Annotated in this window: 56 protein-coding genes and 1 pseudogene (2 of these 57 running past the window's edge); 30 read left to right on the plus strand and 27 right to left on the minus strand. The window is 55.8% G+C overall.

The features are described 5' to 3' along the window. Window positions 1-194, minus strand: the start of a protein-coding gene (locus tag J122_RS05170) for a pilin (RefSeq protein WP_061331494.1). 250 nt of this gene lie to the left of the window's left edge; the window shows 194 of its 444 coding nt (coding positions 1-194); the start codon lies at window positions 192-194; the stop codon falls past the left edge of the window. A 170-nt stretch (window positions 195-364) separates the two neighbouring features. Between J122_RS05170 and J122_RS05175 the strand changes: the two genes are divergently transcribed. Together J122_RS05175 and J122_RS05180 are read left to right on the plus strand one after the other, a co-directional pair. Continuing rightward, window positions 365-616: a type II toxin-antitoxin system HicA family toxin gene (locus tag J122_RS05175; protein ID WP_061331495.1), complete on the plus strand. Its 252-nt coding sequence runs from the start codon at window positions 365-367 to the stop codon at window positions 614-616. Then, window positions 613-954, plus strand: coding sequence for a type II toxin-antitoxin system HicB family antitoxin (locus tag J122_RS05180; protein WP_061331496.1), 342 nt, complete (start codon window positions 613-615; stop codon window positions 952-954). Before J122_RS05175 ends, J122_RS05180 begins: the two co-directional genes overlap by 4 nt. Window positions 955-1,049: 95 nt before the next feature. Here J122_RS05180 and J122_RS05185 read toward each other — a convergent pair whose 3' ends face one another. Both J122_RS05185 and J122_RS05190 read right to left on the minus strand, forming a co-directional pair. Continuing rightward, window positions 1,050-1,349: a HigA family addiction module antitoxin gene (locus J122_RS05185; protein ID WP_197463813.1), complete on the minus strand. Its 300-nt coding sequence runs from the start codon at window positions 1,347-1,349 to the stop codon at window positions 1,050-1,052. Window positions 1,350-1,361: 12 nt separating this feature from the next. Beyond that, window positions 1,362-1,640, minus strand: coding sequence for a type II toxin-antitoxin system RelE/ParE family toxin (locus J122_RS05190; protein ID WP_061331497.1), 279 nt, complete (start codon window positions 1,638-1,640; stop codon window positions 1,362-1,364). Between the two features lie 339 nt (window positions 1,641-1,979). Between J122_RS05190 and J122_RS05195 the strand changes: the two genes are divergently transcribed. Both J122_RS05195 and J122_RS05200 read left to right on the plus strand, forming a co-directional pair. Further along, window positions 1,980-2,237, plus strand: coding sequence for a type II toxin-antitoxin system RelE family toxin (locus J122_RS05195; protein ID WP_061331498.1), 258 nt, complete (start codon window positions 1,980-1,982; stop codon window positions 2,235-2,237). Further along, the gene (locus J122_RS05200) at window positions 2,234-2,608 is read left to right on the plus strand and encodes a helix-turn-helix domain-containing protein (protein ID WP_061331499.1); all 375 of its coding nucleotides are present in this window, start codon (window positions 2,234-2,236) and stop codon (window positions 2,606-2,608) included. The genes J122_RS05195 and J122_RS05200 overlap by 4 nt, the downstream gene beginning before the upstream one ends. Before the next feature lie 355 nt (window positions 2,609-2,963). On the opposite strand, the gene J122_RS05205 is transcribed toward J122_RS05200, so the two are convergent. Both J122_RS05205 and J122_RS24945 read right to left on the minus strand, forming a co-directional pair. Next, window positions 2,964-3,356 (minus strand): hypothetical protein, encoded by a 393-nt coding sequence (locus J122_RS05205; RefSeq protein WP_156471727.1) that lies wholly within the window; start codon window positions 3,354-3,356, stop codon window positions 2,964-2,966. 1,030 nt (window positions 3,357-4,386) lie between these two features. After that, window positions 4,387-5,877: a type VI secretion system PAAR protein gene (locus tag J122_RS24945; RefSeq protein WP_061331502.1), complete on the minus strand. Its 1,491-nt coding sequence runs from the start codon at window positions 5,875-5,877 to the stop codon at window positions 4,387-4,389. 433 nt (window positions 5,878-6,310) lie between these two features. Between J122_RS24945 and J122_RS27040 the strand changes: the two are divergent. Continuing rightward, window positions 6,311-6,376: pseudogene (locus tag J122_RS27040) on the plus strand (hypothetical protein); the annotation flags it as partial. Window positions 6,377-6,443: 67 nt separating this feature from the next. Here the strand turns inward: J122_RS27040 and J122_RS05220 are convergent. From J122_RS05220 to J122_RS05230, 3 genes are all read right to left on the minus strand, one after another. After that, a complete protein-coding gene (locus J122_RS05220) occupies window positions 6,444-6,965 on the minus strand; it encodes a pilin (protein WP_413772203.1) in 522 nt (173 codons plus the stop codon). A gap of 143 nt (window positions 6,966-7,108) precedes the next feature. After that, window positions 7,109-8,593, minus strand: coding sequence for an O-antigen ligase family protein (locus tag J122_RS05225; protein WP_061331503.1), 1,485 nt, complete (start codon window positions 8,591-8,593; stop codon window positions 7,109-7,111). Window positions 8,594-8,991: 398 nt separating this feature from the next. After that, on the minus strand, window positions 8,992-9,441 hold the full coding sequence (locus J122_RS05230) for a pilin (protein WP_197463817.1): 450 nt from the start codon (window positions 9,439-9,441) through the stop codon (window positions 8,992-8,994). A 405-nt stretch (window positions 9,442-9,846) separates the two neighbouring features. Here J122_RS05230 and pilB point away from each other — a divergent pair, with 405 nt between their 5' ends. The 12 genes from pilB (at window position 9,847) to J122_RS05290 (ending at window position 23,815) form a co-directional block, all read left to right on the plus strand. Beyond that, on the plus strand, window positions 9,847-11,559 hold the full coding sequence (pilB, locus tag J122_RS05235) for a type IV-A pilus assembly ATPase PilB (protein ID WP_061331504.1): 1,713 nt from the start codon (window positions 9,847-9,849) through the stop codon (window positions 11,557-11,559). 2 nt (window positions 11,560-11,561) lie between these two features. After that, the gene (locus J122_RS05240; protein WP_061331505.1) at window positions 11,562-12,782 is read left to right on the plus strand and encodes a type II secretion system F family protein; all 1,221 of its coding nucleotides are present in this window, start codon (window positions 11,562-11,564) and stop codon (window positions 12,780-12,782) included. A gap of 72 nt (window positions 12,783-12,854) precedes the next feature. Further along, on the plus strand, window positions 12,855-13,730 hold the full coding sequence (locus J122_RS05245; RefSeq protein WP_061331506.1) for a prepilin peptidase: 876 nt from the start codon (window positions 12,855-12,857) through the stop codon (window positions 13,728-13,730). Between the two features lie 3 nt (window positions 13,731-13,733). Next, window positions 13,734-14,339, plus strand: coding sequence for a dephospho-CoA kinase (gene coaE / locus J122_RS05250; protein ID WP_058089899.1), 606 nt, complete (start codon window positions 13,734-13,736; stop codon window positions 14,337-14,339). Window positions 14,340-14,421: 82 nt separating this feature from the next. Then, complete coding sequence (locus J122_RS05255; protein ID WP_227510106.1) at window positions 14,422-15,420, plus strand: hypothetical protein; 999 nt, start codon at window positions 14,422-14,424, stop codon at window positions 15,418-15,420. A 1-nt stretch (window position 15,421) separates the two neighbouring features. Beyond that, complete coding sequence (tsaA, locus tag J122_RS05260) at window positions 15,422-16,171, plus strand: tRNA (N6-threonylcarbamoyladenosine(37)-N6)-methyltransferase TrmO (protein ID WP_061331507.1); 750 nt, start codon at window positions 15,422-15,424, stop codon at window positions 16,169-16,171. A gap of 43 nt (window positions 16,172-16,214) precedes the next feature. Continuing rightward, window positions 16,215-18,569: a hybrid sensor histidine kinase/response regulator gene (locus J122_RS05265; protein ID WP_061331508.1), complete on the plus strand. Its 2,355-nt coding sequence runs from the start codon at window positions 16,215-16,217 to the stop codon at window positions 18,567-18,569. Window positions 18,570-18,603: 34 nt separating this feature from the next. Beyond that, the gene (yacG, locus tag J122_RS05270; RefSeq protein ID WP_058089895.1) at window positions 18,604-18,792 is read left to right on the plus strand and encodes a DNA gyrase inhibitor YacG; all 189 of its coding nucleotides are present in this window, start codon (window positions 18,604-18,606) and stop codon (window positions 18,790-18,792) included. A gap of 166 nt (window positions 18,793-18,958) precedes the next feature. After that, a complete protein-coding gene (locus J122_RS05275) occupies window positions 18,959-19,525 on the plus strand; it encodes a YfaZ family outer membrane protein (protein ID WP_058089894.1) in 567 nt (188 codons plus the stop codon). Window positions 19,526-19,654: 129 nt separating this feature from the next. Then, the gene (locus J122_RS05280) at window positions 19,655-21,874 is read left to right on the plus strand and encodes a hypothetical protein (RefSeq protein ID WP_061331509.1); all 2,220 of its coding nucleotides are present in this window, start codon (window positions 19,655-19,657) and stop codon (window positions 21,872-21,874) included. 85 nt (window positions 21,875-21,959) lie between these two features. Beyond that, the gene (locus J122_RS05285) at window positions 21,960-22,886 is read left to right on the plus strand and encodes a glucosaminidase domain-containing protein (protein WP_061331510.1); all 927 of its coding nucleotides are present in this window, start codon (window positions 21,960-21,962) and stop codon (window positions 22,884-22,886) included. Window positions 22,887-22,918: 32 nt separating this feature from the next. Continuing rightward, a complete protein-coding gene (locus J122_RS05290; RefSeq protein WP_061331511.1) occupies window positions 22,919-23,815 on the plus strand; it encodes an acyltransferase in 897 nt (298 codons plus the stop codon). On the opposite strand, the gene J122_RS05295 is transcribed toward J122_RS05290, so the two are convergent. The 5 genes from J122_RS05295 to zapE all read right to left on the minus strand — a co-directional run bounded on the left by J122_RS05295 (window position 23,816) and on the right by zapE (window position 32,797). Next, complete coding sequence (locus J122_RS05295) at window positions 23,816-26,491, minus strand: helix-turn-helix transcriptional regulator (RefSeq protein WP_227510107.1); 2,676 nt, start codon at window positions 26,489-26,491, stop codon at window positions 23,816-23,818. It lies immediately after the preceding gene. Window positions 26,492-26,764: 273 nt separating this feature from the next. Beyond that, a complete protein-coding gene (locus tag J122_RS05300) occupies window positions 26,765-28,126 on the minus strand; it encodes a DUF1329 domain-containing protein (RefSeq protein ID WP_061331513.1) in 1,362 nt (453 codons plus the stop codon). 33 nt (window positions 28,127-28,159) lie between these two features. Next, window positions 28,160-30,052 carry a DUF1302 domain-containing protein gene (locus tag J122_RS05305; RefSeq protein WP_061331514.1) on the minus strand — a complete coding sequence of 631 codons (1,893 nt, stop codon included), beginning with the start codon at window positions 30,050-30,052 and terminating at the stop codon, window positions 28,160-28,162. A gap of 220 nt (window positions 30,053-30,272) precedes the next feature. Next, on the minus strand, window positions 30,273-31,457 hold the full coding sequence (locus J122_RS05310; protein WP_061331515.1) for a thiolase family protein: 1,185 nt from the start codon (window positions 31,455-31,457) through the stop codon (window positions 30,273-30,275). A gap of 242 nt (window positions 31,458-31,699) precedes the next feature. Then, window positions 31,700-32,797 carry a cell division protein ZapE gene (zapE, locus tag J122_RS05315; RefSeq protein WP_227510113.1) on the minus strand — a complete coding sequence of 366 codons (1,098 nt, stop codon included), beginning with the start codon at window positions 32,795-32,797 and terminating at the stop codon, window positions 31,700-31,702. 276 nt (window positions 32,798-33,073) lie between these two features. On the opposite strand from zapE, the gene J122_RS05320 reads away from it, so the two are divergent. Next, window positions 33,074-33,511 (plus strand): YhcB family protein, encoded by a 438-nt coding sequence (locus J122_RS05320; protein ID WP_058092005.1) that lies wholly within the window; start codon window positions 33,074-33,076, stop codon window positions 33,509-33,511. A gap of 225 nt (window positions 33,512-33,736) precedes the next feature. On the opposite strand, the gene J122_RS05325 is transcribed toward J122_RS05320, so the two are convergent. The 11 genes from J122_RS05325 to J122_RS05375 form a co-directional block, all read right to left on the minus strand. Beyond that, entirely contained in the window at window positions 33,737-34,480 is a 744-nt protein-coding gene (locus J122_RS05325; protein ID WP_061331517.1) for a Nif3-like dinuclear metal center hexameric protein, read from the minus strand. A 215-nt stretch (window positions 34,481-34,695) separates the two neighbouring features. Further along, window positions 34,696-35,757, minus strand: coding sequence for a histidinol-phosphate transaminase (gene hisC / locus J122_RS05330; RefSeq protein ID WP_061331518.1), 1,062 nt, complete (start codon window positions 35,755-35,757; stop codon window positions 34,696-34,698). Then, complete coding sequence (hisD, locus tag J122_RS05335) at window positions 35,750-37,054, minus strand: histidinol dehydrogenase (RefSeq protein ID WP_061331519.1); 1,305 nt, start codon at window positions 37,052-37,054, stop codon at window positions 35,750-35,752. The genes hisC and hisD overlap by 8 nt, the downstream gene beginning before the upstream one ends. A gap of 243 nt (window positions 37,055-37,297) precedes the next feature. Continuing rightward, window positions 37,298-37,957 carry an ATP phosphoribosyltransferase gene (gene hisG, locus J122_RS05340; RefSeq protein ID WP_061331520.1) on the minus strand — a complete coding sequence of 220 codons (660 nt, stop codon included), beginning with the start codon at window positions 37,955-37,957 and terminating at the stop codon, window positions 37,298-37,300. A 26-nt stretch (window positions 37,958-37,983) separates the two neighbouring features. After that, window positions 37,984-39,246, minus strand: a complete 1,263-nt coding sequence (murA, locus tag J122_RS05345) for a UDP-N-acetylglucosamine 1-carboxyvinyltransferase (RefSeq protein ID WP_061331521.1) — start codon at window positions 39,244-39,246, stop codon at window positions 37,984-37,986. A 19-nt stretch (window positions 39,247-39,265) separates the two neighbouring features. Continuing rightward, complete coding sequence (locus tag J122_RS05350; RefSeq protein ID WP_061331522.1) at window positions 39,266-39,514, minus strand: BolA family protein; 249 nt, start codon at window positions 39,512-39,514, stop codon at window positions 39,266-39,268. A gap of 60 nt (window positions 39,515-39,574) precedes the next feature. Then, complete coding sequence (locus tag J122_RS05355) at window positions 39,575-39,892, minus strand: lipid asymmetry maintenance protein MlaB (RefSeq protein ID WP_061331523.1); 318 nt, start codon at window positions 39,890-39,892, stop codon at window positions 39,575-39,577. Then, window positions 39,889-40,542, minus strand: coding sequence for a phospholipid-binding protein MlaC (locus J122_RS05360; RefSeq protein WP_061331524.1), 654 nt, complete (start codon window positions 40,540-40,542; stop codon window positions 39,889-39,891). Before J122_RS05360 ends, J122_RS05355 begins: the two co-directional genes overlap by 4 nt. Before the next feature lie 31 nt (window positions 40,543-40,573). Continuing rightward, on the minus strand, window positions 40,574-41,023 hold the full coding sequence (mlaD, locus tag J122_RS05365) for an outer membrane lipid asymmetry maintenance protein MlaD (RefSeq protein WP_061331525.1): 450 nt from the start codon (window positions 41,021-41,023) through the stop codon (window positions 40,574-40,576). Window positions 41,024-41,044: 21 nt separating this feature from the next. Further along, window positions 41,045-41,827, minus strand: a complete 783-nt coding sequence (gene mlaE / locus J122_RS05370) for a lipid asymmetry maintenance ABC transporter permease subunit MlaE (RefSeq protein WP_061331526.1) — start codon at window positions 41,825-41,827, stop codon at window positions 41,045-41,047. Continuing rightward, window positions 41,824-42,636: an ABC transporter ATP-binding protein gene (locus J122_RS05375; RefSeq protein ID WP_061331527.1), complete on the minus strand. Its 813-nt coding sequence runs from the start codon at window positions 42,634-42,636 to the stop codon at window positions 41,824-41,826. Before J122_RS05375 ends, mlaE begins: the two co-directional genes overlap by 4 nt. Window positions 42,637-42,853: 217 nt before the next feature. Here J122_RS05375 and J122_RS05380 point away from each other — a divergent pair, with 217 nt between their 5' ends. The 12 genes from J122_RS05380 (at window position 42,854) to yjgA (ending at window position 52,128) form a co-directional block, all read left to right on the plus strand. Next, a complete protein-coding gene (locus tag J122_RS05380; RefSeq protein WP_061331528.1) occupies window positions 42,854-43,843 on the plus strand; it encodes a KpsF/GutQ family sugar-phosphate isomerase in 990 nt (329 codons plus the stop codon). Continuing rightward, a complete protein-coding gene (locus J122_RS05385; protein WP_061331529.1) occupies window positions 43,843-44,412 on the plus strand; it encodes a KdsC family phosphatase in 570 nt (189 codons plus the stop codon). The genes J122_RS05380 and J122_RS05385 overlap by 1 nt, the downstream gene beginning before the upstream one ends. Next, window positions 44,409-45,008 (plus strand): LPS export ABC transporter periplasmic protein LptC, encoded by a 600-nt coding sequence (gene lptC, locus J122_RS05390; protein WP_082780524.1) that lies wholly within the window; start codon window positions 44,409-44,411, stop codon window positions 45,006-45,008. Before J122_RS05385 ends, lptC begins: the two co-directional genes overlap by 4 nt. Continuing rightward, a complete protein-coding gene (gene lptA, locus J122_RS05395) occupies window positions 44,992-45,528 on the plus strand; it encodes a lipopolysaccharide transport periplasmic protein LptA (protein WP_061331530.1) in 537 nt (178 codons plus the stop codon). The genes lptC and lptA overlap by 17 nt, the downstream gene beginning before the upstream one ends. A 7-nt stretch (window positions 45,529-45,535) precedes the next feature. Continuing rightward, window positions 45,536-46,261, plus strand: a complete 726-nt coding sequence (lptB, locus tag J122_RS05400; RefSeq protein WP_058092020.1) for an LPS export ABC transporter ATP-binding protein — start codon at window positions 45,536-45,538, stop codon at window positions 46,259-46,261. Between the two features lie 183 nt (window positions 46,262-46,444). Continuing rightward, window positions 46,445-47,980 (plus strand): RNA polymerase factor sigma-54, encoded by a 1,536-nt coding sequence (locus tag J122_RS05405; protein WP_230713044.1) that lies wholly within the window; start codon window positions 46,445-46,447, stop codon window positions 47,978-47,980. Window positions 47,981-48,055: 75 nt separating this feature from the next. Continuing rightward, on the plus strand, window positions 48,056-48,358 hold the full coding sequence (hpf, locus tag J122_RS05410) for a ribosome hibernation promoting factor (protein WP_061331531.1): 303 nt from the start codon (window positions 48,056-48,058) through the stop codon (window positions 48,356-48,358). A 98-nt stretch (window positions 48,359-48,456) separates the two neighbouring features. Beyond that, window positions 48,457-48,924 carry a PTS IIA-like nitrogen regulatory protein PtsN gene (gene ptsN, locus J122_RS05415; RefSeq protein ID WP_061331532.1) on the plus strand — a complete coding sequence of 156 codons (468 nt, stop codon included), beginning with the start codon at window positions 48,457-48,459 and terminating at the stop codon, window positions 48,922-48,924. A gap of 40 nt (window positions 48,925-48,964) precedes the next feature. Beyond that, on the plus strand, window positions 48,965-49,849 hold the full coding sequence (rapZ, locus tag J122_RS05420) for an RNase adapter RapZ (RefSeq protein ID WP_061331533.1): 885 nt from the start codon (window positions 48,965-48,967) through the stop codon (window positions 49,847-49,849). A 6-nt stretch (window positions 49,850-49,855) separates the two neighbouring features. Next, the gene (locus tag J122_RS05425; protein WP_058092024.1) at window positions 49,856-50,125 is read left to right on the plus strand and encodes an HPr family phosphocarrier protein; all 270 of its coding nucleotides are present in this window, start codon (window positions 49,856-49,858) and stop codon (window positions 50,123-50,125) included. Between the two features lie 94 nt (window positions 50,126-50,219). Continuing rightward, entirely contained in the window at window positions 50,220-51,581 is a 1,362-nt protein-coding gene (gene mgtE, locus J122_RS05430; protein WP_061331534.1) for a magnesium transporter, read from the plus strand. A gap of 10 nt (window positions 51,582-51,591) precedes the next feature. Then, window positions 51,592-52,128 carry a ribosome biogenesis factor YjgA gene (yjgA, locus tag J122_RS05435; protein ID WP_061331535.1) on the plus strand — a complete coding sequence of 179 codons (537 nt, stop codon included), beginning with the start codon at window positions 51,592-51,594 and terminating at the stop codon, window positions 52,126-52,128. A gap of 26 nt (window positions 52,129-52,154) precedes the next feature. Here the strand turns inward: yjgA and J122_RS05440 are convergent, their stop codons facing one another. The 3 genes in view from J122_RS05440 to rng are tightly spaced (at most 39 nt apart) and all read right to left on the minus strand, a layout consistent with a single transcriptional unit that may run on beyond the window. After that, window positions 52,155-52,979: a carbon-nitrogen hydrolase family protein gene (locus J122_RS05440; RefSeq protein WP_058092027.1), complete on the minus strand. Its 825-nt coding sequence runs from the start codon at window positions 52,977-52,979 to the stop codon at window positions 52,155-52,157. Between the two features lie 12 nt (window positions 52,980-52,991). Further along, the gene (locus J122_RS05445; RefSeq protein WP_061331536.1) at window positions 52,992-56,723 is read right to left on the minus strand and encodes a YhdP family protein; all 3,732 of its coding nucleotides are present in this window, start codon (window positions 56,721-56,723) and stop codon (window positions 52,992-52,994) included. A gap of 39 nt (window positions 56,724-56,762) precedes the next feature. Further along, window positions 56,763-57,671: the 3' portion of a ribonuclease G gene (gene rng / locus J122_RS05450; RefSeq protein WP_061331537.1), read on the minus strand. Its footprint extends 573 nt past the window's final position; only the last 909 of its 1,482 coding nucleotides appear in the window; the start codon falls outside the window, past its right edge — the gene reads right to left on this strand; it ends in the stop codon at window positions 56,763-56,765.

Below are 57,671 nucleotides of genomic sequence, written 5' to 3' on the forward strand. Positions count from 1 at the left end.
TTGATACCAGAAGTACCCGTGGTGTTGGCCTCGAATCCTGAGCGATAGGCGCCAAGCTCGCTAACCGCCCGCCCCACCTGGGTTTTAACAACATACCCTTGATACACCGGAATGGCCGCTGCCGCCAAAATGCCGATGATCGCAACAACGATCATTAACTCAATAAGGGTGAAACCTTTGGTGGGCTTTGGCATTGCTCTGTCTCGCTGAATGGTCACTGGGACATGTTCAGCAAGATGGGGGCCATGTTTGACGAGGTTGTGCGAGCCTGTCTATGACCAGGCTTTGCGGTAGATATCAACGCCCACAATCTGGACACAGCCCAAAAATGCAACTAAAATCAGTCGCAAAAGGGGATTTATGGATGTCAAAGCACGGAAAGCTACTGACAAAATTGCTGAACAAGCATTCAACATTTACCTGGCAGGAACTGATAACGCTTCTAAAAAGTCTCGGCTATCGCCAGATCGAAGGTCACGGTAGCCGCATTAAGTTCGACAATGGAGACCCGCAAGCTCTGATTAACCTTCACAAACCGCATCCCGGCAATGAGCTAAAAGCTTATGCAAGGCGCCAGATAATCGAGAACCTTAAATCCGGAGGGCTAATTCAATGAGCAACATGCTGAAATATCGAGGCTACTACGGCTCTATTGAAGTGAGCACGGAAGATAATTGCCTGTTTGGAAAACTGCAGTTCATTCGGGCACTGGTTAATTATGAAGGAGAAACAGTCGCAGAGCTTGAGAAAGCATTCCAGGAAGCGGTTGACGACTATCTGAACACTTGCGCAAACCAGAACATAAAACCCGAAATACCCTGCAAGGGTTCGTTTAATGTGCGAGTTGGCCACGATTTACACTTGGCGGCGAGCGTCGCTGCCCGCCGCCAAAGCATCTCTCTGAACGACCTCACACGCAACGCACTCAGCGAGTATCTGGAGCACCACCCTTGAGTGCGTTGGCCTGGTACATTTGGATTGGGTGACATCTACCAGTGGGGAGGTTAATGCCTGTCCATAATGATTATGCCTATAATGATTTATGGTTTTCAGGCAGCGTGCGGCTGTATCTCCTTAGCAATCTTAGCTTCTTTGCCCATCTGAGCCTGGCGCAGCTCAAACTCAGTTTGCAGGTTCAACCAGAACCGCGCACTGGTGCCAAAGTAACGAGCTAGTCGCAGCGCTGTGTCTGCGGAAACGCCCCGGTTCTCACGAACGATCTCGTTCATCCGCGTCGCAGGAACATTCAAAGCCTTCGAGAGCGCATTTACGCTCATCTCGAGCGGCTCCAGATACTCTTCCCGCAGAATCTCTCCAGGGTGAATGGGACGCATACCATTGCTAATCATTGTGCGACCTCCTCAGTGGTAATCAACAATTTCAACATCTTCCGGACCGTCAGCAGTCCATCGAAAGCACATCCGCCACTGCCGGTTAATGCGGATACTGTGCCGGCCTTCCCGGTCACCGCTCAAGGCTTCAAGCCGGTTACCAGGTGGGGATTTCAGGTCATCCAGCTCTGAAGCTGCTTGCAGCACTATCAACTTACGCTCAGCTGCAGCTTTTATCGCCGAAAACCGCCTGGTTTTTCCAGTCTCAAACAGCGCTTGAGTGTCTTTGCACCGGAAGCTCTTAATCATACCGCTAGCGTATAACGCTTACCGTTAAACGTCAAAAAGCATTTATAACCAGTGCCTCGTGTGGCGACACTCACATTTCCCCTCAGGCGTGCAAGCTATTGCCTGTCCAGCGTGCAAGCTATTGCCTGTCCACGATCTATAGCGAGTGCCCGATCTATAGCGAGTGCCTGTCCATAATGAAGATTATGGCTATCCGGGCAGAGCTTGACGCTCTATGAACTGGCTCGATCGCCCTCAACCACTTCGAGCTTCACCCGAAAGCCAGGGGCTGCCGCATATTTTCTGAGTGTAAAGGCAGCAAATGTTTACCAACAGAAAACTTTAAAGTAAACTCGCCTAATGTACAAATTGACCTACAAAAAGTCAGCTCTGAAGGCCCTGCAAAAAATACCCAAGGCACAGGCTTTAAAAATGCACCAGGAACTGACAGCAATGGCTCAAGCACCATATGCCTATAAAGGCGACTGGAAGCCGATGAAGGGCCAACCATTCTGGAGGCTGAGGCGAGGGAGTTATCGGGCCATATGTAGCATTGATAACGGTGAATTAGTGGTGCTGGTGTTGAAGGTTGGCGCAAGAGGAGACGTTTACAAATGAGCGCTCAAATTATTGAACGAGAAGGCAAACCAGAATATGCGGTGGTGCCCTACAACGAGTATCTCGAGCTGCTGGCACTTGCCGAAGATGCACAGGATGCTGCGGACGCCGAAGCTGCAATGAAGGAGCTGGCCGCAGGCGAGGATGAAACCATTCCGGGAGACATTGCAGAACGCCTGATAACCGGGAAGGAACACCCAGTGAAAGTCTGGCGAGAATACCGCGGACTCACCCAAGAAGCCCTTGGCAAGGCGGCCGGAGTTGGTAAGTCATACATTAGCCAGATTGAGAACATTGGCAAAACTGCTTCCACTAAAGTTCTGAAAGCCATGGCCGAGGCGCTTGATGTTGGGATGGACGATTTGGTTTAGTCAAGTCGGGGTTCAAGCGTTCAGATACCCCCTTCTACCACGTGATTTCCCGCTGCGTGCGCCGCACCTTCCTGTGCGGGCAAGACCGTGCCACCGGTTCAGGCTAGTGCCTGTCCATAATAGCAGGCTGGTTCAGGCTAGCAGGCTAGTGCCTGTCCATAATAGCAGGCTAATAGCCCTTCTCAGGATTTCGGCTGCAGCCTCACCGCCCCCTCCCCCAACGCGTCCCCCAAATGCCGCACCAATACCGCCGACGATCACCGCGCAGGCGACACCGCCAATACCTGCAGAGGTAACTCCAAAGGCCAAGCAACCATACGAGGAAGGATCATACTGCTGCCTGTCCCTAATCAGGCTAGATTGCCCCCAGATACCAACCCGATAAGAAAAACAAAAGCGTAAGAGTTACGCAGGCGGTATAGGGCACGATCACCCAAAGCTTCAATGAACGAGGTAAAGGCTCTTCCTCATCACCCATTCGGGATTCGATACGAGCCCCAATACGCGGAAGCTTCCGGAATACAAAGAAAACATATACATGCGAAACCCTCATCCAGCGACCAATGGGACCATTGCCCCAGATACTGCGGATCCCATCCAATTGCTTACCGGGCGTTGCAATCCGCCGCTCGACTTCCACAGTTTTGCAAAAAAATAGTGTAACCATCAGCAGCATTAGGATGACACCAATCCCCAACGATGCAACCAATGTAACCTCTGCTATCAACTTAAAGTGTTCGTCAGTCATGAATTGCATTTCTCAATATTTCGCCGGCGTGTACCCCGAGGCTCCCGCCCCCAGCACCGCCAGCGGCTGCACCAATGCCACCCTGCTTTGGCATTGCTCTGTCTCGCTGAATGGTCACTAGGACATGTTCAGCAAGATGGGGGCCATGTTTGACGAGGTTGTGCGAGCCGAGCCTGTCTATGACCAGGCTTTAAAAGATCAAACCCACTATTAACAACACTGCAAAGCATCCGTACAAAATTAAAGAAGGCACTACCGCCCACAAAGTCAGTCGAGCAGGCAATGGTGTGGAGACGTCACCGATTTTCTCTGCTGATCGGTTGAGCCGGCTTGACGGAACCGATCTAAGCAAGAGAAACGTAAACACATAGCCGCTTCTCATTAACCTCCCAAGGGGATCATTCCCCCAGATTCTTCTGTGTTCAAGCGCAGAAGTGCCGGGACGTGAAATTTTCTCTTCGATTATGGACACACGAGAAAAAGCAAAGGTGAGGATTATAAATAACGATACCAGCCCTAGCCCCAGAGCCCCAGCACCTACGAATGCAGCAATGATCTGAAAAGAGTCATTCATCGACTGTCACCTCGTAGACGACTTCCATCCCACAACTTGCTGCGCCGTTCTGCTTTGGATAGCAATAACTAATCGAACGCCCCAAGGTACCAACCTGAGAAGAAAAACAAAAAAGTAAGAACCACACACGCTGTAAAGGGCACAACAACCCACAGTTTCAGTGAGAGGGGTAAAGGTTCGTTCTCATCCCCCATCCTCGATTCAATTCGAGGCCCTATTCTTGGAATGTGTCGGAAAACCACGAAAGCATACACGTATACCACCCTCATCCAGCGACCGATGGGCCCGTTTCCCCATATACTGCGAGCTTCATCCAGCTGTTTACCGGGCGTCGCTACTCGACGCTCCACCTCCTCGGTTTTACGAAAAAAAAGCGTGACCATAAGAAACACCAAAACAACACCGAGGAGCATACAAGCGGCCCCTATGATTGCCGCTAATTCAGCCAAGAGCTCTTCACTCATGGATAACCTCTCTCAGCTTTGCTCCGATGGTCTCGCCACCTACCCCGCCAGCATATCCACCGCCTGCTGCCCCTAGGCCGCCCGCGATAACCGCACAGGCCACCCCCCCTATACCAGCTGTCGTAACTCCGAACGATAAGCATGTAGCCCCCGCTAAACCACCTCCAATAACACCGCCCAGCATTGAACCAGTCAATTTACCTCCCTCCTGGTAAGCTACGACCTGACACCCCCTCTCATCACCCGCAGTGCAAGCCTCACGAATCTTCATCGCCGACATGGATACATCCAGGGTGACCGCAAGATATCCCACATTTCGGGCATACTTCGCACCCCGAGCCACCCGCTCATAATGCGTTGCATACCCGGGTATGCCACCAACCCCAGCCGTCTTCCAATTATGCACAATGCTCTTAGATGACAATCCCAACGACCGCTTTAGTTTTGCATCATCATCCAGTGACATCCCCTTACGGGCCACTTTTCCCAGAGCAAAATCCAGCTCTTTGAAAAGCGCCCTCCGTTTCTCGAAGAACTCGGGATGATTGAGATGCCCATGTTTCCGGTAACTGTCCTGATGGAGCCGCTCGATGTTCTTCAAAGTCGACTCAATGCTACTAATCTGCTTGGAAACCATCACGGCGCCTGCACCCAGACCCGCAGAACCTGTCGAGGTGATGGCTTCCAATAAATCGTAGTATTTGACAAGAAACTGCGCTTCATCCTGCTCCAGTGACCTAACCTGGGCATTCATCTGCGCTGCCACCTCCATCAACTCGACTTCTTTTTGAGTGCATTCCATACCCTCAGGGTCACCCAGCACAACCATCTCACCGGGCATCAGCTGCCCGCCCAAGCCTGGATTCAAACGATCAAAATGATCTGGCTTTGCCGAGGCGTCTCCGTACAAAGCGCTCAATAGCTCCGTCTTGCTTATCGGCGTCTGAACGACATGGTAACCCGGCTCTACCGCAGCCTGAGACTGATCCTTTGTTGGGGATGAGATTGGAGTTGATGCCGCCATACTGGATGCAGCCGCCCCACCTGCAGAGGCATTGTTCGTGCCATTACCGACACCGCTGGCACTTTGTGATTCCGGAATAGCGCTGCCAGAGAGATTAGCGCGAGAGGCCGCTTGCGGAGCTGGCTTTGACGGCGCCGGTGAGATACCCGAAAACGGCGTGGGCGTGAAGGTATCACCAATCACAACACTACCACTGCCAATCGTGACGCCCCCGCAGGAAATCGCGCTGCCAGTTACCGCCGCAGGAATACCGTTAATGAGAACAGTTGCCGAACCCGCAGCGATGGCTCTCGGGTGGGGAGGGTGTTTGGGCTTGGAGTGCGGGGCAAGAGGATCACCCACGCGGGCAACAGGTTTGCCGTCAATCAGTACATCGGGGGAGCCGGCAATAACCGGCGTGGGAGGGAATCCTTGGTGTTCTGTACCCAAGTCACCCAGCAACACAACTTTCTTGCTCATTCCTTTGCTCCTTCTTTCCTTGAAGAGTCATCCATCGATTTCAGGGGCCGTCACTGGCACCACACGCCATATGGTAAACAAAGACTCACGAAGACCCAACCAAAAAATTGGCAGGCTATTCAGACTATTTCCTGTCTATAATCAGTTCGAAGACTGATTATGCGGCGGATGCCTTTTCGCTCTGTGTAAACTAAAACAGGCTAGTGCCTGTCCATGCTTGAACATGTCCACGATCTATAGCGAGCGCCCGATCTATAGCGAGTGCCTGTCCATATAGCGAGTGCCTATAGCGAGTGCCTGTCCATAATGAAGATTTAACCCCGAATTGGGCGCATTAAACCGAAAGCCAGTAACGACAAAAGCCCGGGGGGCGAAACCGCCGGGCCTTTGGGGATCTGGTCAGGCTAGTGCCTGTCCATGACCAGTCTTTGAAGTAGCGGCCAATACCAGCTTCAAGGTAAAGGCTGACGTAGACACGGCCTACTTCTGCACCTACTAATAACAACATTGGGGTCAGACCCCAGAACATTTGGCGGGGTGTAATGTCTTGGGGCCTGACCCCAAATTCATAGCACGGAACAATTTGCTGGTGTGTAGCTGGCCCGCCATTGGCCAGCGGCTGTTTTATCGATGACACAACGCCATTCCCCTGCCCCCGTGCGCTCAAATCGCAGTATGACGCCTGCCAAGTTGGGGTGAGCATTGCCCCCCATGGTCACTTGCAGGTGACCAGATCCGTCAGCGTTCAAGGTGCCTATCTCGGTGGCAACATCGCCTGTGGTGAGGTTTGATGGGCTATAACCGAGGGATTGGTTATTGATACCAGAAGTACCTGTTGTGTTGGCCTCAAATCCAGAGCGATAGGCACCAAGTTCGCTAACCGCCCGCCCGACTTGACTTTTCACGACGTATCCCTGATAAACCGGAATAGCCGCTGCCGCCAAGATCCCGATGATCGCAACAACGATCATTAACTCGATAAGGGTGAATCCTTTGGTGTGGTTTGGCATTGCCTTGTCTCGCTGAGTGGTCACTAGGATATATTCAGCAAGATAAGGGCCATGTTTGACGAGGTTGTGCCTGTCCATGAACTAGTACGAAGCCAAAACAGCAAAAGCCCCGAGGCCAGAACCTCCAGGCGCTCAAGGATCAGGCCAGGCTTTGCAGTGCCTGTCCGCAATCAATCAATGATCGGTTAAACCAAAGACAGCCCCCTGTCGATGGAGATTTGTCAAGAAGATCGCGGAAAGTTCCCATGTAACCAGAACCGAGGAAGGGTTCCCTCACCTACCTCTTCAGAGTAGGTTTGTTCGTCCTGCTGCATGTCATCGAAGTATAATCGCACTTCGCTCATCCACAACAACCATAGGACGAGTAAGGCAAAAAATACTATTGCGCCAAGCCCTTTGCGAAAAAATGCCATACGCCTGTGCTCGGCAGGCAACTCGTCAGTAATAGCCTTCGGTATAATCAGCGCCCAAAAAGCAACAAGCACAAATAATCCAATTAACATTGAGCCCGGTGCCATGAATACGGCAGACACCCCCGCATGGAACAGCGCAGCAGATACCGAAGCCGTTAAGCCCACAAGCATGAGAGTCTGCTCATTATTACCTTCGGCAAACAGCTCAGCCCTTTTTATCCAAAAATACCGAATCGCCTGCGCAACAACCAGCCCAAGAAGACCGATCAGAAACCAGCCATACTCTGCAGCCCACATCAGATACATATTGTGTGGGTGGCCGAGATGTTTGCTTTGAGCATAAGCGTCCGTCAATATGTCATGTGTCAGCCAAGACTGGGGCCCCATTCCAAGCGGAAAGTTTTGCAAACTCATCGCCCAAGCTTCAATGAACAATGGCATACGCCCGGAACTGTCCATTTTAATGCTTCTAATCTGAACTTCATCTGCAATTAGTGAAGGGATAAAAACGGATAACAGGGCCCAAATGACTACTCCAGCCAAGATATACGCAACAAACACTTTTAACCAAGACAGCGCCCGCCGCCTAAACAGCAATAGGACAACCAACGCCCCGAAGGCAATTCCAAGTGCCGACCCCCGGGAGGTCGTTAAGATCAGAATCCACCACCATAGGCCCGCACCAAGCAGGACACCCATTCGCCACAACCGATTATCCCTTACAGGCCCAACCAGCACCGCCAGAGGCATCAATGGCAGACACCATGTTGCAATATGACTCCAGTAGCGAATATTGACGAACCCCCAAGGAATAAAATTAACCAAGTTAACCACTCGATCGAATAGGGCAAACAGGTAAACATTAATAGTTGCGAACCCATACATAGCACAGCAGACAACGATGATTAACAGCAAATAACGCATGAAGCCTGCGGCGGAGCCCTCTGCGGCGACCCATGCACCGCCAGTAACCATTGCCAAAAAGAAAAACACATACATCCCCGGCTCAACCCAAGCGTATGGTTTACTGCCATGGACAAAGGAAAGAAATAAAAATCCAACACTCAAGATAATGGTTGGAGCCAAAACAGCAAGCGACATAGGGTAAGGCCGTAACACATAAAAGCCGACCGGTAGAAAAACCAAAAATCCGGAAAGCGCCAGGAGCTCAAAACGCTGATACGCGTAGCCACCAAGTGACGTGGGCAAAAAATCGATGAATAGAACAGTAAAAAAAGCCAGAAACGCGCATGCAACTACGGTCAATAGTGCGAAGTTCTTACTCGTATCCATTTTCTGAATCTTTCAGTTCTAAGAGATAAGTGATTTAAAAGACTTCCTTTTTTCGACAATGAGTTACAATCGCCAGAATCTTGCCAGTCCATGACAACCTCTAACTTGAAACCGACTCACTCATTTGGGAATAGTTTTACCGCCGTTAGCATTTTTTGTGTGCGCAAAGCACTTCAGCGCCTGTCAACTATTAATTGCGCTGGCGATCAGTTTGATTGTTTAAAAGACCGGCACCGTTATGCAATAACATAAAGACGAATTAAGCCTAGCCAGTTCAAGCTAGTTCTCGACTATGAGAATTCATGACAGCGAGAAACGTCAAAAGCCCGGGGGTTAAAACCGCCGGGCCTTTAGATATCGAGTCAGGTTAGTGCCTGTCCGAGACCATTTGTGTCAGATTAGGAGCTCGTGCACTGCGAAGCGAACTGCTCGTCAACGGTCGTTACGCAAGCCCAGTTACCTGTAGCCGCAGTGTAAGTATAAGTGACTGTCTCACTTTGCAAATTCGCGTTCACATCGGAAGCGTTGAAAGTGTAAGTCAAAACATACGTCGCGTCAGAGCCATTGTACGCAGGCGCAGTCATTGTGCCATACTGGCCGGTCAACTGAAGGCCGAGCACGTTGGTAGCGGCGTTTGGCGCACCTGTTGAAGCCGCAAAAGAAGAACCCTGGTCGACTCGCTCTTGAACAGCCGTTCGGGCACCACCTAGCAATGTGTGAGCTTCTGAGAATTGCGATCTGGCGATATAGTTCTGGTATTGCGGGATAGCGACAGCCGCCAAGATACCAATGATCGCCACAACGATCATCAGTTCGATCAGGGTAAAACCATTCTGACCATGATTCATTTTGATTTCTTGCATGTTATCGACCTCTAGAGTTGTCGTTTCTTTTTCAAAGCTCTGACCGTCAGGCATGTTCCCAAACAGCCGCGCTGAGCCTGCGATAAGTTAAGCACCGAGCGTGCCAATTGCAAGATAATGTAAAAAAAAAGCGTGTATTCAGTGCATTGCAGCCATCCGTGACACACATCACACACAGAAACCCTACGACAACCTCGCCCCACCACGTCCAGGAGTGACGTTTTTTGTCATCCTACCCAAGCACAAGTCGACAGGCACATTTCAACGACATGTCTTTGAGAAAGATCAAACCTGAGACCTACCCCGCTTTCCAAACCCCGGCCATGCATCTAAACTCTGTGTTCATAAACGCAAGTTTCAGCCACTTACAAGACTTTCCTCAGAGCATTTATGGCGAGCAACAACCGAAACGTGACACTGACAGGCTTGGCCCGTCGATTTGTAGATGACGGGCTTCTGGAAGAAGATACCGCCAAGGATGCATTCCTTCAGGCTTCCCAGAATCGCATACCACTGATCACCTACCTGACCCAGAACCACCTTGCAGACAGTTCCAAGCTGGCGTTTTCTGCCGCCATGGAGTTTGGCGTCTCGGTGCTGGATCTGGATTCGTTTCTGACGGAGATGATGCCGGAGAAGGTGGTTGACGAGAAGCTGGTACGCAAACACAACGCCCTGCCTCTCTATAAGCGAGGCAACCGGTTGTTCATTGCAGTTTCGGACCCCACAAATATTCAGGCCCTGGATGAGATCAAGTTCAACACCGGCTTGAGCACCGATGCGATTCTGGTGGACGACGCCAAGCTTCGCGCTGCCATCGACAAGTACCTCGAATCCCAGGACACCACCATGGGTGACCTGGACGATGCCGACCTGGAGGGCGTTGAGACCGAGGGTGGTGACCAGGACGACGACGGTGCCGTCAGTGCTACCGAAGTAGATGACGCACCTATTGTTAAGTATGTGAACAAGATGCTGCTGGACGCTATTCGTGGCGGTGCATCCGATATTCACTTTGAGCCCTACGAAAAGATCTACCGGGTCCGCTATCGGACCGATGGCATCCTCAAAGAGATATCCCGCCCATCTATCAAGCTCGCACCGAAGATCTCTGCCCGGGTAAAGATTATGGCGCAACTGGACATATCGGAGCGCCGAATCCCCCAGGATGGCCGGATAAAAATGAAGCTATCCAAAACTAAGGCCATCGATTTCCGGGTAAATACTCTGCCCACACTTTGGGGCGAAAAAATTGTTCTGCGGATTCTGGACCCCAGCCAAGCCAAGCTGGGCATCGACGTGCTTGGTTACGAGGAAGACCAGAAGCAACTGTATATGGATGCCCTGGCTCAGCCCCAAGGTATGATTCTGGTAACTGGGCCGACCGGTTCCGGCAAGACGGTATCGCTCTATACCGGCCTGAATATTCTGAACACTCCAGGCATCAACATTTCCACGGCGGAAGACCCGGCGGAAATTAACCTGGAAGGCATCAACCAGGTTAACGTGAACACCAAAGTGGGCCTTGGATTTGCCGAAGCGCTTCGAGCCTTCCTCCGCCAAGACCCGGATGTGATCATGGTGGGTGAGATCCGGGACCTCGAAACCGCGAACATTGCGATCAAAGCGGCACAAACCGGGCACCTGGTTCTCTCTACCCTGCACACCAACAGCGCCGCCGAAACCCTGACCCGGATGATGAACATGGGCGTACCCGCCTTCAACATCGCCACCTCCGTGAGCCTGATCATCGCTCAGCGACTTGGCCGGCGGTTGTGTAGCTGTAAGCAGCCGGCAGACATCCCGAAAGACGTGCTTTTGAAGGAAGGGTTCACACAAGAACAAATTGATACAGGCTTCACGTTGTACCGCCCCAAGGGCTGTGATAAATGCACTAATGGATACAAAGGCCGCGTCGGTATTTACGAGGTGGTTAAGATTACCGAAGAACTGGCGAGCATGATTATGGAAGAGGCCAGTTCCATAAAAATTGCAAAACAAGCGCAGGCAGAAGGCTTCCGCAACCTGAGGCAATCCGCCCTTCTGAAAGTGATGGAAGGGGTGACCAGCCTTGAGGAAGCCAACCGCGTGACGAAGGATTGAGCATGGCAGAAAAAGCGCAGAAGCTGGAATCGTACGTTTGGGAAGGTAAAGACCGGAAGGGCAACAAGACTAAGGGAGAGCTCACGGGCTCAAACTTGGCTCTTGTTAAAGCCCAGCTACGTAAGCAGGGCATTATCCCGGACAAGGTTAAGAAGAAGCCCAAGCCGTTGTTTGGTGGCAGTAAAAAGATCACGCCGTTTGATATTGCGATGCTGACCCGCCAGCTGGCCACTATGATGAAAGCAGGTGTACCGTTAGTTCAGAGCTTCGATATTGTGGCGGACGGACTTGAGAACAAAGGCTTGCAGGAACTGGTGATGAGTATCCGGAATGATATTTCCTCCGGTACCGGTTTTGCTTCTGCCCTGCGCAAGCACCCAAGACATTTTGACGACCTCTACTGCAACCTGGTGGATTCGGGTGAAAAAGCCGGTGCGCTTGAGCAAATGCTTGATCGCATTGCCACTTATCTTGAGAAGACAGAATTGCTCAAGAAGAAAGTCAAAAAAGCCATGACTTACCCGATTGCGGTTATTGTGGTCGCTATCGTGGTAACCGCAATACTGCTGGTTAAAGTGGTTCCCCAGTTCGAGAGTTTGTTCCAGGGCTTCGGGGCCGACCTGCCGGTGTTTACACAGATGGTAGTAAATATGTCGGAGTGGCTGCAGACCTGGTGGTTTGTTGTGCTTCTTGGCATTGTGGGTACCATTTTCCTATTCAAAGAGTCCAAGCGCCGCTCCCAGAAATTCTCAGACATTGTGGACAAATATGTCCTAAAGCTGCCAGTTGTTGGCGAGATCCTAGATAAATCTGCGGTCGCCAAGTTCGGCCGAGTTCTCTCCACCACCTTCGCCGCCGGTGTTCCACTGGTCGACGCACTGGACTCCGTAGCCGGCGCCACCGGTAACGCGGTTTACCGGGATGCCATTATGAGAATCAAAAACGATGTCTCAAGCGGCACACAACTGCAGGCTACGATGCGCCAGCAGGATATCTTCCCTGTAATGGCGGTGCAGCTCACTGCAATCGGTGAGGAATCCGGTAATCTGGACGAAATGCTGCGTAAAGTCGCCGAGCACTATGAGGCTGTAGTAGATGATATGGTCGACAACCTCACCGCCCTGATGGAGCCAATGATTATGGCGGTTCTGGGTGTTCTTGTAGGCGGCCTGATCATCGCCATGTACCTGCCAATCTTCCAGATGGGTCAAGTTGTCGGCTAAACACCACCCTTTCCTGCTCCCCGCCCTTTCCGGGGAGCAGGCACTCAATCAATCTTATCAATGAGTTTTTGAATGCCCTCTCTAGACCAATTCCTCTCCACCCCCTGGCTCCTATACCTAACCGTCACCCTATTCTCCCTCTGCATCGGCAGCTTCCTGAACGTAGTCATCCTACGCCTGCCAAAAATGATGCAGCAGGAATGGCGTTGCCAGTGTGAAGAGTTTCTGGAGGTACCGGAAAAGCAGCGCAAGCAGGAAACACCCCTTTCCCTCTCCAAACCAGCCTCCACCTGCCCATCCTGTGGTCATAAGATTCGGGCCTGGGAGAATATTCCAGTGATCAGTTGGCTAGTACTGCGGGGCAAGTGCTCCTCTTGTGGAACGTCGATTTCACAGCGCTACCCGATTATTGAAGCCATCACCGCGATCTTCTCAGTGGTGACCATCGCTTTGCTGGGACCAACGGAAGCAGCGCTTTGGGCCTTGCTGCTGGTTTGGGCCCTGGTGGCGCTGACGATGATCGATTTCGACACGCAGTTGCTACCAGATAGCATTACCCTGCCGCTGATGTGGCTCGGCCTGGTGTTGAACTATTTTGGTGTGCTGACAGATTTTAACAGTGCCTTCTGGGGTGCCGTTGCCGGGTACTTGTCGCTTTGGTCGGTGTACTGGCTATTCAAGCTGGTAACTGGCAAAGAAGGTATGGGGCATGGGGATTTCAAGCTGCTGGCGGCCCTGGGGGCCTGGCTGGGGTGGCAGTTGTTGCCGGCGGTGATTTTGCTGTCGTCCCTGGTGGGGGCGGTGGTTGGTATTGCGCTGATGGTGTTCAAAAAGCATGGGCGTGAGGTGCCAATTCCGTTTGGGCCTTATCTGGCGGCAGCCGGGTTGTTGGGGCTTTGGTTTGGGGCGGAGATTCAGGCGGTTTGGTTTGGGTTTTTGGGAGTTTGATGCTTGAAGATTGTTGGGTTAACTGGCGGGATTGGTTCCGGGAAGTCTACGGTGGTGCGTATCTTTGGGGATTTGGGTGTGCACTGGGTGGATGCGGATGATGTGGCGCGGGAGGTGGTTGAGCCTGGAACGGCTGGGTTGGCCGCGATTGCTGAGCATTTTGGCCGCGAGATTCTGCAGGCAGACGGCGCACTGGACCGGGCGGCGCTTCGGCAGCGGGTGTTTGAGAACCCGGAAGAGCGACACTGGCTTGAACGCCTGTTACATCCGGTCATTCGCGAGGAGTTAGTCAGGCAACTGCAATCACCGGACGCCCCCTATAGCCAGCCTTATGTTCTGCTGGTTTCGCCATTATTACTGGAAACCGATCAGCATGAATTGGTGGACCGCATTGTCGTAGTAGATGTACCGGAAGACATTCAGATTGAACGCACCATGGCGCGGGATGATAATAGCCAGGCGCAGGTTGAGCGCATTATGGCTGCGCAGATGGCCAGGGATGAGCGGCGTTCACGGGCAGACGCTGTGATTGATAATAACCGCCCTTTACAGGATGTGGAGCGCCAGGTTTGTGAATTGCATAATCGGTTCCTGTTTGAGTTTCGTTAAGGAGCCCCGGCCGAGACATCTGGCCGCCCCGCTTTTGTTTCATACGTTGCTGGTTTCATCGCTTGCTCATTCAGCAGAGCCAGTGTTTACAGTACGAGATTCCGCCATTCTGGATGTACTGGCACCGGAATCACTCCCATATTCGTTCTACACGTTTGAACCCGATGAATACTGGGCAGAACCAGAGGATTCCTGGTGGATGAGTCTCAGCAACTGGGTGATCCGCCAGGAACGCATTCATGGCACTACGGTCCAGAACTTTGGCGCCTGGGCTGATCGCACTTTGTCCCGATCCTCTCACTCGCTTCCAAACAACGAGAGTTATCTGAGAATCGGGTTTGCGGCAGAATCCGAGTACAGTGATCCGGCGCAATTCAAACCGGAGCTGAGGTTCCGGCTGGATGTTCCCACCACCCAGCAAAAGCTGCGCCTGGTCATTGAGAGCGAAAGCGATGAACTGATCTCGCTGGGTGAACGGGAACGGGATAGGCAACTCACGGAGCCCAACCGTACCGATACGGAAACTACCGGTGCACTGCGTTTCCTTGCACAGGTGGGCGACGCCATCAACCTGTCCACCGATGTGGGCGGCCGCCTGAGGTTGCCACCGGAAATGTTCTGGCGAACCACCGCCAGCAAGGGCTGGCAACTGGATGATGCCTGGGCGCTGAATGTACAGCAGCGGGTATACTACTACCATACCCGGGGATGGGGGGCGCGGTCATGGTTCGGCGCAGACCGGTCACTTGGCAACGGCTGGCATTTCTACACGTCATCGGAGCTCGAGTGGTTGCACCAGGACCGCAAGTTTGAAGCAGCACAAATCTTCAGCACGCGTAAACGGCTCAGCCATCGTTCCGTCCTCACCCCCAGGCTGGGGGCCCTTGGTGAAAGTCAGCCATCGTGGCGAACCACGTCCTACTTTGCCGATCTCACATGGCGTTATCGCTTGTACGAAGATTGGCTGTTTGCGGAACTGATTCCAGCCCTGGAGTTTCCCAGAGAAGAGGGTTTCAAAGATCAGGCCTCGGTGGTGTTCCGTATCGAAATGTACTTTTCAGGCATGATTGACCGACACTGATATGACCAGACCACGCCACAAATCCCGACCGGCAAACGAAGCGCTCACGCTCTCCCCCATTGCCATTACCCGCTCTTGCTTCAAAGACAAGTTCGGGGTGCCACGCCAACCAGGGCTTACGCGCCATGCCCATGCCGAGCTGCTGATCCAGAGCCCGTTTGACCGGGAAGACGCCTTTCGGGGCCTGGAAACCGCCAGTCATCTGTGGCTTACATTTCAGTTCCACGAGGCCATTCGCGCCGAGTGGCGGCCGGTGGTTCGCCCCCCACGGCTAGGCGGTAACAAAAAGATTGGCGTCTTCGCCAGTCGCTCGCCTTTCAGGCCGAACAGCCTTGGTTTGTCCGTGGTCAGGAACGAGGGGTTGATTCGCAAAAACGGGCAGCTGGTTCTGCGCATCAGCGACCACGACCTGATCGAAGGCACGCCAATATTAGATATCAAACCCTATTTGCCGTTTGCCGATTCGGTGCCAGAGGCTTCCCTCGGCTGGGCAGAGTCTGCGCCCACCGAGCGCGCCGACGTGGCATTCAGCCCTGAGGCCTCCGCGCAACTGGCAACCCTGCCAGTAGAGGAATATCCGGATGTGAGGGCGCTGATCGAAGACGTCGTGAGTTATGACCCCAGGCCGTCCTTTCGCCGCGGGCGAGATGAAGAGCGCATTTACGGCGCCAACCTTTATGACCTCAATGTACGTTTCCGGTTTGTGAACGATGATTCAAAGATACGTGTGGAAGTGATATCCGTCTGTTAAACTGCTGCTGGTGATTTTGTAGTCGACACAGGGAACTTGTGCCTTGCTTTCCAACCGGTTTTTAAAGCGTTTAGGTGTTCGTCCGCTGGCTCTCCGCTTGCTGGGGTGGGTGCTGCTCTATAGCCTGATTCTGTCTCTGGTGGCGACCGGCGTGCAGATGATTGGCGAGTTTGATCGCCAGAAAACGGAACTTCAGTCGAGCCAGGAGCGGGCCGTTGAGCTGATATCCGGCAGCATGGGCACCAACCTTTGGGTAATGAACTTCAGCGAGGTGGCTAACAGCCTCGACGATATGCGGGCCATGCCCTCGGTGCAGTATGCCCGCGTAATCACCACCACGGGTGAGGAATTCAGCACTGGCCAATATCCGGAAGGCCGGGTGATTTCCCAGACATTTCCCCTTGAGTTCAATCGATCCACGTTTGACCAGCCCCGCCGGGTCGGGGAACTCACGGTTGTTTCCTCCGTTGAGCAAATCTACGAGAACGTTCTGGACCAGGCCCTGATGAACCTGTTGTTCCAGTCGCTGGTGGTGATGCTGGGCACTCTCGGCCTGTTGTTGATCGTTCGGGTAACCTTGTCCCGGCACCTGGAAACCATGGCTGATTACGCCGCCAAGCTAAACCTCGATGCCCTGGTTGACCCACTTCAGTTACGCCGAAAGCCGCCCCGCCGGCCGGATGAGCTGTCAGAGCTTGAGCAGGCCCTCAACAAGATGCGCCTGCAGATCCTGGAAGACACCCGCTCACTGCGCCAGACCACGATCAAAACCCAGGGCGAGCGCGATGAAGCCATTCGGGCCAACCATGCCAAAAACCAGTTTCTGGCCAATGTCAGCCACGAGTTGCGCATTCCGCTGCAGTCGGTGTTGGGGTACGCCAACCTTCTGACCGACACCCCACTGGATCAGGAACAGCGGGAGTATGTCAGCACACTGCTTAACGCGTCTGAAAGCCTGTCGGCCATTATCAATGACCTGCTGGATATCTCCAGTATGGAAGCCGGTAAGCTGGAACTGGAAGCCATTCCGTTCGATCTCAGGGAAACCCTCAACGATCTGATCCACATGCTGGGTTCCCGGGCCAGGGAAAAAGGCCTGGCTCTTGAAATGCGGGTTGATGAGAACCTGCCCTGGGCGATGATCGGCGACCCGGTGCGGCTGCGGCAGATATTGCTCAATCTGCTCTCCAATGCCATCAAGTTTACCGATTCCGGCCATGTGCTGATCAGCATAGAAGTACTCGGGCGGAAAGAGGGCAATGTTCGCTTACGCCTTGCGGTTGAAGATACCGGCGTTGGCATTAACCCCGAAGACATCCCGCTGGTGTATGAACCCTATGTGCAGCTGGGCCAACGGTTCCAGCGGCAACTGCCCGGTGCGGGATTGGGGTTGACGATCTGCCGCCAGCTTGTTGATCTGATGGGTGGCTCCATGGATCTGGAAAGCCGCCCCGGGCAGGGCTCCACGTTCTGGGTGGAGCTGACCCTGCAGGCGGCCGGAGATGCCTCAACCCGTATTCGGCCAGACTCCCATATGGTCCGGGGGCGAAAGATCCTGGTGGTGGATTCTTACGAACTGTCACGCAAGATCACACTGGAAATGCTGTCCCGCTATGAGGTTCAGATCGAGGCAGTGAAAGCCGCCGGTGAGGCCCTGACGTCGCTACGCCAGGCCTTCGATGCCGGCGACCCATATCACGCCATCATTCTTGATGGTTTTGTGCCCGATATGGACAGCGATTTGTTATGCCGGCAGATTCGCAGTAACCCGCAATGGGCCGACATGCGACTACTGATTCTCTCATCCAATCCTCAGCGCGGTGATGCCGAACATTTTCGGCAGGCCGGGGCGGACGCTTTCCTGAGCAAATCGCTGCGGGAATCGTATCTGATCCCCATCCTCAACCAGCTGTTTCTGGATGTCGAAAAACAGGAACGCCGCTTCCTGACCCGCTTTTCGCTACAGGCAATAACCGATGTCACGGTCAAACAGCGGCAAATTCCCTGCGGGCGGATGCGGGTTCTTCTGGTTGAAGATAACCCGGTGAACCGCACCCTCACACGCCGGCTACTGGAAAAGCTTGGCTGTGAGGTGATGACTGCCAACGACGGCCAGGCGGCGTCGGCCCTTTGGCAATGGCATCAGTTTGATGTGGTATTCATGGATTGCGTTATGCCCCGCATGGATGGCTTTGAAGCCACCAGGCGCTTGCGCCGCTGGGAAGAAGACCATCATCGGGCCCGGGTGCCGGTGGTTGCGCTAACCGCCAGCGCAATGGAAGAGGACGAAGAACGCTGTCGGGCGGCCGGTATGGATGCGTTTGTTGCCAAGCCTGTCAACCTTGAAATGCTACGGGCAGTACTGGAACAATACTGCCAGGCCGCTGCTGAATCCTGAGCACCGGCATGTTACCTACAGCCCGGATTCTGATATGAATGTTGAATGCCCCACTTGCAAAAAGTCTGTCGAATGGACGGAAACCAACCCATTTCGGCCTTTCTGTTCCGAACGATGCAAACTGATTGATCTTGGCGCCTGGGCCAATGAAGAGTACCGGGTACCCGCCGAGAACGTTTCTCCGGATGACCTCGACCAGATCGACGAAGCCACCCGGCACTGAATCAGCAAGGCCACATCAGCCCGACTGACTACCCTTTCCAACGGCTTACGGGCATTTAAGTTGTGATGCGGTTGGCAGGTCGTTACCATCCTCTCAGTCATAACTATCGCTGATGCCGGCAGTTCCGGCCGGTCTGAACTCAAACGACAGCAATAAAGGTGTAAACATGAAAGTAACCCGCATCTCCGCTCTGGCGCTTTCTCTGGCAGCCGCCCCTGTGTTCGCCGCTGATCTGGATCTGAGCCTGACCAATAACTCGGCAAAGGGCCAGGTCAACTTTTTCGGCGCGCAAAACGATATTCAGCTGGGCGCAGGCTACACCTACCGTGACAGCCGCCGCCATATCGGCAACCTCGACTTTCATGCGCAAGGCCGTACGTCCATTGGCAACCTGCCAACTACTGCCGGTGTAGGCCTCAAAGGTGTCTTTTATGATGAACGCCGCCGCAATGTGGATGGCGGCGCCGTTGGTCTTGGCGGTTTTGCCACCGTGAATGTGCCAGACGTACCAGGCCTGTCGTTCAGCGGTAGCCTCCACTACGCCCCAACCATTCTGTCATTCGGCGATTCCGACGACATGACCAGCCTGGAACTGCGCGGAAGCTATCGTGTAATTCGTAATGCTGAGGTGTTTGCCGGTTACCGCTACCTGAACACCGAGCTGGACTTTGCCGGCTCCCCAGACATCAACCTGGATGAAGGTGTGCTGGCCGGCATCAAGATTTTCTTCTAACCGCCTCTCACCGATGCAGAATCCGTTACCCGGCCGACTCGCGGGGTAACGGATTCGTGCTACTCCTCACGCTCTCCCCCGCTTTTTGTTGCTAGGCTTCCCGGATACTTACTCAACGGATTGTCTGGCATGAGATTGAACCTCCCCACCCTTCTGGCCGCCACCCTGATACTCACCGCCTGCAGCGGCGACAGCGCTATTGATGGTGTCAAGGAGATCCCCAACCGGTTCGGCAATGCCGTCAATGCCCTGGACGATTTCAGCCCTGGCAGCACCGGCGACTCCAACAACGCCCGCGGGCTGAGACCGAACGAAGTCCGGGTTACCATGGAAGTGCCGGCCAGCGTTGCCCCGCAGGGTGAACCCACGCGCAGGAATCTGCGGATTGTGGTGCCCGACCGTGTCGAGGTTTACCGTACGGACTATACCCTCAGGAAAGACCTTGGCACGGTGCGTTTTTCAACTGCCACGGACGATGATGGTTACCTGATCATTGCGTTTGAGGATGGGGTCCCCATCGGCCCCGATGTTGTTATCGAAGCCTCCTATCGCGGCACGACGCTCAAGGCCCTGGCCGCCGACTCGGACCGGGATGTGAAGGTAAACCCGTTTTCCCACTATCTGGTTGCGCAGGGGCTGGGGAGCTACGATGCCTTCGACTTCCAGACGGTCATGAATTGTGTTAACAGCAGCCTTTGCCTGAACAAGTACGTCTGGGGCACGGTCGCGGACCAGGTACATGACTTCGAGATCGATATCGGCACCAATGCGAGTATTGCCAGCGCCCTCGACCGGCTGGATAACCGGGCCGACTTCAAAGCCTACGTGGCTGCCATGGCAGATTATGCCCTGCTCGGCCAGGATAACTCAGACACCGTCCGTGCCAGTTCCGCCGATTACAATTCGATCTTCCTGGGGCTGGAGCTTGGCCAGACCTTCCGGGAATCCAATGCGTTCGGTGCCGGCCAATGGGGTGTCCGTACCGCCCAGGAAGAGGCGCTCACCGCCACCGGGAGCGCCTATCTTTACCCAGCGCTCACGCTCACATCCTTTGAAGCGTTCAACATCAATGTCACCTCTTTGGCCACCGACATTCCGTACTATCGGCAAACACTCATTCACGGTACTGACAACGGCGGTTCCCAGACATTCTTCAATCGGAGTTCGGATCTTTGGGCGCGCAACAGCCATTCAAGCGCTCCCGGGGCCGCCACACTCACCCCACCCCGAAGCGATGCCCAGAATGCTGATGCTATCGACCCCGCCCGGTTGCTGGCGGGCCGCGCCCTGTACCAGAGTGTGACTGGCCGCGATAGCAGCAGAATCACGGGTTGGACCCGAAACCCCTATTACCTGGACGCATTCACCTCCGCGCCGGCAGAGCCGGATAGCAGCCCGGACCGCGTGCTCACCAGCTATTTCTCGGCCGGCAAAGCCATTGAGCTGCAGGAAGAGGGAGGCAAACTCAAACGCCAGGACACTTTGGAAGACCACTACCTTTCTGTGTTTGAGTTCCACCTGGAGCGCAGCAGCGATTTCAGTCTGTCCACACTGGCAGAGCAACGCTATAACCTGGTGTATATCGCACCCCGATTCGGCAATGAAGATGACCCACTGGTTTTCGAAACCGGGCACGGCACCTGGGACACCCAAACCCCTGATGGCAACCGGCTGGCAGCTGAGGTGACACTCGATCAGTTTCGGGTTGTCCGGGCCAGTAATGGCCAGGTGCGAGCAGAGGCAAGTTCCGGAACCGGTGACTGGAATCTGGCTAACCGATTGTCTCGCCTGAGCCAGTCAGACCAGTATATGGGCAGGTTGACCCTCTATGAAGACCAGCCCGGCGAAGAGTGTGGAACACCGGACATGGGCCTTGGCGCCACCACCCCGGACGGCTCACTGATGGCCTTCAATCTGGATGACAGTTACCTTGGCGACGGCCTGGTGATTGCCGGCCAGCCTCCCACTGACTCACTGGTGCCGGCCCGCTACAGGCTTCAGGGGGTTATCATCGCCATGACCGATAACACCAGTCGGATGCATCAGATCCACAACGGCTTGCTGGAACTGGACGACGGAGGCGGCGCGACCATTAACGCTGCCGGCTTTGAGATTCACCACGATATCCCATCCAGTAACGTCTCTGAGCCAAGGCAAGCCAGCCTGGCATCCTCACTCGGCGTCACCGCAACGGAAGACGGCGAGATCACTCTTAGCGGCGGCGAACTCACACTCGCGGGATTCTACACAGGAACAGGTGACCAGATATTTCTGACCTTGCGGGATAACACCGGCCCCGAGTTTCAGACCGGGTTACTGATAGCCACGGTGATCCCGGAATCGGACTAACAGAACCAATACTCAGGACGCTCTCGTATAACCTGTTATAATTTCTGTCATATCGCCTGACATACCCATAAAGATGAGAGGTTTTATGACTGCAGTTACCCGGGCGCTGATGCTGTTTGTTCCTTTGACTCTGTTCGCTGTAGCCGGTGCTCTTTACGTTCCACCAGATTATTCTGGTGAAGGTAACGGTGATGATGAAGTGGTTCTGGCATCGCTTCCCCGCCTCCCAGCCTGGGCAGAGGACGACCTTCCCGACTTTTCGGTCTATCGTGATGCCACCGAACGTAAAGTAGCGTTCTTCTCGTTTCTTTACCCACGGATTGTTCTTGCCAACTCCCGCATTCTGCTAGAGCGCGAATACCTTGAGTCGCTTGCCAAAAAAGCCGAGCTCTCAAACCGGGAAGAAAGATGGCTGACCGATCAGGCGCAGAGACTCAGGGTTGACGCCGCAACGGGGAGCGATGAGCAGTTTGCACTGTTACGAAAGCGCCTGGATGTTATTCCGCCATCGCTGATTCTTGCCCAGGCAGCCAATGAATCTGCCTGGGGCACGTCTCGCTTTGCCACTGAGGGTAATAACCTGTTCGGTCAGTGGTGCTTCAGCAAAGGCTGTGGTCTTGTACCCCTGAGCCGTGTTGAAGGGGCCAGCCATGAGGTGGCAAAATTCTCCTCTCCCTATCAGTCCGTTCGCTCGTATATCCAGAACCTGAACCGACACCCCACCTACCAACTGGTCAGAGACCTCCGATTGCAGAACCGCCAGGCGGAACAGCCGCTTTCCGGGCTGGCAATGGCGGAAGGCCTACTTGGCTATTCCGAACGGGGTGAGGAGTATATAAAAGAGATTCGCTCCATGATTCGCTACAACAACCTTGAGTTCTATGATCAGGAATTCAGGAATTTGTTGGGAGAGCGCACCCCCGCCAAGTTCAAACAACTGGCCTCAGTAAAGGCAGATACTGCGCTGCTTCCCGGCGCGGAAGGCGCCTTGGCCAGCCCGTTTGAAGGCTGACATTACAATCTGAACCTACAGAGATAGTGCCCATGCTCAATTTCCTGCCCGCCCCATTGAAAGGGGTTCTGGTGGTTCTGCTTATCCTGCTGAATACCATTGTTTTCCTTCCGTTCCTGCTGCTGTTCGCCATCATCAAACTGGTGATCCCGGTCACGGCCGTGCGTAAGGTCTGCACTGTGATCGTCAATGGCATCGCCTGGTATTGGATAGGCTTCAATAACACACTGGTAAAACTGTTCCACAAAGTTGAATGGGACGTTCGGGGCGCTCAGGAACTCAGCCGCAAGCACTGGTACTTCGTGACCTGTAACCACCAGAGCTGGACAGACATTCCGGCGATTCAGTACGTATTGAACAGCAAGATTCCCCTGCTGAAATTCTTCCTCAAGAAGCAATTGATCTGGGTACCACTGCTAGGCGTCGCCTGGTGGGCGCTGGATTTTCCGTTCATGCATCGCCATACCAAAGAGCAGATCGCCAAGCGTCCGGAACTGAAAGGCAAAGACATTGCAGCTACCCGAGCTGCCTGTGAGAAATTTCGCTACACGCCGGTGACCATCTTCAACTTTATGGAAGGCACCCGCTTTACAACAGAAAAACAGGCCCGCCAGAACTCACCCTATAAAAACCTGCTGAAACCCCGCGCCGGTGGAACAGCTTTCGTGTTTGGCGCCATGGGCGAGATGATTCATACCATGCTTGATGTGACCATTGTCTACCCTAAAGGAACGCCTGGAATCTGGGACTACCTGTGCGGCAGGGTAGACAAAATCATTATCGACATTCGCACCCGGGAGGTACCCGAGCGGTTTCTGGGCATGGATTACGAGGGTAACCGGGAGCTGCGCGTGGACTTCCAGCGCTGGATAAGCGAGATATGGGCAGAGAAAGACGCCCGGATTGAGGAGCTGAAGGCCGGGGGCTAATTACAGCAGACCCAACTCCCGGGCTCGAACAATCGCCTGGGTTCTGGACTTCACTTCCAGCTTGGCGTTGATTCTTCGGGCATGGGTTTTCACGGTATGCAGCGAGATATGCAGCTTGTCTGCGATTTCCTGGTTTGACAGGCCCTTGGCAATCAACTCAAGAACACCCTGCTCCCGGTCACTGATTGGTTCCGCGAGCGCATCGGCAACCACCACCGCGCCCTCGATACCAAACAGTTCGCCCAACGCACTGGTAAAGGGACATTTCTCCAACCCCCTGAAGGTCTTTTCCATGAGGGGGCGTAGCTCCTGCATCAGTTCTGCGAAAGGACTGATGAAGTGTTCCCTGGCGGCCTCCCGAACGACGCTTTCCAGCTGTCGCCTGCCAGCAGGCAGCCCTTTTTCTTCCGTCAGGAGCACCGCATCGAGCAGGCCCGCATGAAGCAGAAGCCCCCAGGGTAAGGTGTCTTCGTACCGGTGATACACAGCAGAGAGATGTTCCCTGGCCCGAATCAGGTCGCCGTTCACCAGATCAATCCGCACCTGCAAACAGTCCAGCAAGCCCGGAATCATCGGGAACAGTTCAGGAACACAGCCGTCCTTACGGAAAGGTGCCAGCTTTGTCATCGCCTGAGAGGCGCTCTCAGGTTGACCGCAGGCCAACCAACAGCTCGCCTTCAGCGCTTCAAGTACCGGCAGGTAAACAGACTCGTCAACCTGCCAGGAATGCATGGTTCGTTCGGCACGGCCAATCCATACAAAAGCGTCATCCATACGGCCCTGAGCCCGACACATCAGAACCCTCAACGCCATAGCCAGCAGCAGCCCCAGATCACGAGTTTGCTCCGCATGCCGGGCACAGCTCACCAACAGGCGATCGGCCTCTTTCAGACGCCCTTTATGCCAGAGCACCAGAACCAGATTCAGTTGTAACCGTGTTTCCCCAATACGGGCGGGCCGACTGAGCTCTTGCATGGCGGTATCCAGCCCGGTTCGCAAAAGCTGTTCTGCATGGCCCAGAGCACCCTTGCCCAGCTCAATCCTGGCGTGAGCATAGACTGCCAGTGCTTCAGAACCAGAGTCGCCAGCTTCCCGAGCCAACTTTGCAGCGGTTCGATTGGCATCCCGCGCTGCCTGAAAGTACCCACCAGCGCATAACGCACTGGACCTGACAATTTGAGTCACCAGTTGCGCCTGGGTAGACAAGCCTCCCGTCGCCAGCGCCTTGTCAGCCATCTCAAGCGCAGGTGCCACAAAGCCCTCACCACGAAGGATAAACGCTTTAAGGGCGTATATTCGGGCTTCCTGTTCTCTTAGATCTGACACACTGAACGATTCGAGCAACTCTCTCGCCTGGCGGAATTGGCCACCAATCGCATGAACCCAGCCGTAGACGATTCGCAGCCTAGCACTCCGCTCCAGCAACTGGGCAGGCAGGCTTCGTCGCAGCGTCAGCAACGACGCCGTGTCTTGCCCCAACAGCAGTGCCTCGGTGCCCTCGGACGCGATGCGTATGACTTCATCATTTTCACCCGCCAGCAAGGCGTACTTTAGCGCCTCCGGAAACTGCTCCCGTTGCCCAAACCAACGGCTTGCCATCAACATACGGGTGGCATAACCGCCCATCATGGGCGCCTGTAACCAGGCTTGGAGCAATGGGTTCAAACGATACCAACGCCCCCTCCCCGGCACCTGCTTTAATGGCAATCCGCGTTCCGCCGCCGACGATGGCGGCATATCCGGCTCTGCGGTGGTGCCCTCCAGTGTCAGGAACAGCTCATCTGAACAGCTTTCGAGTTCCGCCATCACTCGCAAACTGCGAACCTGTGACTGCGCCAACGGCGCAAGCACGGTGCTCTTGATAAACCGTTCCACGGACTCGGTTTCGTGAACCGGCTTTCTTTCATCGCCACGAGCGAGCTCACGAAGGTACAGGGCCAATGGGGTTGGCCAGCCTTCCGTCAGGTTGTACAGGTGGTCGATGGCCACACTGGTAATCAGGCGTTCATCACGTGCTTGCTGAAAAAACTCGAACGTTTCCGACCGGGAGAACTCGAGGCGATCCACAGACAAGTGCTGGTAGACACCCTGCAGATCCAGCGTGTGGCTCTCAAACGGCAGGGGTAAACGTGATGCCATCACCACCGCCAGGTTGCCAGGAATGTTCGTAGCCAGTTGATGGAGTAATCCCACCACAGCCGGGTTCGTCAGATGATGAAGATTATCCAGAACCAGTACATCCCGATTGGACTCCTTCTGTCGGGCTTTGGTGACCAGAAGAACAGAAAGATGATCCTGGAAAGTACCGCCATTTGGCGCTGAGACCTCAGACAGACCAAGGGCCGTGGCCAACAGTGAGAGAAAACGAGAAGGGGCGTTGTCACCGCCGTTAAGTGTAACCCAACGAATACTGGCATCCGGCGCAGCATTGAGCGCGCTGACCAGGGAGTGGGTTTTGCCATAACCACTGGGCGCCTCCAGAAACAACAGATGTCCTGGCGACATAGCGGCCAGGATCTGCTGGTCCAGCTCTGGCCGGATTAGCCTGGAGACAGGAATTGCCGGCATCTGAAGCCTTTGCTCCAGAAGGTCTCGCACAAGCTCTCCATGCGCAAGGCCATTGTTGGCGGACTGAAATTCATCGTTGGCTGCACAGCCATCATTATAGGATTTCACGCACTGCCCCATTTAAAACCGGCTTCCTGCTATCAACAGGCCGGCGTAAAAAGAATCTTCTTTTCACGGATTATGGCTTGGCGTCCTGCATCGGGTACGCCTTTAGTATGAGTTGCTTGGAAGAAGGTTAAACCAAAGGTGGGGTGAGCTGCAAAATTTTGACGTGTAAAAAGTTTGTCAGTGGCGAATTTTTAACACCAAAAGTTCGGTTACGGCCACAAAAAAACGGCGGGCCAAAGGCCCGCCGTTTTCAGTTACTGCCAAACTCGCCTGTTATCGGGTACCTGCACGGCGCAGCGCGGCCGGCGTGTAGTCCCGTGACTGGCGGCTAACACCGAAGCTGTACGGATTGCTCTCTTCGTTGGTCAGACCCAACGCGAGGTAGCGACCAGACAGCAGATCATACAGAACTTCGATGGCGTACCAGGGCACATCCTGATCGTAGAACTGCATGCCATGGGCTTCAGCCACACGCCACAGCTCGCCGCGGCCGTCGTAATGATCAATGACCGACGCCTGCCAGGAGTCTTCGTTCAGGTAGAAGTCACGCTGGGCATACACATGACGCTCACCGTCTTTCAGGGTGGCCCGTACGTGCCACACACGATGCAGCTCATAACGGGTAAGGTCCTGGTTGATGTGACCAGCCTTGATGATGTCGCTATAGCTCAGGTTACGATCAACAAGCTTGTAAGAGTTGTAAGGAATATACATCTCTTTCTTGCCGACCAGTTCCCAGTTGTAACGATCGGGAGCGCCGTTGAACATGTCGAAGTTATCAGAGGTACGCATGCCGTCAGCCGCGGTACCCGGGCCATCGTAAGCCACCTGTGGAGCGCGACGAACACGACGCTGACCGGCGTTGTAGATCCACGCACGGCGAGGCTCTTTCACCTGATCCAGGGTCTCGTGTACCAGCAGAACGTTACCCGCCAGTCGGGCCGGAGCGGTAATGGCCTGCTTGAAATAGAACAGAACGTTGTCGTCTTGCCCTTCCTGATAGTCAGACAGGTAACGGTTCCAGGTCAGCTCGTCCTGGAATTTGACCACAGAAAAAGCACCATTAGTGGTTGGTGTAACCTGGCCAACGTTACGTTGAACAGACCCGCCACGATAACGGGTAATGTGGTTCCAGATCGCCTCAAGGCCGTTCTGCGGGATCGGGAACGGAGTAGCATTGGCATAGTTACCAATACCATTACCATTCTGGATCAGTTCGGAACGAGTAGCGTTCTTTACCGTCTCATCCATGATGTCCTGAGGGTAGACTGCCGTCCGATGCGTGGTGTAAACCGGCATCTTGTAATTCGGGTACTGCCGAATCATGGCAATCTGGCCAGGGGACAGCTTGTCTTCGTATTGACTTATGTTGCTCTGATCAATGACGAACTTTGGCTGCTCGTTCGGGAATGGGTTTACATAAATACCATCACCCTTATAGCCTGCCGGCGGGGTGGTCATGCCACCTGTCCACTCAGGGATGTCGCCACCGTTGCCTGCGCGCTCCGCACCCATCGGTGTCAGAGTATCGCCCAGTTTGGCTGCTTCTTCAGCAGAAACCGCGCCCCAGGCCTGGCCCGCAAAGAGACTTGCAGCCAGTACGCCTGTGGCCAGTAGTTTCTTGTTCAGTTTCATTTAAATTACCTCGTTAAACGAATTCGGTCCGGTTCAGAATGAGTAAGAGACGCTAGCACTCACGAAATCACGGTCGGTCAACTCGTTATACGGCTTGCCACCGAAAAAGTTTGTGTAACCAATGTTACCGGTGATTTTGTTCTGGTAAACCGCTTCCAGAGACAGGCCGATGGATTTGTTGCCCTCGTTAAAGGCTCCACCGGGCTGCGGTGCATAACCTTTCACGTCATGACTCCACGCCAGCTGGGGAGACAGGTTGATGCCTGCAAAAACGTTGGGGTAGTCCCACACCAGGCGGGAACGGTAGCCCCAGGAGAAGGACGTGGTGAACCCTTCGTTGTTACAGTAGTTGGTGTTGATGTTTGCACCAAGCGCACAAAAGTCCGCACCGGAATCCAGCGGGAGAGCGCCAATGCCAAAGGTACCAGAACGACCGTATCGAGCTTCTGATGTATCGGGAAGGTCGTGCACATAGGTTGCACCAAACTCGGTGATCAGAGACATACGGCTTGCGCCCATCACCTGATCAAAGAACTTGATCAGAGTAAACTGTGCCTGAGACACCTTGAAGCGATCATAGCCCTCTACAGGCTTGCCAGCCAGGTTGGCGTTATTGGATTCTGCAAGGCGCTGGCGCTCCAGGCCACTCAGCACTTCGCCATTCGGCCCACGCTGCTGAAGACCACCAAAGATCAACTCAAACGCGTTCCACTGCAGCGGCACATTGTCCCGGAAGCTATACTCAGCGCCCAATGACCAGCCACCCGGAGTGGTAGTGTTCACACTGATACCGTAAAGATTAATGTTCTCAGGGTACTCAATGAAATAACTTGGAAAAGTGGAATTCGGCAGATTCGGATCGTTCTGCTGCGTGGCACTGGGCGACGCCGGGTTGCTCACAAGGCCGCTTACATAGGGCAGGCGACTATTGTACTTGATGTAGTAGAAACCAAATTCAGAGTCGTTCAGTGCTGGTACGTACCAACGCAGCGCCACACCAAACTGGTCTTTGGAATCTGCTTCTTTATCAGCCAGACGCGGTGCAACAAAGCCCTGCGCTAACGCCTGGGAGTCAGGCAGTTGGCCAGCCAACAATACCGGACCGCAACCGTCAGCGGCAAAGTCGTTGGTTGAGAAGAATGTGCCACAGTCATCCGGGCGAACCGGATCCCAGTCAGCCTGAACGAAGGCTTCTACAGTGATAGAATCAGTAAGGCCAGCCGACACATAGAACATTTCTACCGGCAACAGAGCATCTTTCAGCTCGGCGCCCGGGGCGCGGAAGGCAGGAACGTCAATCGGGTTAATGGTATTGATACCACCCTGGATAAACGTACTTTCACCCCAGCTAACCACTTGCTTACCATAACGGGCACTGACAGGCATATTGCCGAAGTACCAATCAGTAAAAATGTAAGCATCCAGAATTTCACCACCAGAGGCATTGGCCTTGGCGCGGTCGTTAAGCTCACGCTGCTGCCCGACATCGTCAGTCGCCCGACCTTCGTCTTTCAATTCGAAGTCATACCAGTAACGGCCACGTACCAGACCACCCACACGAGTCAGCACATTGCTGTCTACAGAGTAATCGAGGAACAGTTCACTGTTACCCTTAACAATCTTTGAGTAGGTATCGCCTTTGTCAAAGTTCAGGTTGCCGTCATCATAGTTGTTGGTAGACGCACCGATGTTCTCGAGCGGCTGCCCCGGAGTATACTCAGGGCCAAGGTTGCCTTGGCCAATCAGGCGCTTATCCTGGCTTTGAGTTCTCCAACCCACACCAGCTGACAACGTGGTATTGAACTGCGCTTCAACATCTCCCACATAAAAGGAGATAGCAGAGGCCGGGGCGGACACGCCGGCGGCTATGGCGACGGCAAGCGGTAACTTGGTCCAACGCTGCCACGGTTGAGTTTTTCTTGTCATTGGAAGGCTACTCCGTTGTTGTTCTGAGTCGCTGCTCGGTTGTTCTGATTTTGGTGTCTTGGCGGCTGTGCATACAGTGCCCTGATGCTTGCACTATAGCTAAGGCCTTTGGGGGCTTTGATCAGTCAAAAGTATGATTTTGCTGTCACTCTCCGTTTAGCCGTGTTTTCGCACTCCCTCACTATAGACAAGATTCGGGAGTGCAACCACTTTGACTGTGTTACAGAACTTCGATGGCCATGGCGGTGGCTTCACCCCCGCCAATACACAGTGCGGCAACGCCTTTTTTCTTGCCGTAGTGCTTCAATGAATGCATCAGCGTGACCAGCAGACGGGAGCCGGTGGAGCCGACCGGATGGCCCTGGGCGCAGGCGCCGCCATGCACATTCACCTTGGCCGGGTCCAGGCCAAGTTCTTTGATCGGCATCATGGCAACCATGGCGAAGGCTTCATTGATTTCGAAAAGATCAACGTCGTCTTTGGTCCAGCCGGTTTTCGCGAACAGGGTTTCAATGGCTCCCACCGGGGCGCAGGTGAACTCGCTCGGGTGCTGGGACTGGGTGCTGTGGGCCACGATACGGGCCATCGGCTTCAAGCCGCGCTTCTGGGCTTCGGATTCACGCATCAGAACCAGAGCGGAGGAGCCGTCAGAAATAGATGAAGCGTTTGCTGCGGTCACGGTACCATCTTTTGCAAATGCCGGGCGCAAGGTCGGGATTTTTTCGATGTTGGCGGCATGGGGTTGCTCGTCGTCTTCCACCACCACCTCGCCTTTGCGGGTTTTTACAGTGACGGGGATGATTTCTTCTTTCAGCAAGCCTTCTTCGATGGCTTTCTTGGCACGAGTCAGGGACTGGATGGCGTACTCATCCATGTCTTCCCGGCTGTAGCCTTTCTTGTCTGCCATTTCCTGGGCGAAGGAACCCATCAGGCGACCGGTTTCCGCATCTTCCAGACCGTCCAGGAACATATGATCCTGCGGAGCCTGCCCGGGCCCCATACGATAGCCCTGGCGGGCTCCAAGCAGCACGTAAGGTGCATTGGACATGCTTTCCATACCACCGGCGACCATGATGTCGTTGGTGCCTGCCTTGATCAGGTCATGGGCCAGCATGGCCGCTTTCATGCCGGAGCCGCACAGCTTGTTGATGGTGGTGGCACCGGTGCTGTCAGGCAAGCCGGCCTTACGCATGGCCTGGCGGGCCGGGCCTTGCTTGAGGCCGGCAGGCAGCACGTTGCCCATGATGACTTCCTGGATATCGGCGGGCTGCAGGCCAGCGCGCTTGACCGCTTCGGCGATGGAGATGGCGCCCAGTTCAGGGGCTGAGACCGGGGCGAGACTGCCCATAAATCCGCCCATGGGAGTGCGTACGCCGCTTACGATGACTACGTTGTCTTGGCTCATGTTGTGACCTCTCTTGGTAACGGGTCTGTCCCCGGGTGGGGACTGGCCCTCTTTTTGGAGTTGGGTTCTAAAATGGGTCAGTCCCCATTCGGGGACAGACCCTGTAACCGCACTGATTTTTGGAGCTGGATTCCAAAATGGGTCAGTCCCCCTCAGGGACAGACCCTCTGACAGACCTCTTTTGTGGAGCTGGAGTCCAAAATGGGTCAGTCCCCGTTCGGGGACAGACCCTTTGACAGACCCTATGGCTTATGGGGCGCTTCCAGGTATTCCCGGGATTGCATTTCGAGCAGGCGGGATTCGGTGCGCTCGAATTCGAAGCTCAGGCGGCCGCCGGTGTAGAGCTCGGTGATCGGGGCAGCGGCTGAGATGATGACCTTGACGTTTCGGTCGTAGAACTCGTCAATCATGTTGATAAATCGGCGCGCCTGGTCGTCATTGTTTTTACCCAGCTGTGGCACGTTGCTGATGATGATGGCGTGGAACTGACGCGCCATTTCGATGTAGTCGTTCTGGCTCCGCGGGCCGTCACACACGGATTTAAAATCGAACCACACCACATCATCTGCGTGGGCCTCGGCCGGAATTTTGCGGCCGTTGATTTCCATGGTTTTGCTGTGCTTGCCCGCCTCGACGGCAAGGGCATCAAAGCTGGTGCGCAGGCTGACATCGGCCTGGTCGTCCAGCGGGCAATGGTAAAGCTCAGCCTGTTCAAGGGTTCTCAACCGGTAGTCCACGCCGCCGTCGACGTTCACCACGTCGGTATGTTTCTTCACCAGCTCGATAGCCGGCAGGAAACGGGCCCGTTGCAAGCCATCCTTATAGAGGCCATCAGGCACGATGTTCGATGTGCATACCAGGGTAACACCGCGACCAAACAGGCCATCCATCAGGGTGGCGAGGATCATCGCATCACCGATATCGGAGACAAAGAACTCATCAAAACAGATAACGCGGGTTTCATCGGCAAACTTTTTGGCCACCCTGTCCAGCGGATTTTTCTCGCCCTTAAGCTGTTTGAGCTCATTGTGAACCCGCTGCATGAAGCGATGAAAATGCACCCGCATCTTGCGGTCAAACGGCAATGCCTCGTAGAAGGTATCCATCAGATAGGTCTTGCCGCGGCCCACACCACCCCAGAAATAGAGCCCCTTGACTGGGTCTTCTTTGCCTTTCTTCAATTTACGGCGCAGTTTTGCCAGACCTTTGTGGCGTTGACTTTCGGCATCGACCAGTTTGTCGTACAGTGCCTGAAGGCGGCGGATGGCATCTTCCTGGGCCGGGTCTTTGTGAAAGTCCGGGCGTTCAAGATCCTTTTGGTAACGTTCCCAAGGGCTCAGGTTCGCGACGGTTTCAGAAGACATGGCTGCTGTCATCAGGGTTTCCCGGGATTGTAATGGTGTTGGATTTTCGGCGCGGTATTGTCGCTTATTTCGCACTGTTTCGCCACGCCGGGCGGGTGCTGGCGTCCCGTCTGGCTTATTCCTTAGCCAGACGGGACGCCAGGGCAATACGACGATTCGCTCAGTGCCTGGCCATGGGCTCAATCAGTCAGGGGAGTTATACTCTTTGAATGAGGAATAGCTCACTCGCATGCAACGAAAGGACGTTATTATATGACAAACCTGATTCTGGCGGCGGTAGCCGCGTTGGTGGTTGGCATTGTCATCGGGATTCTGGTGGGCCGTTCAGGCCAGGGAGCAACGCTCCGGCAGCGCCGGGCAGAGCAGCAAATTGAAGAATTGCGCAGTGAGTTTACTCGCTATCAGGCACAGGTTAATGAGCATTTCATGGAGTCTGCGCATCTGCTGCGCCGGTTTAATGATGCTTATCGCGATGTAAATCAGCATATGGCGCGCGGCGCAAACCGGCTTTGCAATGATGAGGACTGGCTGGAGGAGCTTGGACAGGACGGCTCTGGCCGGTTGGAGCACGGCAGTGATGAAAACTCAGAGCCACCACGGGATTATGCCCCAAAAGCCGACCCTGAAGACAAGGGTACCTTGGCCGAGGACTATGGCCTGAATGCGGATGGTACCAAGAGGTCTGCTTGATCACCGAGGTCTTCAAGTACGGTACAAGCCATCTGCCAGCGGAGTTTGGTTGGGCTGGGGATGGCTTTCCAAAAACCGCTACGAGCACATCCATGTGCGCTTCTCTCAGGCCATCCATGGCCTTCGAAATTTTTGGAAAGCCATCCCCAGCCCAACCACCAGATCCCTCAGCGAGCCTCTACCCTGCTTACGATGACTCTGCTCTCCATTGAAGAAGCCAAGAAACTAGACAGGATTATCACAGTCAATAAACTGGTGTTTCACTTCAAACTCCCTGGCCAACGCCTCTCCCAGCGCTTGGACACCATAGCGCTCTGTGGCGTGGTGGCCCGCTGCAAAGTAATGGATTCCGCACTCTCTGGCAGCGTGAGTGGTCGGCTCTGAAATTTCCCCGCTGATGTAAGCATCAACCCCTGCATTCAGCGCTGCATTAATAAACCCCTGGGCAGCACCGGTGCACCAGGCTACGGTTTTGATTTTTTCGGGGCCACTACCAACATGAAGGGGCTGCCGGTGAAGGGCTCTGGCGATGTGGAGACCGAACGCTTCCGGAGTCATTGGTTCAGAAAGCTCGCCCTGCCAAACCAGTCCGCCGATCGGCGTGGGGTTCTGAATATTCAGGACATTGGCGAGTTGGCGGTTATTGCCGTATTCAGGGTGGTCATCGAGCGGCAAGTGGTAGGCCACCAGGTTGATGTCGTTATCCAGCAGCTGCTTGATGCGGTTCTTTTTCATGCCGCGGATGGTCTGATCTTCACCTTTCCAGAAGTAGCCGTGGTGAACCAAAATCATATCGGCGTTTTGTTTCACCGCTTCGTCGATCAACGCCTGCGATGCTGTCACTCCGGAAACGATGGTCGCTACGTTCTCATTACCCTCTACTTGCAGGCCGTTCGGGGCGTAGTCCTGAAAGTTCTCCGGCTGTAGCCATTCATCAATCTTCTTTAGGATGTCTATACGGGTTGCCATAATATTGAACCTCCATGATTCGGAGTTTTCGGTATCGGCGCTTCAGGCCTTATTGCAAAGCAAGGGGCCGGAGGGGCTTTCCAAAAAACGCCTCGAGACATCCATGTGCGGCTTGGGCTCCGCCATCCGTGGCTCCGCACATTTTTGGAAAGCCCCTCCGGCCCCTCGCTCCAGACTTTATGCGCGCCGATTCCTCGTTCAGCCCCGGCGAAAGCCTAGAGGAAATCCAGCCCCTTGATCAAAGCATTGTTTTGTTCAGCGGTGCCAATAGTAATTCGCAGGAAGTCGCCAATGCGCAGCTTGTTGAAGTGACGAACGATAATACCTTGCTCTCTGAGCTTGGAGGCGATATCGGCACCTTCGTGACTCGGGTGACGGGCGAAGACGAAGTTTGCTTTTGAGGGCAGAACTTCAAAGCCAAGGCGCTCCAGTTCAGAGGTTACGCGTTCACGCTCCTCAATCACACCGCCACAACATTTCTCAAACCACTCTAGGTCCTCAAATGCGGCGATCGCGCCAACCAGAGCAAGGCGATCGAGCGGGTATGAGTTGAAGCTGTCTTTTACCCGATTCAACGCTTCGATCAACTCCTCATTACCCACGGCAAAGCCTACCCGAAGACCAGCCAGAGAGCGGGCCTTGGACAAGGTTTGGCTGACTAACAGATTCGGATACTGGTTAACCAGTGAAATAGCCGTCTGCCCACCGAAGTCTACGTATGCTTCATCTACCACAACCACGCTGTCCGGATTGGACTTAAGGATATCTTCGACGTGCTCCAGGCCCAGGTAACGGCCAGTCGGAGCATTTGGGTTCGGGAAGATGATGCCGCCGTTGGGGCGTTTGTAATCGTCCGGGTTGATTTCGAAGCTTTCAGTCAATGGGATGACATCGCTTTCGATCTGATACAGGCCGCAGTACACCGGGTAGAAACTATAGGTGATGTCCGGAAACAGGATGGGCTTATCGTGTTTGAGCAGGCCCTGAAAGATGTGTGCCAGAACCTCATCGGAACCGTTACCCACGAACACCTGCTTGGCGGAAATACCGTAATCCGAATGATAAGCTGCAATCGCTTCTTTCAGCGCCTGCCCTTCCGGGTCCGGGTACAAGCGGAGGTTGTCATTCAGCTCAGACTGAATGGCGGCAATCACCTTCGGGGATGGCCCGAAGGGATTTTCGTTGGTGTTCAGCTTGACCAGGTTGGCCATTTTCGGCTGTTCACCCGGCACATACGGCTGCAATTCGCTGACCAGCGCGCTCCAGAACTTACTCATTGATACGGTACTCCGCTGAACGGGCGTGAGCAGTCAGGCCCTCACCGCGCGCCAGCACAGAGGCGACCCGCCCCATCCGGTCGGCACCCTCGGGGCTGAAGCCGATCAGGGAGGAGCGTTTCTGGAAATCGTAAACGCCCAGCGGCGAGCTGAACCTTGCCGTACCGCTGGTAGGCAGCACGTGGTTCGGGCCGGCGCAGTAGTCACCAAGGGCTTCAGCGGTGTAACGGCCCATAAAAATGGCGCCGGCGTGGCGAATGTCGTCCAACATCGCCTGCGGATCTTCCACCGACAGTTCCAGGTGTTCCGGAGCAATCCGATTGGAGACTTCCGCCGCTTCCTTCAAATCGGCCACGTGAATCAGCGCACCACGGCCAATCATGGACGTGCGAATAATCTCCTCCCGCTCCATGGTCGGCAGCAGCTTGTTGATGCTGGCTTCCACCGCATCCAGAAAAGCCGCATCCGGGCTGATCAGAATACTCTGGGCCTGCTCGTCGTGCTCGGCCTGGGAAAACAGATCCATAGCGATCCAGTCCGGGTCTGTCTTGCCATCGCAAATCACCAGAATCTCGGACGGGCCGGCAATCATATCGATACCCACAACCCCGAACACTTCCCGCTTGGCCGTAGCCACAAAAATATTGCCAGGGCCGACAATCTTGTCCACTGCCGGCACAGTCTCAGTACCGTAGGCCAACGCCGCCACAGCCTGCGCGCCCCCGAGCGTAAACACCCGATCAACTCCGGCAATCGCGGCCGCCGCGAGAACCATGTCGTTCACCACACCATCCGGCGTCGGCACCACCATGATCAACTCACCGACACCCGCCACCTTCGCCGGAATGGCATTCATCAGCACCGAAGACGGATACGCTGCCTTACCGCCGGGCACATAAAGCCCCGCCCGATCCAGCGGCGTCACCTTCTGCCCCAGAATCGTCCCGTCCTCGTCTTCATACTGCCAGGACTTCTGATCCTGCCGCTCATGGTAATCCCGAACCCGCTCAGCGGCCTTCTCCAGAGCCACCCGCTGATCCTGAGGAATCCGCTCCAACGCTTCCTGAAGACGGCTCTTGTCCATCTCCAGCTCGGCCATGGAGCCGACCTTCAACCGGTCAAACTTCTCGGTAAACTCCAGAACCGCCGCATCGCCGCGGGTTTTCACCTCACGCAGGATATGCCGAACCGATTCATTCACCTGATGGTCAACACTGTCATCCCACGCCAACAGCTTGGCCAGCGCACTGTCAAAGTCGCTCTGGGTTGTCGTCAGTCTGGTGATTCTGTCGTTCATCTCGTTAATCCTGCGTTGGATTGAATACTGATTTCTGCCGGATTACCCGCCAGCAGTTCGGGGTATTTTCAACGATGTTTGGGGCTTCCGAACTCAAAAGTATGCGGAAGACCACAGGGAAGGCCTTCCAAAACTGTGCGGAGCCATGGATGGCGGAGCCCAAGCGTCACAGGGATGTGCCGAAGGAGCGTGTTTTGGAAGGCCTTCCCTGTGGGCTGACATACTCCCAAAAAGAAGGAAGCCTTACTCCGAACCCGAACCCGAACCACGACGGCGATCCACCGCAACCGCCATCTTCTCTATGATGGGATTAATCTGCCCATGCTTCATCTTCATAGAAGCCCGATTAACCACCAACCGCGAACTGATATGATCAATCAGCTCCCGAGGCTCCAGCCCATTGGCCTTCAGAGTATTGCCCGTATCCACAATATCGACAATCTCATCCGCCAGATCCAGAATCGGCGCCAGCTCCATCGCCCCATAGAGCTTGATGATATCCGCCTGCCGCCCCTGAGCCGCATAATAACGCCGCGCAAGATTGACGAACTTGGTGGCCACCCGGATTCGCCCGGCCGGCGGCTGCTCACCCTTCTTGCCCGCAGTCATCAGCTTGCAGCGGGAAATGTTCAGATCCAGCGGCTCATACAGGCCTTCCCCGCCGTGCTCCATCAGCACATCCTTGCCCGTGACTCCAAGATCGGCCCCGCCATACTGCACATAAGTGGGCACATCGGTGGCACGGATAATCAGAATCCGCACGTTCGGGTCTGTGGTCGGGAACACCAGCTTGCGGGACTTCTTCACGTCATCGACCAGCTCAATACCGGCCTCAGCCAGCAGCGGCAAGGTCTCTTCGAGAATTCGTCCCTTTGACAAGGCGATGGTGATGGAATCTGTCATGGGTCTTTCCGGGTCCCGTTGGTTCATTATGCCGGCAAACGGCGAATACTTGCGCCCAGCAGCTGCAGTTTTTCCTCAATACATTCATAGCCACGGTCTATGTGGTAAATGCGGTCTACGATGGTGTCGCCATCGGCCACCAGGCCAGCGATAACCAGGCTGGCCGAGGCTCGCAGATCCGTGGCCATAACCGGCGCGCCCGTCAGATGCCCCACACCTTTAATGATGGCGGCATTACCTTCCAGAGTGATATCCGCGCCCATGCGAATAAGCTCCTGCAGGTGCATAAAGCGGTTTTCAAAGACCGTCTCTACAATCGTCCCCGTGCCCTCGGCCACGGCGTTCATCGCCGCAAACTGGGCTTGCATATCCGTCGGAAAAGCGGGGTATGGCGCCGTGCGCAGGTTAACCGCCTTCGGGCGCTTACCCTTCATATCCAGCTCAATCCAGTCCGGCCCGGTGGTGATATGGGCACCTGCTTCTTCCAGCTTCAGTAATACCGCCTCAAGCAGGTCTTCGCGGGTATCTTTAAGCTTCACCCGGCCGCCCGTGGCGGCCGCAGCCACCAGATAGGTACCGGTTTCAATCCGATCCGGCAGCACGTTGTAGTGGCAACCGTGCAGTCGCTCTACGCCATTGATCTCGATCGTGGCGGTGCCATGGCCCTTGATGTCAGCGCCCATGGCAATCAGGCACTCGGCCAGGTCAACCACTTCCGGTTCACGGGCGGCGTTTTCAAGGATGGTTTTACCCTCAGCCAGGGTTGCAGCCATCAGCAGGTTTTCGGTGCCGGTTACCGTCACCGTATCCATAAAGATATGGGCACCTTTCAGACGGCCGTTGGTCTTGGCCTTGATGTAACCATTCTCAACCTTGATATCCGCGCCCATCAGTTCCAGGCCGTGGATGTGCAGGTTGACCGGGCGGGTACCGATGGCACAACCGCCAGGCAGGGAAACTTCTGCCTCACCAAAATGCGCCACCAACGGGCCCAGCACCAGAATAGAGGCGCGCATGGTTTTCACCAGCTCATAGGGCGCATGAAAATGCTTGATGGTGTTGGCGTGAACCTCAACACTCATCTTCTCGTCTATCAGCAGCTCGACACCCATCCGGCCAAGCAGTTCGATCATCGTTGTGATGTCGTTCAGGTGCGGCAGGTTGCCAACGGTCACCGGCTCATCCGCCAGCAGGGTGGCTGCCAGAATCGGCAGCGCCGCGTTCTTGGCACCGGAGATGCGAATCTCGCCATCCAGAGGCTTGCGCCCCCTGATCAGAAGTTTATCCACAATATCTGTCCTGTTCGGTTCAGGCGTTGGCCTGCCGCTCGGCCCACTCGCTCGGGGTGTAGGCCTTCGGGTGAAGGGCGTGAATGGTGCCGTCCATGATGTGCTGGAACAGTACCTTGTTAATCATTTGCTGCCGTTTGATGGTTGGCAGGCCTTCGAATACCTCACCCACCGCGACCACGAGGTAATGGTTGCCATCAACCTGCACCTGCACCTCGCAATCGGGCAGTGCTTGTTTTACTAGATCGGTAACCTGGGCGGCGTCCATAGGGATTCCTCGGCTGTATTGAAATCAGGGGCGGAATTGTAACCAATTCCCGGGCGCCGGTCAGCTGTGTGAGGCAAATCCGGGAATCTGATCTTTAAGATTGCTGAGCGCAGCCAGCGACAATAGGCGGTCGCTGGCGCCTTCAAAGGTAAGGGATACTTGCCGACTGAGCGCCAGCCGATGCCAGCAAAGGAGCATAGAGAGCACCACGCTGTGGGCGGTGCCCAGCCCGGCAAGGTCGACCGTAAGCAAGCTCTGGGCGCCGTTGATTAGCTGTTCACCCTGTTTGCGCAACGGAATCACCGAATCGGCATCAACCGATCCGGTTACCCGCAAAGTAACGCCATCCAAAATGACCGCAGGCGCGTCACTGGTCATGACTGGTCAATTTCCTCGTCCAGGTTCAGCGATTCCACCGCGTCGCTCCAACCATCGATGACCAGTTGAATCTGGCCCCGATTAGCCTCCATTTCCTGGGCAAAGCGGTCGCGGAAAGCCAGGCCGATATTGATACCCTCAACGATGACGTTTTCCATCATCCACCGACCTTCGGCATTGCGGTACATGGAATAAGTGACGGGATAGCGATTACCGGAGGAGGTGACGACTTCCATCTGCACGGTTGCGCGATCGTTGTTCTGGGCCATGATGGACGCCTCTTTCACCTGGATAGTGAAATCATCGGCCGACACCAACGCCTGGGCATAACTGTCAAACAGGCTGCGCTTGAACTTCTCGACAAAGTCATCGCGCTGCTCTGGCGTCGACTGCCGGGCGTAGCGGCCCATTACCCGAGCCGCAATGCGACGGAAATCCACAAACTGGTCAAGGGTTTCATCCATGCTCGCGTAAAAGGCTTCCGGGTCAGATGCGTAGAGCCCCTTCTCCGCCTGAAGCTTTTTTACCAACTTCTGGGTATTGTCATCCACATACTGCCTGAGCTCTTCTTCCGGCCCTGCCCAGGCCTGGCCAAGCCCTACTGCAAACAGGGCAAATATCAGTATAAGGCGTTGTTTCAAAACAAGCATTGCAGTCTCCTGTGCGTTTATTCCCATTGCCTCAACGGCCCGAGGCAAAATTGCTGATCATCCGTTCCAGATTCATGGCAGATTGGGTGGAATAGAAAGTATCGCCTTCTTTCAAGGACTCAAGATCCCCACCAATGGAGATATCAATGTACTGCTCCCCCAGAATTCCGGATGTACGTATTACTGCTGCACTGTCCGCCGGGATGTTATCCACGTCTTTGTGGATAGACATGGTCACCCTGGCCTGAAAGGTTTCCCGGTCCAGAGTGATCGACTCAATGGTGCCTACCGTCACACCCGCCATGGATATCCGGCCCCGGGGCGCCAGCCCACCGATATCGTTAAAGTTTGCGTGGAGCTTGTAGGTAGCGCCAGCGGCCTTGGGGGACAGGCCACTGACCTGCAACGCCAGGAACAGCAAGGCTGCCAGCCCGGCGATAATAAACAGACCGACGATGATTTCTGTTGTTCGTTGTGCCATGAGAGGCTCCCGGAATACCTGTTAGAAATTTCCAAACATGACAGCGGTCAGCACGAAATCCAGACCCAGTACCGCCAAAGATGAATACACCACCGTTTTGGTAGTGGCCGAACTGATCCCTGCTGAGGTGGGCACACAGTCATAACCCTGGTACACCGCAATCCAGGCACAGACAAAACCGAACACCACACTCTTGATCAGCCCGTTGAGAACGTCATCCACAAAGTCCACTGAGGCCTGCATATTGCCCCAATATGAGCCTTCGTATACGCCTAACCATTCAACACCCACCAACATGCCACCCCAGACGCCAACCACCGCGAATATCATGGCCAGAATAGGCAGTGAAATAAAACCCGCCCACAACCTTGGGGCGATCACCCGGCGCAACGGGTCGACCCCCATCATTTCCATACTGGAGAGCTGCTCGGTCGCTTTCATCAAACCGATTTCGGCGGTTAACGCAGAACCAGCACGGCCAGCAAACAACAATGCCGCCACCACTGGCGCCAGTTCACGCACCAGGGTCAATGCGATCATCTGGCCGATGGCCGCCTCCGAACCAAAATCGCTGAGAATAGTGTACCCCTGAAGACCAAGCACCATGCCGATGAACAAACCCGACACCACCACAATGGCCAGCGACAGCACACCGACTGCATATAACTGCTTTACCAGGAGCGGAAAACCTACAGAGGGCTTCGGTACGCCCCCGACAACGCCCACCAGAAACTGACAGGCCCGCCCCAGTGACGCAATAACATCAAGACCCGCTCGCCCCAGGGCAGCTATGCGATCCATCATGCACCACCCCCGCAGATACCGAAATCAGACGCTGCATCGCTGTTCGGGTAATGGAACGGCACCGGGCCGTCGGGCTGGCCTTTGAGGAACTGTTGAACCCGCTCGGAGGGGTGCGCCCTGAGTTCATCCGGAGTTCCCTCACCAATGACCTTGCCATCCGCAATAATGCACGCGTAGTGGCAGATACTCAGGGATTCCGGCACGTCATGGGACACCAGCACGCTGGTCAGGCCCATGGAGCTGTTCAGATCGCGGATCAACTTGACCAGAACCCCCATGGCAATGGGATCCTGCCCGGCGAAAGGCTCGTCGTACATGATCAGCTCCGGGTCCAGCGCGATACTGCGGGCCAGCGCCACCCGACGAGTCATTCCGCCGGACAGTTCAGAAGGCATCAATCTGCGGGCACCACGCAGGCCCACCGCTTCGAGCTTCATCAGCACGATGTCCCGAATCATATCTTCCGGCAGGCGGGTGTGAACCCGCAAAGGAAAGGCAACGTTCTCATACACACTGAGGTCGGTGAACAGGGCACCGCTCTGAAAAAGCATGCCCATCTTTTCCCGCAGCACGTACAATTCCTTGCGCTTGAGCTTTGGCACCTCACGGCCTGCCACCACCACCTGACCGGAGTCGGGACGCAGCTGGCCGCCAATCAGTCGCAACAGCGTGGTCTTACCGGTGCCACTGGGGCCCATGATCGCGGTGATCCGCCCCTTCGGAATATCCAGCGAGACACCATCGAATATGCGCCGGCCGGAGCGGGAAAACACCACGTCGTTAAGGCTTATGTATGCAGATGACGCCATAATCCATCCTGATTAAAGAGCGCCTACATTATGACATGCGCCGCTTCAGCTCAATGAAAAGCCGGTTAAAGCTACGTAAAATGTCTTGATGGCAATGATCAGTTTCCCTGAACGTTGGCTGCCACGCGTCTCAACAATGATATACTCACGATTCAGTCGCCCGATCACCGACGTTTGGCCGGGCAAACCAGACCGACCGAGCAGACTATCCGCCGAGATGACAGATTCACACGCTCCAGACACCCCCGACTACCGCTCCTCAGCAGTTCGAGCCATCCGCATCGAGCGGGAAGCGATCGAAGCCCTGGAAGGCCGTATCAACGGCGACTTCACCAGAGCCTGCGACGTTATCATGGCCTGCAAAGGCCGGGTAGTGGTCACCGGCATGGGTAAATCCGGCCATATCGGCAACAAGATTGCAGCCACATTGGCAAGCACCGGCACGCCCTCCTTTTTTGTTCACCCGGGTGAAGCCAGCCACGGCGATATGGGCATGATCACCCCGCAAGATGTGGTGGTTGCCATCTCCAACAGTGGCAGCACCAGCGAGGTGGTGACCATTCTGCCGCTGATCAAACGCATGGGGGCACCGCTGATCAGCATGACCGGCAACCCGAACTCTGTGCTGGCTCAGGAAGCGGTCGCCAATCTGGATGTCAGCGTTGCCCTGGAGGCCTGCCCGCTTGGCCTGGCACCCACATCCAGCACCACAGCAACCCTGGTTATGGGCGATGCGTTGGCCGTAGCCCTGCTGGAAGCCCGAGGCTTCAGTGCCGAAGACTTTGCCTTCTCTCACCCGGGCGGCAGCCTGGGACGGCGCTTGCTGCTGCGGGTTTCTGACATCATGCATACCGGCGACCAGATTCCCAAAGTTCTTGAAACTACCACCCTCAGCGGCGCCCTGCTGGAGATCAGCCGTAAAGGGCTGGGCATGACCACCATCGTGGACGCCCAGGGGCATCTGACCGGCATATTTACCGATGGCGACCTGCGCCGGACCCTGGACAAATCCGTCGACGTTCACACTACTCCGATCCGGGACGTCATGACCCGCCACGGCAAAACCATTCAGGCTGACCACCTGGCGGCCGAGGCACTGAACATCATGGAAGAGATGAAGATCAATGCCCTGCCCGTCACCGACGACGACGGCAACCTGGTTGGCGCCATCAACATGCATGACCTGCTGCGTGCGGGGGTGATTTAATGAGTGACTTCGCACCGCCTATGCACACCGGCTGGGACGACACGCTCAAGGCAAAAGCCGCCAGAATTCGCCTGATCGCCCTGGACGTAGACGGCATCATGAGCGACGGCCGGTTGTATTTCAGCGCTGCCGGCGACGAACTCAAAGCGTTCAATATACTGGACGGTCTGGGCCTGAAACAGTTGATGAAGGCTGGAATTACCGTGGCAGTCATTACCGGGCGCCGGTCACCACTGACAGAAAAACGGATGACCGACCTCGGCATCCCGCACCTGATGCAGGGCCGGGAAGACAAAAAAGTTGCGTTACAGGAACTGGTTGCAGGCATGGATATCGCTCCGGACCAGATTGCCTATATGGGCGATGATCTGCCAGATCTGCCCGCCCTGACATTCGCCGGCCTGGGCATCAGTGTACCCAACGGCTACTGGCTGGTGCGTCAGCAAGCCGACTATTGCACCCAGGCCCCGGGGGGGCACGGCGCCGTGCGTGAAGCATGTGACCTGATACTCTGGGCGCAGAACCGGCTGGACGCTACTCTGGCCCCCTATCTGGGCAAGCCGTCATGATCCCGGGGGCCCTGTCGGACATCGTTCGCAAACCCTGGGTTCGAACCCTGGCGCTGGCAGCCACGGTTCTCGCGACCGTCTTCCTGATGTGGCAGAACGAGGAAGGCGACAGTGTGCGGGGCGATGCCGCAGAACTCAGGGGCCCGTCGGAACCCGACAGTTTTATCATCGAGGGCCGCTACACAACCTGGGACGAACACGGCAACCTGAAGATGTCGATCTCCAGCCCCCGAATTGAGCAGTTTGAAGACACCAACTACGCCACCATGAATGCTCCAAGGGCCAGGATTTTCAGCGAACAGGCTACCCCACCATGGATAATCGAAGCGGATGAAGGTAGCCTCCGGCAAGACGATGATCAGTTGACCTTGACGGGCAACGTCGTCGTACTCCGGCAAACCGGCGACTCTGAAGCCACCCTGAAAACCGACTCACTGACCCTGGATAACCGCCAGGGCACGGTATACACCGATCAACCGGTCACCATTACCGAACCGTTCGGCGTTACCCAGGCCAATGGCATGAAAGCCTGGGTAAACGAACGCATACTGGAACTCAACTCCCGGGTGGAAGGGCAATATGAAACCATCAGGTAAGCGCACACACCGACTGCCGGTCATGCTGGCCGCACTGATGCTGGCCAGCCCGGCAACCGCGTTTGATCTGGATTCCGACACCCCCATCAAGGTCAGCGCTGATTCCGCCCGCCTGGACGATACCGAAGGGACCGCCATCTACACCGGTGACGTTGAACTGGTCCAGGGGGCCACCCAGCTGAACGCAGAGCGGGTGGTGCTGTACCGAAGCCCCGAAGGTCTCAGCCGGATTGAGGCGAGCGGCGAACCCGCCCGATATCGCCAGCCGGCACGGGAAGGTGAAGCCATGACAGACGCCCGGGCGCGGACCATCACCTGGTCAGCGGCGGAAAACCGGCTGACGTTCGAGCGCCAGGCAGTGATTGAACAAGGCAACAATGTGTTCCGGGGCGACGTCATCCAATACGACACCGTGCGCAGGGTGGTCACGGCAGAAGGCGGCACGCCTTCGGAAGAAAGCTCTGGCCGGGTGGAAATGGTGATTCAGCCTCGCGGCTCCAGCAACCTCACAGACGAATAGGTTACTGATGGCAGTTCTCAGGGCCAGCAACCTGGCAAAAAGCTACAAACAGAAAAAAGTGGTTCTGGATGTGTCTCTGGAAATCCGGTCCGGAGAAATCGTAGGCCTGCTCGGCCCCAACGGAGCAGGGAAAACTACCTGTTTTTACATGATTGTCGGGCTTGTACCCTCCGACCGCGGCCGAATCACCATTGACAGCCAGGACATCACGCCCCTGCCCATGCATGGCCGGGCACGCAAAGGCATCGGCTACCTGCCCCAGGAAGCCTCGGTATTCCGCAAACTAACCGTGCGCGACAACATCATGGCCATTCTGGAAACCCGAAAAGGCATGAAACGGCCGGAGCGGGAAGCCAAACTTGAGGAACTGCTCGAGGAATTTCACATCACCCATATCCGGGACAGCCTGGGTATGGCGTTGTCCGGTGGTGAACGGCGGCGCGTCGAAATCGCCAGAGCGCTGGCCATGGAACCTGCGTTTATTCTGCTGGATGAGCCCTTCGCCGGGGTAGACCCGATTTCAGTCAGTGACATCAAGCACATCATTCGGCATTTGCGGGACAAGGGCATTGGCGTGCTGATCACCGATCACAACGTGCGGGAAACCCTCGATATTTGTGAAAACGCCTACATTGTCTCCGGCGGCCATATCATCGCCTCCGGCAATGCGGAAGCCATCCTGGCCAACCAGCAGGTCAAGGAAGTCTACCTGGGTGATGAGTTCCACCTGTGAGCGGAAGAAAACCCCTCGACGACCGAGGTCTGATTGTTTTGATGATCTGTAGCAAGTAAACTCGGCAAAGAACTTGCTTATACTGATACCAGTGAGCGGCAAGTAACCAGCGTATAACAATTTTTTTGCCTGACAGCAGGCAACGTCACTACCGGGACACCCTTGATTTATGGATCTTGAGCCATGGTTATGAAAGCCTCATTACAGCTTAAGATGGGCCAGAGTCTGACCATGACGCCCCAGCTGCAACAGGCCATTCGCCTGCTTCAGCTTTCCACCCTCGACCTCCAGCAGGAAATCCAGCAGGCACTGGAATCCAACCCCATGCTGGAAACCTCCGAGGATGACGATCAGTCTGACACCCCCGATACGGATGACGATACCCGGGACGAACATAAAGACCGGGATTCCGACCACGATGAACCAGCCACTGAGGCTGCCTCTGACTGGGATGAAAACGAAAATGGCCCGGACTGGGCTTCCGAAAACGACATCCCGGATAACATCCCCGACGACCTGCCCGTAGACACCGCCTGGGACGATATCTACCAGTCTGCACCGGCGCCAGCCAGCAAAGGGGACGACGAGAACGAATCGGATTTCGAAACCCGCAATTCACCGGCCGAAACCCTTCAGGACCACCTGGAATGGCAGCTCAACCTGACCCCCATGAGCGAGCGTGACCAGGCAATCGCCCACGCCCTGATGGACGCTGTGGATGAGCGCGGTTACCTGACCTCACCGATTGAGGAAATCCATTCCGGCCTGCAGGACGAAACCGAAGAGGACCCCCTGGAACTGGACGAGGTAGAGGCGGTTTTGCACCGGCTACAGCACTTCGATCCGCCCGGCGTGTTCGCCCGGGATCTGCAGGAATGCCTGCTTATTCAGCTCAACCAGTTGCCGCCAGATACCCCCTGGCTTCGACAGGCCCGCTTGGTGGTTACCCAGTTCCTGCATCTGCTGGGCAACCGGGATTACGCGCAACTGCTGCGCCGCAGCCGACTCAAGGAAGATCAGCTGCGCGAGGTTCTGGCCCTGATTACCAGTCTCAACCCTCGCCCGGGTGACGTGGTTGACCGCGCCGAACCGGATTACGTGATACCGGACGTCATCGTCCGAAAACACGAAGGCCGGTGGCGAGTTGAGCTCAACCCGGAGATCGCCCCGAGGATTCGGGTCAATGCCAGCTACGCATCGCTGATCCGTCGCGCCGATAGCAGTGCTGATAACACCTACCTGCGGGATCAACTGCAAGAGGCCAAGTGGTTCATTAAAAGCCTGCAAAGCCGGAATGAAACCCTGCTGAAAGTCGCCACCCGGATTGTTGAGCACCAACAGGGTTTCCTGGACCAGGGGGAAGAAGCGATGAAACCGCTGATCCTCTCGGACATCGCCCAGGCCGTGGAAATGCACGAATCCACCATTTCACGGGTAACCACGCAAAAGTATATGCACACACCCCGCGGCATTTTCGAGCTGAAGTACTTTTTCTCCAGCCACGTCAGTACCGCTGAGGGCGGAGAATGTTCCTCCACCGCTATTCGTGCGATGATCAAGAAACTGATTTCAGAAGAAACTCCAAAAAAGCCGTTGAGCGATAGCAAGATTGCAGCCATGCTTGGAGAACAGGGCATCAATGTGGCCCGGCGCACCGTTGCCAAATACCGGGAGGCCATGCACATTCCTCCTTCAAACGAGCGCAAACGACTGGTTTAATGTTTTCTCCGGTGCATGAAGCACCGGACACGCAGCCCGGTGGCAACACCGGCATGATGACAACAGGAGACGCCTATGCAACTCAACATTTCAGGCCATCACGTAGAACTGACCCCTGCACTGAAGGATTACGTCAACACCAAGTTTGAGAAGCTGGAGCGTCACTTTGACCACATAAGTAACTGTCAGGTGACGCTGGAAGTTGAGAAGGTACGTCAGATGGCCGAAGCCACCCTGCATGTCATCGGTGGCGAGATCCACGCAAAGGCAGAGAATGAGGACATGTACGCCGCGATTGATTCGCTGGTGGACAAGCTGGACCGCCAGATCCTCAAGCACAAAGAAAAGAATGTAGACCGGATGCACGGCAACGGCTGAGCGCGCTCATCGCGCCACCGTACCGGGTGTTTCAATGATACGAGCTGCGGCGGGGCATACCGGCCGCAGCCTTTTTTTTACGGAATCACAGTCGATCCATGAGCGATACATCCCTGACCATCGACAACATTCTGGCTCCCGAACTGACGCTGTGCCGAGTGCCAGCCTCCAGTAAAAAGCGGGTACTGGAAACCATCGCAGAGCAAATTCATCATCAGGATGAAATCCTCAGCGATACCGAGATCTTCAGCAACCTGGTTTCTCGCGAGCGGCTTGGCAGCACTGGTATCGGGCAGGGTATCGCCATACCCCATTGCCGCCTGGAAGGTCTCGACCGTGTGATCGGCGTGCTTATGACACTGGAAGAGAGCATCGACTTCGATGCTATCGACAATCAGCCGGTCGACCTGGTGTTTGCCTTGATCGTGCCCAAAGAAGCCACCAGTGAACATCTGGAGCTGCTAAGCCAGTTGGCCGAGAAATTCAACGACAACGGGTTCTGTGAACAGCTTCGCCAGTGCCAGGATGCAGCCTCCCTTTACCAGCGCATGACCGCGGCATCCTGATAAGCAGTAGCACCAACAGAAGCAGGCAGGAGCGTCCATCATGAAACTGATCATCGTCAGTGGCCGATCCGGGTCCGGTAAGAGTACCGCGTTGCATGTGCTCGAAGATCTGGGTTTTTATTGCATTGATAACCTTCCCATCGGACTGCTGTTCCCGCTGACCCGGGAAGCGGCACAACAGGAAGCGCCGGGGCGGCTCCGGAAAATGGCCGTCAGCATCGACGCCCGCAACCTGTCTGCCGAACTGGCCAACTTCGAACAGATCTATCGCCAGCTTCACGATGCGGGAGTCGTTGTCGAGATTATCTTTCTGGATGCCGATGAACAGTCCCTGCTGCAGCGGTTCCACGCCACACGCCGGAAGCACCCCCTGAGCGATGACCGCACCTCCCTCCGAGAAGCCATCACCAACGAAAAGTCACTGCTGGAACCCCTGTCCAAACTGGCAGACCTGTACATCAACACCACCGGCATGTCGATGTATGAACTGCGGGACATGGTCAAACAGCGGGTGGTCGGCCGGAAGGATCAAGAGCTTGCACTGCTGTTCCAGTCATTCGGTTTCAAGCACGGCGTACCGGTCGATTCCGATTACGTCTTCGATGTGCGCTGCCTGCCGAATCCCTACTGGGACACCAGCCTTCGCAAATATGTCGGTACCGATCAGCCGGTTATCGAGTTTCTCGAGCGGGAACCTCTCACCGGGCAAATGGTGGACGATCTGACCCGCTTCCTGGATACCTGGTTACCTTCGTTCGCCGACAGCAACCGCAGCTACATGACCATTTCTATTGGCTGTACCGGTGGCCAGCACCGTTCCGTCTATGTCTGCGAGCAACTGGGCCAGCACTTCCGCACCCGATACAACAATGTACAGGTTCGTCATACGGAACTTCCCCACCTCCAGGCCCGAGGGGAGATCTGATCCAACATGATCTGCCGCCCTGTCACCATCATCAACAAACTGGGCCTGCACGCCCGAGCCACCGCCAAGCTGGTGGCCACCGCCTCCGGCTTTGACAGCCAGGTACGTATACGCGGCAAGGGCCGGGACGTGGATGCCAAGAACATCATGCAGGTGATGATGCTGGCCGCCAGCCAGGGCACCGACATCGAGCTGGTCGCTGACGGCCCCGATGAGCAGGAAGCCATTGATGCGCTCATCGAACTGATTGATGATTATTTCGGCGAAGGGGGTTGAGCCAACCCGGGTTCGTTATTCACCTATAATCCTTTCTCACCTGGAGTCACTAACTCCGCTATAATGCGACAGTTTTCTGATCGCAGGTGGTTTCATGACCGATATTCTGGAAAAAAGTCAGGCCCGCCAGCGCCTTCGCTCCCTCAGTGAGGCCCTGGACAGTGGCGCGCTCAAACAGGTTGCCCGCATCCTTAACGGCGGCCTGAGCCCCAGCGATATCGCACACCTCCTGGAATCCTCCCCGCCTCGCCAACGCGCCCTGCTGTGGAACCTGGTCGATAAGCAACTGGAAGGGGAAGTACTCCAATATCTCGGTGACGACATCCGGGCCTACTTCCTGAGCCAGCTGAACGCTCAGGAACTGGCAGATATCATTGAGGATTTTGAATCCGACGACCTGGCCGACCTGCTCCAGCAGCTGCCAGATACGGTGATCCAGGAAGTCCTGGACACCATGGACGAGCAAGACCGGCAACGGGTAGAGGAAGTGCTCTCCTACCCGGAAGACACCGCCGGCGGCTTGATGAATACCGACACCATTACGGTAAGGCCGGATATCAGTATTGACGTGGTGCTGCGGTACCTGCGCCGCCACCGCAGCCTGCCGCCCATGACCGACAGCCTGATTGTGGTCAGCCGGCGGGACGAATTCATTGGCATGTTGTCCATCACCCGCATGCTGGTGTCCAACCCGGCTTCCACGGTGCGGGAAGTCATGGACACCGATATCGAGCCGATTCCGGTCACCCTGTCCGACACCAAGGTGGCCACCCTGTTCGAGCGCTACGACCTGATCTCTGCTCCGGTGGTGGGTGACGACAATAAGCTCCTGGGCAGGATCACCATTGATGACGTGGTCGACGTTATCCGGGAAGACGCTGATCACTCCCTGATGAGTATGGCCGGTCTTGACGAAGACGAAGATACCTTCGCACCCGTAATGAAAACCACGCGCCGGCGTGCGGTCTGGCTTGGCATTAACCTTATTACAGCCTTTACCGCCTCCGCAGTGATCGGGTTATTCGAGGAGACCATCGCCAAAGTAGTCGCCCTGGCGGTGCTGATGCCCATTGTCGCCAGCATGGGTGGCATCGCTGGAAGTCAAACCCTGACGCTGGTCATCCGTGGCATGGCTGTGGGGCAGATCAGCGGTGCGAACGTTGGCTGGCTGCTCAACCGGGAGTTTCTGTCCAGTGTACTGAATGGACTGTTGTGGGCTCTCGTGGTGGCTGCCGCCGCTATAGCCTGGTTTCAGGACTGGCTCATTGGCGCCGTGATTGCTGCGGCACTGATCATAAATCTGGTGGCCGCCGCACTGGTAGGCACAGTGCTGCCTATGTTCCTCAAGTCAAGGAATATTGATCCTGCTCTGGCGGGTAGCGTCATCCTGACCACGGTTACCGACGTTGTCGGCTTTATGGCCTTTCTCGGACTGGCCACCATTTTCTACGCTTGAGGAGCCCACCATGAGCCAATCCGATAACCGCCCGCACCACGAGGAGCTCGAAGAAGATTTCGGCCCGAGCAAATCCCAGATCAAGCGGGAAATGCATGCGCTCCAGGACCTGGGTAAACAGATGCTGGATCTCAATGACGAGCAATTGGCGTCACTGGACATCAGCGACACCCTGAAGGCTGCCATCGTGGAATCACGGCGCATTAATCAGCGCGAAGCACGCCGCCGACACCTGCAATACATTGGCAAGATCATCCGGCAGGAGGATGACCCGGAAGCACTGGCTCGTGCCATCGGTGCATTCAATGCCGGCAGTGAGGAGCACACCCGCCGGCATCACCTGGCCGAGCGCTGGCGCGACAGGATGATCTCCGAAGGCGACAAGGTGGTGGGGGAGTTCATCGATTATTGCCCGGCGGCGGACGTGCAGCACCTGCGCAACCTGGTTCGAAATGCCCGCAAGGAAGTGGAGAAACAGAAAAATACCGGTCAGGCCCGAAAACTGTTCCGGGCCCTCCGGGAATGGATTGACGACGCAGAGCAGTAAAGCAACCCGCTGAGCGGAGTTCTAAGTTAAAGACGGCGGTGCTCCCAGACCGGCATTCTGGCCCGAACCTGGTTCAGTTTTTCCATATCCAGGTCTGCCACAACCAGGCCTGGGCCCTCATCCAGTTCCGTCACCACCCTGCCCCAGGGGTCACAGATCAAACTGTGGCCATAAGTCTTGCGTCGCTCACTGTTTTGCCCCCCCTGGCCGGGGGCAACCACCCAAACCTGGTTCTCGATGGCCCTGGCTTTAATCAGTGGGTGCCAATGGGCGTCTCCAGTTTGCCAGGTAAAGGCGCTGGGCAGGCACACCCACTCGGCACCCTGTTCCCGCAGCGCCCTGAACAGTTCAGGAAACCGCAAGTCGTAGCACACAGCCATCCCCAGCCGGCCGGCGGGAGTATCCACGGTAACCACCTGGTCACCTGGCTCGAAGGTATCCGACTCCCGGTATTGGCCATGGGAATCCTCTACCATGGCGTCAAACAGGTGAATTTTGTCGTAACGGGCAACTTCCTCGCCCTGATCGTTGTAGACAATGCAGCTTGCACGCACCCTGTCGGGAACATCAGAACCATCGGGTCGTGTTGCCAGTGGCATGGAACCACCTACAATCCATAGCCCCAACCTCTCGGCCTGTTCTGAAAGAAAGCGGCGGATCACCGATTCACCGCCACTTTCCTGCCGACCGCACTCGCGCATCTGAGCAGTGGCCAGAACCGCAAAATTCTCAGGTAATACTGCCACTTTCGCACCTTGGGCGGCAGCATCACGCAACAGGGCCTCAGCCTCGGCCAGGTTACCGGCCAGGTTGTGACTGCTCACCATCTGAATCGCTGCAACTTGGGTCATGCTCAGACTCCTCTACTCACCCGTATCGAAAACCCGGCGAAGATCCACTTTGGGCTCGCTCCAGCTACCGGTGACACTGTAGGTGGCGCTGGTCAGCTTGCTCAATGGGTCACCCAGAATTTTGTCCAGTACAAAGAGTGCGCCGCCAATGGGCGCACTTGCTCCCATCAGTATGGCAGCCAGAGGCAGGTTCTGGGTAACCGGAAGCACCAGCACCAACCGCATATCCAGGCTCTCATCGGCCATATTGGTTGACCCACTCATCTTGAAAGCCCCCGAAGGCCCCACCAGTTGCAGCTCTGGGTCCAGGGTAACCAGCCCGTTTACAATGACAGCCTTGCCTGAAATAGCATCAAACGCAATGCCGCGCTCATAAAGATCCGAGAAGTCCAGGCGCAGCCGGCGCCAGAGCGTGTCGGTGTTGAGCAGATTGAAGATTCGGAACAACTGGGCTGAGCCACTTTGCTCCATAATGACTCCGTCATCCAGGCGAACACTGACCTGGCCACTGAGCTGTTCCAAGGCAAACTCATCCGGACGGCCGGGCCAGTCCAGATCCAGGTCAACCTGAGTCTGCTCATTATTCATTGGAATTGGCGCACCGGTCAGTGCCTCAAGTTCCCGGAGGCGACCGCCTGAGAGCGTCCCGACAAATCGGCTGGTTTCGCGATCATCAACCACACTCCAACTCATCCTGCCAGTGAGCGCCAGTGTGTCCAGTTGCCCTTCAATTTCCTCGATGTTCAGGCGGAACGGCTGCGGCCGCATGGCGAACTGCCAGCGGCCGGCAGACTCATCGCCCAGCCTGAGGTCCGCGATGGTCACATCAATATCGGGCCAACTCCCCACGTCCAGAGCCCGAAATGCTTCCAGTTGCTCCTCCAGGGTCAATACCTGCCGGTCTCTCTGGTCTTCACCGACCGTATCTGAGCGCATCAGGCTGAGGCGTTGCAGATCCGCTTCAATCGTTCCCTGCGAGGGCACCATCACCCTACCCTGAACCCGATCAGATTCCGTGTTGAACACCCAGCGATCTCCCAGGTCCAGCGCATTGATCTGTATATTTCTGAGATTATGCCCCGCCAGGTTCAGCTCACTGAGCCCCAGGTCAAAACCTGACGATTTCCACAGCAGATCGAAGGCCAACCGATCCTGCCAGTCACCCGTCACACGAACACCTTCACTGTCCGTGGGGTCTATAAGCGCCTGCAACCGGGCCTGATCCGACTCCGTCTTGCCCAGAGGCTGCGGCCAGTCCAGTGCAAGGCCTTGAAGATCGGAAGTTACCGTTATCCGGGAGGCGCGCTCAGCCGCCGCGCTCAGCTGGGCCGAGTAATCCAGGCTACCAGACATCCCGAGTGCAGAGCCCTCCGGCAGCCCGAACTGATGCAAAAACGACGGCAAAGGAACCCGGCCGGTCTGGCGAATAGACGAGGCCGTGCCCTTGCCCGACGGGCCCTGCGCTGTTTGTTCGAACTCGACCGTCACCGGTTGCCCGAAGAACTCTGCCAGAAGTGGCTCACCGGAAAATCCCCGACGTGTATCGTAGCGGACCTCGCCCTCGATTCCTGTCCAGACCAGTCCTGCCGCCGGGTAAGAGACCGTGGCTCCTGACGTGGCCACCATGGCATTCACCGCCGTCTCCTCACCTTCTGCCAGCGGCAGGTCAATGTTCAGTGCCAACCGATAAAGCCCCTGAAAATCCAGCTCGTCGGCCGCCATTCCCGTCATATCCCCAAGCGGCGTCTCAGTCATCCAGAACGGCACGCTCTCACCTGGCACATCGGCTTGTGCATCAACCCTTACCCGAGTCGGCTCCTCTCCATCTCCCGGCACAACCCTTACGACACCTGAGCGCAGTTCCAGCCCGCCAGTCAGGCCCTGTTCCAGAGTAACCAGAGTGTCTGCATTCTGAACCTCAACCCGGCCGCGGGCGCTCTGCACTTCCGGCCAACGCTCGTCGTAACGGACAACGCCATTGTCGAACTCGTACCACATGGATGAGACAAACGATCCCCGGGGTGCCTCGGAATCGATACGGCCGTGACCGTAATACTCACCGGCGGTGATATCGGCTTCCATAATGGCGGTTGTTAACCACTGATAGAGCCCGGGGTTCACCACCTTGGCCGGGACAAAATCTGCGAGCATGGACGCATCACCGTTCTCAACGCCAACGCGCAAGCCCAGGTTGTCTTCGCCAAACCGATCCAGCCTTAAATCAAACGCACCGGTGAGTGTTGTACGGTCGGCGTAGGTAAATCGGAGATCGTCGGCAAACACACGGGTTATCGGGCCCGCCAGCTCCCAGGATACCGTGCCGGCCATCGAATCCAGTCTCCAGCCAGCACCATAGAGCTTTGGGAAGCCCAGGTAGGCGGGCCCGGTGGTATCCAGGGTTACGTGGCCGGAACGGGCGGTCATCAGGATATGGCCATCAAGCCCGCGGGCAGCCGGTGCCCCTTGCGCAGCCTCGACCGACACCTGCCGCAATCGCCCGGACAGCTGGAAGCCGGCCGGATCTTCCGGCAGGGAAAGGATCACGTCGTCAAGGTAGCCGGATGGTCGGTACTGCTCCAGTGCACGATTGGCCACGGCTGGAAGCAACGGGAGGTTCTGAACAAGCCGCCGGATCGGTGCCAGCGGCACGCCATCGGCAATCAGGATATTACCTCCGGAATCGGGTTCAAGGCGCAATCCAAACGGTTGAACGTCATGGTCCAGCCACTGCCACTGTAGTTGCTGAAGCTGCAAGGGACCATCCCGGCGCCAGCCGAAACGCGCCTGGATATTCTCCAGCGGAGCCAACGACTCCATGTTGACCCCAAGCTGCAAATAGGGCGTTCGCACCATCCCCTGAACCTGCTCCAGCTCACCGCGTTCAAAGGTCAGCCAGGCGCGCCCGCCCAGGTCTGCCCCCTCGACACGAAGACCTCGCCAACTCAGGTCGTCTACAAGGCCATCAAACAGCCGCCCGGAATCGACATCCAGGTATAGCTGGCCGGTAAACTCGCCCCGAAAAAAGTGCTGCCCCACAAGGGCGAAACTTGCGAGTTGGGTGGTGGTTCCCGGCTGCATGGCCCTGCCTGAGGCCTGAAACAAACCACGGCGGTAGACCAGGTCCAGCTGGGGAATATCGAAATGCCGGGTATTGCCTGAACCGTCGTCAATGCCAAGGCTGATCCGGGTCATGGTCAGCCGCGGATCGGATAGCCAACGCCCGGCCAGCCTGAGCCAGGTTTGCAGGTCGTGGCCACCGGGGCGGGTCAGGTCGGTCAGTTCATCCGGCGGCTCGAGCAGGTCCAGGCCGGACCGTCGGGCCAGGCTCACGGTTAAGCCATCGGCCTCGAAGTCCTCGAACACCAAACGGAATCGCAGTACCGATGACAGAAAATCCAGACGCAGTCGCAAGTGCTCAAGCTCAGCAATGGCTTGGCCAGTTTCAGGATGGTGAACGGTCAGATCAGAGGCGGTCACCGCCGGGTCAAGCCAATGCCAACGGGAGGAAAGATGACCAACGCGGACATCCAGCCCGGTACGATCAGAGAGTTGCCCGGAAAGCTCGCCGGTGAAACGATCAATATTACTGGTCAGCTGTCTCCCCAATCCAACGTAAAGGGCAAACACCACCAGCAAGGCGAAGATAAACCACCAGACTCCGTTTGCCAGGTGCTCCAGTAACTGCGCCAGCTTGCCGGCGCCCTGGCGCTGCTGGTGAGCGTGCTCCTGTTCACGGCCTTGCATCGTAATGGATACTCCTTCGACAGCCCGGTTCAGCGGGCGTCAGAGCAGGACCACATCGTACTGTTCCTGACTGTAGAAGGGTTCTACCTGGAAGCGTATGGTCTTACTGATAAAGGTCTCGAGGTCTGCGACATTGTCGGACTCCTCGTCGAGCAGACGATCAACCACTTTCTGTGACGCCATCACCAGATAGTTCTCAGCTTCATAGGCCCGGTTAACCCGGAGAATCTCGCGGAAAATCTCATAGCAGACGGTCTCTGCCGTTTTCAGAAAGCCCCGTCCATCGCAGATCGGGCAAGGCTCGCACAGCACCTGCCCAAGGCTTTCTGTGGTGCGTTTTCGGGTCATCTCCACCAGGCCAAGTTCCGAGACACCGGTGATCTTGGTTTTGGCATGATCGCGCTCGAGCATCTTCTCCAGCATCCTGTGTACCTGGCGCTGGTGCTCCGGATCGTCCATATCGATAAAGTCTATGATGATGATGCCACCGAGGTTTCTGAGCCTCAGCTGCCGGCTGATGGCACGGGCGGCCTCCAGGTTGGTCTTGAAGATGGTTTCTTCCAGATTCCGGTGGCCGACAAACGCGCCGGTATTGATATCAATGGTGGTCATCGCTTCGGTCTGGTCGATGATGACGTAACCACCGGATTTCAGCTGCACCTTGCGGCTAAGGGCCTTCTGGATCTCATCCTCGACCGAATACAGATCAAAAATCGGCCGCTCACCGGGATAGTATTCAACCTTGTCGGCGAATTCCGTGACGAACTCCTGCACAAACTCTATTACCCGCTGGTAGCTTTCCCGGCTGTCGATGCGCACTTTTTCTGTCTGCGGCCGGATTAGATCCCGAATGGTGCGAATGAACAATGGCAGGTCCTGGTAGACCACTGACGGTGCGGGCGCGCTACCAATCCGATCCTGTATGGACTGGCTAAGCCGATGCAGGTA

This window comes from Marinobacter excellens LAMA 842 (assembly GCF_001574445.1).
In the GTDB taxonomy this organism is placed as follows: Bacteria; Pseudomonadota; Gammaproteobacteria; order Pseudomonadales; family Oleiphilaceae; genus Marinobacter; species Marinobacter shengliensis.

Coding starts and splice junctions, on each gene's coding strand:
- J122_RS05175 (WP_061331495.1), top strand. CDS start 365: ATGTCAAAGCACGGAAAGCTACTGACAAAATTGCTGAACAAGCATTCA.
- J122_RS05180 (WP_061331496.1), top strand. CDS start 613: ATGAGCAACATGCTGAAATATCGAGGCTACTACGGCTCTATTGAAGTG.
- J122_RS05185 (WP_197463813.1), bottom strand. CDS start 1,349: ATGATTAGCAATGGTATGCGTCCCATTCACCCTGGAGAGATTCTGCGG.
- J122_RS05190 (WP_061331497.1), bottom strand. CDS start 1,640: ATGATTAAGAGCTTCCGGTGCAAAGACACTCAAGCGCTGTTTGAGACT.
- J122_RS05195 (WP_061331498.1), top strand. CDS start 1,980: ATGTACAAATTGACCTACAAAAAGTCAGCTCTGAAGGCCCTGCAAAAA.
- J122_RS05200 (WP_061331499.1), top strand. CDS start 2,234: ATGAGCGCTCAAATTATTGAACGAGAAGGCAAACCAGAATATGCGGTG.
- J122_RS05205 (WP_156471727.1), bottom strand. CDS start 3,356: ATGACTGACGAACACTTTAAGTTGATAGCAGAGGTTACATTGGTTGCA.
- J122_RS24945 (WP_061331502.1), bottom strand. CDS start 5,877: ATGAGCAAGAAAGTTGTGTTGCTGGGTGACTTGGGTACAGAACACCAA.
- J122_RS05220 (WP_413772203.1), bottom strand. CDS start 6,965: ATGGACAGGCACAACCTCGTCAAACATGGCCCTTATCTTGCTGAATAT.
- J122_RS05225 (WP_061331503.1), bottom strand. CDS start 8,593: ATGGATACGAGTAAGAACTTCGCACTATTGACCGTAGTTGCATGCGCG.
- J122_RS05230 (WP_197463817.1), bottom strand. CDS start 9,441: ATGAATCATGGTCAGAATGGTTTTACCCTGATCGAACTGATGATCGTT.
- pilB (WP_061331504.1), top strand. CDS start 9,847: ATGGCGAGCAACAACCGAAACGTGACACTGACAGGCTTGGCCCGTCGA.
- J122_RS05240 (WP_061331505.1), top strand. CDS start 11,562: ATGGCAGAAAAAGCGCAGAAGCTGGAATCGTACGTTTGGGAAGGTAAA.
- J122_RS05245 (WP_061331506.1), top strand. CDS start 12,855: ATGCCCTCTCTAGACCAATTCCTCTCCACCCCCTGGCTCCTATACCTA.
- tsaA (WP_061331507.1), top strand. CDS start 15,422: ATGACCAGACCACGCCACAAATCCCGACCGGCAAACGAAGCGCTCACG.
- yacG (WP_058089895.1), top strand. CDS start 18,604: ATGAATGTTGAATGCCCCACTTGCAAAAAGTCTGTCGAATGGACGGAA.
- J122_RS05275 (WP_058089894.1), top strand. CDS start 18,959: ATGAAAGTAACCCGCATCTCCGCTCTGGCGCTTTCTCTGGCAGCCGCC.
- J122_RS05280 (WP_061331509.1), top strand. CDS start 19,655: ATGAGATTGAACCTCCCCACCCTTCTGGCCGCCACCCTGATACTCACC.
- J122_RS05285 (WP_061331510.1), top strand. CDS start 21,960: ATGACTGCAGTTACCCGGGCGCTGATGCTGTTTGTTCCTTTGACTCTG.
- J122_RS05290 (WP_061331511.1), top strand. CDS start 22,919: ATGCTCAATTTCCTGCCCGCCCCATTGAAAGGGGTTCTGGTGGTTCTG.
- J122_RS05300 (WP_061331513.1), bottom strand. CDS start 28,126: ATGAAACTGAACAAGAAACTACTGGCCACAGGCGTACTGGCTGCAAGT.
- J122_RS05305 (WP_061331514.1), bottom strand. CDS start 30,052: ATGACAAGAAAAACTCAACCGTGGCAGCGTTGGACCAAGTTACCGCTT.
- J122_RS05310 (WP_061331515.1), bottom strand. CDS start 31,457: ATGAGCCAAGACAACGTAGTCATCGTAAGCGGCGTACGCACTCCCATG.
- J122_RS05320 (WP_058092005.1), top strand. CDS start 33,074: ATGACAAACCTGATTCTGGCGGCGGTAGCCGCGTTGGTGGTTGGCATT.
- J122_RS05325 (WP_061331517.1), bottom strand. CDS start 34,480: ATGGCAACCCGTATAGACATCCTAAAGAAGATTGATGAATGGCTACAG.
- hisC (WP_061331518.1), bottom strand. CDS start 35,757: ATGAGTAAGTTCTGGAGCGCGCTGGTCAGCGAATTGCAGCCGTATGTG.
- hisD (WP_061331519.1), bottom strand. CDS start 37,054: ATGAACGACAGAATCACCAGACTGACGACAACCCAGAGCGACTTTGAC.
- hisG (WP_061331520.1), bottom strand. CDS start 37,957: ATGACAGATTCCATCACCATCGCCTTGTCAAAGGGACGAATTCTCGAA.
- J122_RS05350 (WP_061331522.1), bottom strand. CDS start 39,514: ATGGACGCCGCCCAGGTTACCGATCTAGTAAAACAAGCACTGCCCGAT.
- J122_RS05355 (WP_061331523.1), bottom strand. CDS start 39,892: ATGACCAGTGACGCGCCTGCGGTCATTTTGGATGGCGTTACTTTGCGG.
- J122_RS05360 (WP_061331524.1), bottom strand. CDS start 40,542: ATGCTTGTTTTGAAACAACGCCTTATACTGATATTTGCCCTGTTTGCA.
- mlaD (WP_061331525.1), bottom strand. CDS start 41,023: ATGGCACAACGAACAACAGAAATCATCGTCGGTCTGTTTATTATCGCC.
- mlaE (WP_061331526.1), bottom strand. CDS start 41,827: ATGATGGATCGCATAGCTGCCCTGGGGCGAGCGGGTCTTGATGTTATT.
- J122_RS05375 (WP_061331527.1), bottom strand. CDS start 42,636: ATGGCGTCATCTGCATACATAAGCCTTAACGACGTGGTGTTTTCCCGC.
- J122_RS05380 (WP_061331528.1), top strand. CDS start 42,854: ATGACAGATTCACACGCTCCAGACACCCCCGACTACCGCTCCTCAGCA.
- J122_RS05385 (WP_061331529.1), top strand. CDS start 43,843: ATGAGTGACTTCGCACCGCCTATGCACACCGGCTGGGACGACACGCTC.
- lptC (WP_082780524.1), top strand. CDS start 44,409: ATGATCCCGGGGGCCCTGTCGGACATCGTTCGCAAACCCTGGGTTCGA.
- lptA (WP_061331530.1), top strand. CDS start 44,992: ATGAAACCATCAGGTAAGCGCACACACCGACTGCCGGTCATGCTGGCC.
- lptB (WP_058092020.1), top strand. CDS start 45,536: ATGGCAGTTCTCAGGGCCAGCAACCTGGCAAAAAGCTACAAACAGAAA.
- J122_RS05405 (WP_230713044.1), top strand. CDS start 46,445: ATGGTTATGAAAGCCTCATTACAGCTTAAGATGGGCCAGAGTCTGACC.
- hpf (WP_061331531.1), top strand. CDS start 48,056: ATGCAACTCAACATTTCAGGCCATCACGTAGAACTGACCCCTGCACTG.
- ptsN (WP_061331532.1), top strand. CDS start 48,457: ATGAGCGATACATCCCTGACCATCGACAACATTCTGGCTCCCGAACTG.
- rapZ (WP_061331533.1), top strand. CDS start 48,965: ATGAAACTGATCATCGTCAGTGGCCGATCCGGGTCCGGTAAGAGTACC.
- J122_RS05425 (WP_058092024.1), top strand. CDS start 49,856: ATGATCTGCCGCCCTGTCACCATCATCAACAAACTGGGCCTGCACGCC.
- mgtE (WP_061331534.1), top strand. CDS start 50,220: ATGACCGATATTCTGGAAAAAAGTCAGGCCCGCCAGCGCCTTCGCTCC.
- yjgA (WP_061331535.1), top strand. CDS start 51,592: ATGAGCCAATCCGATAACCGCCCGCACCACGAGGAGCTCGAAGAAGAT.
- J122_RS05440 (WP_058092027.1), bottom strand. CDS start 52,979: ATGACCCAAGTTGCAGCGATTCAGATGGTGAGCAGTCACAACCTGGCC.
- J122_RS05445 (WP_061331536.1), bottom strand. CDS start 56,723: ATGCAAGGCCGTGAACAGGAGCACGCTCACCAGCAGCGCCAGGGCGCC.